61 protein-coding genes and 2 pseudogenes are annotated in these 52,012 nt (G+C 66.6%); 30 read left to right on the top strand and 33 right to left on the bottom strand.

The genetic code is table 11. From position 1 onward, the window contains the following. Positions 1-5: 5 nt before the first annotated feature. The 7 genes from leuD to ACSQ3M_RS06965 all read right to left on the bottom strand — a co-directional run bounded on the left by leuD (position 6) and on the right by ACSQ3M_RS06965 (position 4,503). Positions 6-608: a 3-isopropylmalate dehydratase small subunit gene (leuD, locus tag ACSQ3M_RS06995; protein WP_436149358.1), complete on the bottom strand. Its 603-nt coding sequence runs from the start codon at positions 606-608 to the stop codon at positions 6-8. A gap of 49 nt (positions 609-657) precedes the next feature. Beyond that, positions 658-1,290, bottom strand: a complete 633-nt coding sequence (locus ACSQ3M_RS06990; RefSeq protein ID WP_436149357.1) for a LysE family translocator — start codon at positions 1,288-1,290, stop codon at positions 658-660. Then, positions 1,287-2,084: an RDD family protein gene (locus tag ACSQ3M_RS06985; RefSeq protein WP_436149356.1), complete on the bottom strand. Its 798-nt coding sequence runs from the start codon at positions 2,082-2,084 to the stop codon at positions 1,287-1,289. Before ACSQ3M_RS06985 ends, ACSQ3M_RS06990 begins: the two co-directional genes overlap by 4 nt. A 3-nt stretch (positions 2,085-2,087) precedes the next feature. Further along, the gene (locus ACSQ3M_RS06980; RefSeq protein WP_436149355.1) at positions 2,088-2,546 is read right to left on the bottom strand and encodes a metallopeptidase family protein; all 459 of its coding nucleotides are present in this window, start codon (positions 2,544-2,546) and stop codon (positions 2,088-2,090) included. Further along, entirely contained in the window at positions 2,546-2,791 is a 246-nt protein-coding gene (locus ACSQ3M_RS06975) for a hypothetical protein (protein ID WP_126113353.1), read from the bottom strand. The genes ACSQ3M_RS06980 and ACSQ3M_RS06975 overlap by 1 nt, the downstream gene beginning before the upstream one ends. 26 nt (positions 2,792-2,817) lie before the next feature. After that, positions 2,818-4,236, bottom strand: coding sequence for a 3-isopropylmalate dehydratase large subunit (gene leuC, locus ACSQ3M_RS06970; protein WP_436149354.1), 1,419 nt, complete (start codon positions 4,234-4,236; stop codon positions 2,818-2,820). Between the two features lie 90 nt (positions 4,237-4,326). Next, complete coding sequence (locus tag ACSQ3M_RS06965) at positions 4,327-4,503, bottom strand: hypothetical protein (protein WP_436149353.1); 177 nt, start codon at positions 4,501-4,503, stop codon at positions 4,327-4,329. Positions 4,504-4,655: 152 nt separating this feature from the next. Between ACSQ3M_RS06965 and ACSQ3M_RS06960 the strand changes: the two genes are divergently transcribed. Further along, positions 4,656-5,054, top strand: a complete 399-nt coding sequence (locus ACSQ3M_RS06960) for a hypothetical protein (protein WP_436149352.1) — start codon at positions 4,656-4,658, stop codon at positions 5,052-5,054. Between the two features lie 235 nt (positions 5,055-5,289). On the opposite strand, the gene kynA is transcribed toward ACSQ3M_RS06960, so the two are convergent. After that, positions 5,290-6,138 (bottom strand): tryptophan 2,3-dioxygenase, encoded by an 849-nt coding sequence (kynA, locus tag ACSQ3M_RS06955; protein WP_436149351.1) that lies wholly within the window; start codon positions 6,136-6,138, stop codon positions 5,290-5,292. Positions 6,139-6,254: 116 nt separating this feature from the next. On the opposite strand from kynA, the gene ACSQ3M_RS06950 reads away from it, so the two are divergent. Together ACSQ3M_RS06950 and ACSQ3M_RS06945 are read left to right on the top strand one after the other, a co-directional pair. Beyond that, positions 6,255-7,457, top strand: a complete 1,203-nt coding sequence (locus ACSQ3M_RS06950) for an aminotransferase class V-fold PLP-dependent enzyme (RefSeq protein ID WP_436149350.1) — start codon at positions 6,255-6,257, stop codon at positions 7,455-7,457. Between the two features lie 58 nt (positions 7,458-7,515). Then, positions 7,516-7,929 (top strand): hypothetical protein, encoded by a 414-nt coding sequence (locus tag ACSQ3M_RS06945; protein WP_436149349.1) that lies wholly within the window; start codon positions 7,516-7,518, stop codon positions 7,927-7,929. Positions 7,930-7,945: 16 nt separating this feature from the next. Here the strand turns inward: ACSQ3M_RS06945 and ACSQ3M_RS06940 are convergent. Next, positions 7,946-8,383: pseudogene (locus ACSQ3M_RS06940) on the bottom strand (HlyD family secretion protein); the annotation flags it as partial. A gap of 88 nt (positions 8,384-8,471) precedes the next feature. Next, the gene (gene rplS, locus ACSQ3M_RS06935) at positions 8,472-8,864 is read right to left on the bottom strand and encodes a 50S ribosomal protein L19 (protein WP_436149348.1); all 393 of its coding nucleotides are present in this window, start codon (positions 8,862-8,864) and stop codon (positions 8,472-8,474) included. A 188-nt stretch (positions 8,865-9,052) separates the two neighbouring features. On the opposite strand from rplS, the gene ACSQ3M_RS06930 reads away from it, so the two are divergent. Further along, on the top strand, positions 9,053-9,841 hold the full coding sequence (locus ACSQ3M_RS06930; RefSeq protein WP_436149347.1) for an SDR family NAD(P)-dependent oxidoreductase: 789 nt from the start codon (positions 9,053-9,055) through the stop codon (positions 9,839-9,841). A gap of 98 nt (positions 9,842-9,939) precedes the next feature. Here ACSQ3M_RS06930 and ACSQ3M_RS06925 read toward each other — a convergent pair whose 3' ends face one another. Next, a complete protein-coding gene (locus tag ACSQ3M_RS06925; protein WP_436149346.1) occupies positions 9,940-10,803 on the bottom strand; it encodes an NmrA family NAD(P)-binding protein in 864 nt (287 codons plus the stop codon). 90 nt (positions 10,804-10,893) lie between these two features. Between ACSQ3M_RS06925 and ACSQ3M_RS06920 the strand changes: the two genes are divergently transcribed. The 3 genes from ACSQ3M_RS06920 to ACSQ3M_RS06910 all read left to right on the top strand — a co-directional run bounded on the left by ACSQ3M_RS06920 (position 10,894) and on the right by ACSQ3M_RS06910 (position 15,482). Further along, positions 10,894-11,238 (top strand): winged helix-turn-helix transcriptional regulator, encoded by a 345-nt coding sequence (locus ACSQ3M_RS06920; protein ID WP_436149345.1) that lies wholly within the window; start codon positions 10,894-10,896, stop codon positions 11,236-11,238. A 212-nt stretch (positions 11,239-11,450) separates the two neighbouring features. Then, the gene (locus ACSQ3M_RS06915; protein WP_436149344.1) at positions 11,451-13,529 is read left to right on the top strand and encodes an elongation factor G; all 2,079 of its coding nucleotides are present in this window, start codon (positions 11,451-11,453) and stop codon (positions 13,527-13,529) included. Positions 13,530-13,763: 234 nt separating this feature from the next. Continuing rightward, on the top strand, positions 13,764-15,482 hold the full coding sequence (locus ACSQ3M_RS06910) for an AMP-binding protein (protein WP_436149343.1): 1,719 nt from the start codon (positions 13,764-13,766) through the stop codon (positions 15,480-15,482). A 158-nt stretch (positions 15,483-15,640) separates the two neighbouring features. Here the strand turns inward: ACSQ3M_RS06910 and ACSQ3M_RS06905 are convergent, their stop codons facing one another. From ACSQ3M_RS06905 to dapF, 3 genes are all read right to left on the bottom strand, one after another. Next, on the bottom strand, positions 15,641-16,210 hold the full coding sequence (locus ACSQ3M_RS06905) for a hypothetical protein (RefSeq protein ID WP_436149342.1): 570 nt from the start codon (positions 16,208-16,210) through the stop codon (positions 15,641-15,643). Between the two features lie 73 nt (positions 16,211-16,283). Continuing rightward, complete coding sequence (gene mtaB, locus ACSQ3M_RS06900) at positions 16,284-17,561, bottom strand: tRNA (N(6)-L-threonylcarbamoyladenosine(37)-C(2))-methylthiotransferase MtaB (protein WP_436149341.1); 1,278 nt, start codon at positions 17,559-17,561, stop codon at positions 16,284-16,286. After that, on the bottom strand, positions 17,561-18,445 hold the full coding sequence (gene dapF, locus ACSQ3M_RS06895; RefSeq protein ID WP_436149340.1) for a diaminopimelate epimerase: 885 nt from the start codon (positions 18,443-18,445) through the stop codon (positions 17,561-17,563). Before dapF ends, mtaB begins: the two co-directional genes overlap by 1 nt. A 406-nt stretch (positions 18,446-18,851) precedes the next feature. Between dapF and ACSQ3M_RS06890 the strand changes: the two genes are divergently transcribed. Further along, complete coding sequence (locus tag ACSQ3M_RS06890; RefSeq protein ID WP_436149339.1) at positions 18,852-19,730, top strand: GyrI-like domain-containing protein; 879 nt, start codon at positions 18,852-18,854, stop codon at positions 19,728-19,730. A gap of 117 nt (positions 19,731-19,847) precedes the next feature. Here ACSQ3M_RS06890 and ACSQ3M_RS06885 read toward each other — a convergent pair whose 3' ends face one another. Together ACSQ3M_RS06885 and ACSQ3M_RS06880 are read right to left on the bottom strand one after the other, a co-directional pair. Continuing rightward, positions 19,848-20,906: an MBL fold metallo-hydrolase gene (locus ACSQ3M_RS06885; protein WP_436149338.1), complete on the bottom strand. Its 1,059-nt coding sequence runs from the start codon at positions 20,904-20,906 to the stop codon at positions 19,848-19,850. A 53-nt stretch (positions 20,907-20,959) separates the two neighbouring features. Continuing rightward, positions 20,960-21,559 carry a class I SAM-dependent methyltransferase gene (locus ACSQ3M_RS06880; RefSeq protein WP_436149337.1) on the bottom strand — a complete coding sequence of 200 codons (600 nt, stop codon included), beginning with the start codon at positions 21,557-21,559 and terminating at the stop codon, positions 20,960-20,962. Between the two features lie 122 nt (positions 21,560-21,681). Here ACSQ3M_RS06880 and ACSQ3M_RS06875 point away from each other — a divergent pair, with 122 nt between their 5' ends. After that, the gene (locus ACSQ3M_RS06875; RefSeq protein ID WP_436149336.1) at positions 21,682-22,539 is read left to right on the top strand and encodes an alpha/beta hydrolase family esterase; all 858 of its coding nucleotides are present in this window, start codon (positions 21,682-21,684) and stop codon (positions 22,537-22,539) included. Between the two features lie 9 nt (positions 22,540-22,548). On the opposite strand, the gene ACSQ3M_RS06870 is transcribed toward ACSQ3M_RS06875, so the two are convergent. Further along, positions 22,549-23,175 carry a LysE family translocator gene (locus ACSQ3M_RS06870; protein ID WP_284168711.1) on the bottom strand — a complete coding sequence of 209 codons (627 nt, stop codon included), beginning with the start codon at positions 23,173-23,175 and terminating at the stop codon, positions 22,549-22,551. A 95-nt stretch (positions 23,176-23,270) separates the two neighbouring features. Next, positions 23,271-23,852 carry a CAP domain-containing protein gene (locus ACSQ3M_RS06865; RefSeq protein ID WP_436149335.1) on the bottom strand — a complete coding sequence of 194 codons (582 nt, stop codon included), beginning with the start codon at positions 23,850-23,852 and terminating at the stop codon, positions 23,271-23,273. A gap of 102 nt (positions 23,853-23,954) precedes the next feature. On the opposite strand from ACSQ3M_RS06865, the gene ACSQ3M_RS06860 reads away from it, so the two are divergent. Next, the gene (locus ACSQ3M_RS06860) at positions 23,955-24,338 is read left to right on the top strand and encodes a YybH family protein (RefSeq protein ID WP_436149334.1); all 384 of its coding nucleotides are present in this window, start codon (positions 23,955-23,957) and stop codon (positions 24,336-24,338) included. Here the strand turns inward: ACSQ3M_RS06860 and ACSQ3M_RS06855 are convergent. Next, on the bottom strand, positions 24,335-24,748 hold the full coding sequence (locus ACSQ3M_RS06855) for a hypothetical protein (RefSeq protein WP_436149333.1): 414 nt from the start codon (positions 24,746-24,748) through the stop codon (positions 24,335-24,337). The two genes, ACSQ3M_RS06860 and ACSQ3M_RS06855, sit on opposite strands and share 4 nt — an antisense overlap. Positions 24,749-25,075: 327 nt before the next feature. On the opposite strand from ACSQ3M_RS06855, the gene ffh reads away from it, so the two are divergent. From ffh to trmD, 5 genes are all read left to right on the top strand, one after another. Beyond that, the gene (gene ffh / locus ACSQ3M_RS06850; protein ID WP_436149332.1) at positions 25,076-26,650 is read left to right on the top strand and encodes a signal recognition particle protein; all 1,575 of its coding nucleotides are present in this window, start codon (positions 25,076-25,078) and stop codon (positions 26,648-26,650) included. Positions 26,651-26,681: 31 nt separating this feature from the next. Next, on the top strand, positions 26,682-27,044 hold the full coding sequence (gene rpsP / locus ACSQ3M_RS06845; RefSeq protein ID WP_436149331.1) for a 30S ribosomal protein S16: 363 nt from the start codon (positions 26,682-26,684) through the stop codon (positions 27,042-27,044). 160 nt (positions 27,045-27,204) lie between these two features. Then, the gene (gene rimM, locus ACSQ3M_RS06840; RefSeq protein WP_436149330.1) at positions 27,205-27,726 is read left to right on the top strand and encodes a ribosome maturation factor RimM; all 522 of its coding nucleotides are present in this window, start codon (positions 27,205-27,207) and stop codon (positions 27,724-27,726) included. After that, positions 27,710-28,387 carry an HAD family hydrolase gene (locus ACSQ3M_RS06835; protein WP_436149329.1) on the top strand — a complete coding sequence of 226 codons (678 nt, stop codon included), beginning with the start codon at positions 27,710-27,712 and terminating at the stop codon, positions 28,385-28,387. Before rimM ends, ACSQ3M_RS06835 begins: the two co-directional genes overlap by 17 nt. 206 nt (positions 28,388-28,593) lie before the next feature. Continuing rightward, positions 28,594-29,313 (top strand): tRNA (guanosine(37)-N1)-methyltransferase TrmD, encoded by a 720-nt coding sequence (gene trmD, locus ACSQ3M_RS06830; protein ID WP_436149328.1) that lies wholly within the window; start codon positions 28,594-28,596, stop codon positions 29,311-29,313. A gap of 102 nt (positions 29,314-29,415) precedes the next feature. Here trmD and ACSQ3M_RS06825 read toward each other — a convergent pair whose 3' ends face one another. From ACSQ3M_RS06825 to ACSQ3M_RS06815, 3 genes are all read right to left on the bottom strand, one after another. Then, positions 29,416-29,835 carry a rhodanese-like domain-containing protein gene (locus ACSQ3M_RS06825; RefSeq protein ID WP_436149327.1) on the bottom strand — a complete coding sequence of 140 codons (420 nt, stop codon included), beginning with the start codon at positions 29,833-29,835 and terminating at the stop codon, positions 29,416-29,418. Positions 29,836-29,906: 71 nt separating this feature from the next. Then, positions 29,907-30,506: a sugar O-acetyltransferase gene (locus ACSQ3M_RS06820; protein ID WP_436149326.1), complete on the bottom strand. Its 600-nt coding sequence runs from the start codon at positions 30,504-30,506 to the stop codon at positions 29,907-29,909. A 17-nt stretch (positions 30,507-30,523) separates the two neighbouring features. Next, positions 30,524-31,726, bottom strand: a complete 1,203-nt coding sequence (locus ACSQ3M_RS06815; protein WP_436149325.1) for a pyridoxal phosphate-dependent aminotransferase — start codon at positions 31,724-31,726, stop codon at positions 30,524-30,526. Between the two features lie 264 nt (positions 31,727-31,990). Here ACSQ3M_RS06815 and ACSQ3M_RS06810 point away from each other — a divergent pair, with 264 nt between their 5' ends. Further along, on the top strand, positions 31,991-32,806 hold the full coding sequence (locus ACSQ3M_RS06810; protein ID WP_436149324.1) for a transglutaminase-like domain-containing protein: 816 nt from the start codon (positions 31,991-31,993) through the stop codon (positions 32,804-32,806). A gap of 18 nt (positions 32,807-32,824) precedes the next feature. On the opposite strand, the gene ACSQ3M_RS06805 is transcribed toward ACSQ3M_RS06810, so the two are convergent. The 5 genes from ACSQ3M_RS06805 to ACSQ3M_RS06785 form a co-directional block, all read right to left on the bottom strand. Further along, complete coding sequence (locus tag ACSQ3M_RS06805; RefSeq protein WP_436149323.1) at positions 32,825-33,025, bottom strand: hypothetical protein; 201 nt, start codon at positions 33,023-33,025, stop codon at positions 32,825-32,827. Then, positions 33,022-33,153, bottom strand: coding sequence for a hypothetical protein (locus tag ACSQ3M_RS06800; RefSeq protein ID WP_257791810.1), 132 nt, complete (start codon positions 33,151-33,153; stop codon positions 33,022-33,024). The genes ACSQ3M_RS06805 and ACSQ3M_RS06800 overlap by 4 nt, the downstream gene beginning before the upstream one ends. 141 nt (positions 33,154-33,294) lie before the next feature. Then, positions 33,295-33,624, bottom strand: a complete 330-nt coding sequence (locus tag ACSQ3M_RS06795) for a hypothetical protein (RefSeq protein ID WP_436149322.1) — start codon at positions 33,622-33,624, stop codon at positions 33,295-33,297. Continuing rightward, positions 33,605-33,835 (bottom strand): hypothetical protein, encoded by a 231-nt coding sequence (locus ACSQ3M_RS06790; protein ID WP_126113312.1) that lies wholly within the window; start codon positions 33,833-33,835, stop codon positions 33,605-33,607. The genes ACSQ3M_RS06795 and ACSQ3M_RS06790 overlap by 20 nt, the downstream gene beginning before the upstream one ends. Positions 33,836-33,845: 10 nt before the next feature. Next, positions 33,846-34,031 (bottom strand): hypothetical protein, encoded by a 186-nt coding sequence (locus ACSQ3M_RS06785; RefSeq protein ID WP_126113311.1) that lies wholly within the window; start codon positions 34,029-34,031, stop codon positions 33,846-33,848. Between the two features lie 126 nt (positions 34,032-34,157). On the opposite strand from ACSQ3M_RS06785, the gene ACSQ3M_RS06780 reads away from it, so the two are divergent. After that, entirely contained in the window at positions 34,158-34,634 is a 477-nt protein-coding gene (locus tag ACSQ3M_RS06780) for a YaiI/YqxD family protein (RefSeq protein ID WP_436149321.1), read from the top strand. 5 nt (positions 34,635-34,639) lie between these two features. On the opposite strand, the gene ACSQ3M_RS06775 is transcribed toward ACSQ3M_RS06780, so the two are convergent. Further along, positions 34,640-35,620: a hypothetical protein gene (locus tag ACSQ3M_RS06775; protein ID WP_436149320.1), complete on the bottom strand. Its 981-nt coding sequence runs from the start codon at positions 35,618-35,620 to the stop codon at positions 34,640-34,642. 201 nt (positions 35,621-35,821) lie between these two features. Here ACSQ3M_RS06775 and ACSQ3M_RS06770 point away from each other — a divergent pair, with 201 nt between their 5' ends. From ACSQ3M_RS06770 to ACSQ3M_RS06760, 3 genes are all read left to right on the top strand, one after another. Next, positions 35,822-36,796 (top strand): Bug family tripartite tricarboxylate transporter substrate binding protein, encoded by a 975-nt coding sequence (locus tag ACSQ3M_RS06770; protein WP_436149319.1) that lies wholly within the window; start codon positions 35,822-35,824, stop codon positions 36,794-36,796. Positions 36,797-36,966: 170 nt separating this feature from the next. After that, positions 36,967-38,271: an NAD(P)H-dependent oxidoreductase gene (locus tag ACSQ3M_RS06765; protein ID WP_436149318.1), complete on the top strand. Its 1,305-nt coding sequence runs from the start codon at positions 36,967-36,969 to the stop codon at positions 38,269-38,271. A gap of 86 nt (positions 38,272-38,357) precedes the next feature. Next, a complete protein-coding gene (locus ACSQ3M_RS06760; RefSeq protein ID WP_436149317.1) occupies positions 38,358-39,476 on the top strand; it encodes a PQQ-dependent sugar dehydrogenase in 1,119 nt (372 codons plus the stop codon). A 180-nt stretch (positions 39,477-39,656) separates the two neighbouring features. Here the strand turns inward: ACSQ3M_RS06760 and ACSQ3M_RS06755 are convergent, their stop codons facing one another. From ACSQ3M_RS06755 to ACSQ3M_RS06740, 4 genes are read right to left on the bottom strand one after another with little or no spacing between them, the layout of a single operon-like run. Then, complete coding sequence (locus tag ACSQ3M_RS06755) at positions 39,657-39,959, bottom strand: hypothetical protein (protein WP_436149316.1); 303 nt, start codon at positions 39,957-39,959, stop codon at positions 39,657-39,659. Positions 39,960-39,985: 26 nt separating this feature from the next. After that, complete coding sequence (locus ACSQ3M_RS06750; RefSeq protein ID WP_436149315.1) at positions 39,986-40,747, bottom strand: class I SAM-dependent methyltransferase; 762 nt, start codon at positions 40,745-40,747, stop codon at positions 39,986-39,988. Between the two features lie 5 nt (positions 40,748-40,752). Further along, a complete protein-coding gene (locus tag ACSQ3M_RS06745) occupies positions 40,753-41,109 on the bottom strand; it encodes a DMT family protein (protein WP_436149314.1) in 357 nt (118 codons plus the stop codon). Positions 41,110-41,149: 40 nt separating this feature from the next. After that, positions 41,150-41,410: a SemiSWEET family sugar transporter gene (locus tag ACSQ3M_RS06740; protein ID WP_436149313.1), complete on the bottom strand. Its 261-nt coding sequence runs from the start codon at positions 41,408-41,410 to the stop codon at positions 41,150-41,152. Positions 41,411-41,556: 146 nt separating this feature from the next. Between ACSQ3M_RS06740 and ACSQ3M_RS06735 the strand changes: the two genes are divergently transcribed. The 9 genes from ACSQ3M_RS06735 (at position 41,557) to ACSQ3M_RS06695 (ending at position 48,687) form a co-directional block, all read left to right on the top strand. After that, the gene (locus ACSQ3M_RS06735; RefSeq protein WP_436149312.1) at positions 41,557-42,738 is read left to right on the top strand and encodes a lytic murein transglycosylase; all 1,182 of its coding nucleotides are present in this window, start codon (positions 41,557-41,559) and stop codon (positions 42,736-42,738) included. 161 nt (positions 42,739-42,899) lie between these two features. Further along, positions 42,900-43,235, top strand: coding sequence for a hypothetical protein (locus ACSQ3M_RS06730; RefSeq protein ID WP_436149311.1), 336 nt, complete (start codon positions 42,900-42,902; stop codon positions 43,233-43,235). A 143-nt stretch (positions 43,236-43,378) separates the two neighbouring features. Next, positions 43,379-43,708, top strand: a complete 330-nt coding sequence (locus ACSQ3M_RS06725; RefSeq protein ID WP_436149310.1) for a ribbon-helix-helix domain-containing protein — start codon at positions 43,379-43,381, stop codon at positions 43,706-43,708. 106 nt (positions 43,709-43,814) lie between these two features. Beyond that, positions 43,815-44,252 carry a c-type cytochrome gene (locus tag ACSQ3M_RS06720; RefSeq protein ID WP_436149309.1) on the top strand — a complete coding sequence of 146 codons (438 nt, stop codon included), beginning with the start codon at positions 43,815-43,817 and terminating at the stop codon, positions 44,250-44,252. Positions 44,253-44,262: 10 nt separating this feature from the next. Beyond that, a complete protein-coding gene (locus ACSQ3M_RS06715; RefSeq protein ID WP_436149308.1) occupies positions 44,263-44,658 on the top strand; it encodes a VOC family protein in 396 nt (131 codons plus the stop codon). A gap of 55 nt (positions 44,659-44,713) precedes the next feature. Continuing rightward, a complete protein-coding gene (locus tag ACSQ3M_RS06710; RefSeq protein WP_436149307.1) occupies positions 44,714-45,256 on the top strand; it encodes a Twin-arginine translocation pathway signal in 543 nt (180 codons plus the stop codon). Between the two features lie 26 nt (positions 45,257-45,282). Then, on the top strand, positions 45,283-46,851 hold the full coding sequence (locus ACSQ3M_RS06705) for a GMC family oxidoreductase (protein ID WP_436149306.1): 1,569 nt from the start codon (positions 45,283-45,285) through the stop codon (positions 46,849-46,851). A 195-nt stretch (positions 46,852-47,046) separates the two neighbouring features. Further along, positions 47,047-48,156: a 3-isopropylmalate dehydrogenase gene (gene leuB / locus ACSQ3M_RS06700; protein WP_436149305.1), complete on the top strand. Its 1,110-nt coding sequence runs from the start codon at positions 47,047-47,049 to the stop codon at positions 48,154-48,156. 105 nt (positions 48,157-48,261) lie between these two features. Beyond that, entirely contained in the window at positions 48,262-48,687 is a 426-nt protein-coding gene (locus tag ACSQ3M_RS06695) for a nuclear transport factor 2 family protein (protein ID WP_436149304.1), read from the top strand. Positions 48,688-48,704: 17 nt separating this feature from the next. Here the strand turns inward: ACSQ3M_RS06695 and ACSQ3M_RS06690 are convergent, their stop codons facing one another. Next, positions 48,705-50,429 (bottom strand): ABC transporter ATP-binding protein, encoded by a 1,725-nt coding sequence (locus ACSQ3M_RS06690; RefSeq protein WP_436149303.1) that lies wholly within the window; start codon positions 50,427-50,429, stop codon positions 48,705-48,707. 826 nt (positions 50,430-51,255) lie between these two features. On the opposite strand from ACSQ3M_RS06690, the pseudogene ACSQ3M_RS06685 reads away from it, so the two are divergent. Next, a pseudogene (locus tag ACSQ3M_RS06685) lies at positions 51,256-52,012 on the top strand (hypothetical protein); the annotation flags it as partial.

Here is a 52,012-nt window from a genome sequence, read left to right as displayed (position 1 = left end):
AAAGATCAAGCCCAGGCGCGGCCCTTCAGCTTCTCCTCATAGGCGTCGATCTTGGTCGCCTTCTCCATGGTGAGGCCGATATCGTCGAGGCCGTTGAGCAGGCAGTGCTTGCGGAACGGGTCGATCTCGAAATTCACCGTGCCGCCATCCGGCCCCTTGATGCTCTGGTTCTGAAGGTCGATGGTCAGCGTCGCGTTCGAGCCGCGGTCGGCGTCATCGAACAGCTTATCCAGATCCTCCTGGCTGACCACGATCGGCAGGATGCCGTTCTTGAAGCAGTTATTGTAGAAGATGTCGGCGAAGCTCGTGGAGATCACGCAGCGGATGCCGAAGTCGAGCAGCGCCCAGGGCGCGTGCTCGCGGGACGAGCCGCAGCCGAAATTATCGCCGGCGACCAGGATCTCCGACTTGCGATAGGCCGGCTGGTTCAGGACGAAATCGGGATTCTCCGAGCCGTCGTCCTTGTAGCGCATCTCCGAGAACAGCGCGGTGCCAAGGCCGGTGCGCTTGATCGTCTTCAGGTACTGCTTGGGGATGATCATGTCGGTGTCGACATTGATCACCTTCAGCGGGGCGGGGGTCGAGGTCAGGGTGGTGAAGGGCTGCATGGCGGGTACTCCGGCAGGTCTTTTCTGATCAGGGTTGGGCGGCGGCGCGTCAGAGCTGCGCCGTCAGGAGCTTGAAGCTGGCGAAGGTGAAGAAGGCGGCGAGGCAGGCTTCCGCGCGGCGGCGAATCCTGCGGTAGCCCGCCACCATCGAGGCGGTCGAGAACAGGTAGGCATAGGTCTGGTTGATCGCGAGCGAGATCGTCAGGCAGCCGAGGATAATGGCGTAGAGCACGACCGCCGGCGTCTCCGGACGCAGGCCGAGCGCGATGATCGCCGTCCAGCTCAGGATCGCCTTCGGGTTGGTGAGGTGCATCAGGTAGCCGCGCAGATAGAGGCGGCGTCCCGAACCACTGGCTTTCGGCGGCGGCATCTCCGCCTGCATGGCCGAGCGCGCCGAGCGCCAGGCCAGGAAGAGCAGATAGAGCCCGCCGATGATCTTGATGGCGTAGAGCGCGCCGGGATGGGCGACGATCAGGGCGGTGACGCCGATGGCGGCCAGGATGCCCCAGGTCAGCGATCCCGTGGTGACGCCGAGCGCGAGCGTCATCCCGGCCTGCCGGCCATGCTCCATCGAGGTCGCCATCACCTGGAGATTGCTCGGTCCGGGGCTGGCGACGGCGATGAAGAAGGCCGAGAAGACCAAGGCGAGGTCAGGCAGGTGGCGGATCAGTTCGTCGATCATTGTCCAGTATCCGTTATGGCCTCGACGGCAGGCGTCGGTGCAACGCGAACGATCCGCGTTCCTGCCCAGATGTCGTGCAGCGGCGCGTGCGGTAGGCTGCGACGAAGCTCGAATGGCCGCCACCAAGTGAGCGCAATGACAAGGGCGGCAAAGAACGCCGGCGCAAGAAGCCAAGTGCTGAGGCTGAGAACACCGACAAGCCAGAGCGTTCCGAAGCCGAGCGCTATGATCAGCACGACGGGAATGTACGCGAATAGGAAACGCAGGATCACGGCCTTCAACCCGGCCTTCTCGCCGTCCTTCGTGACGAGTTGGAGTTTCATCAGCTTCATACCGGGCGTGGCACGCAGGCGCGATGTGAGGAATATAAGACTAGCAAATAAGAAGAGCGCGAGACCGAACCAATCCAAGTAGAATGGCGAGACCGGGTTACCACTTGTGTCCACCGGTACGGAGACGCTGAGCGTGAACACGGCACCGTTCGCTTGCTTGTCGTGACGAGCTAAAACGATGACGCGATTATCGGTGATGTCGAAGCTGCGAATGTTGCACTGTGCGGCGTTGGTCCAATCCACGCCTGGCATCATCTTGTTTCCCGCTGCCAACGCCTCCGGGGAGACCTTGGTCGGCCCGCAAATGCGGGTGATCATGCCGAACCCGCCAAGGCGTAGCGTATCGCTCGTGCCGCTGGTCAGAAGCGTGAAGGCGAGCACGAAAATCAGTGAAGCGACGATAAAATCTATCGTGACCGCAAAGCTGCGACGCCAGAACCAGAGCTTTTGTGGCTCAACCATCTGTCAGCCCGCCGCCTTCTCGATTGCGTCCATGTCGTCGTCGTCGAAGCCGAAATGGTGGCCGATCTCATGGACGAGCACATGGGTGACGATGGCACCCAGGCTCTCGTCATGCTCGGCCCAGTAGTCGAGGATCGGCCGGCGATAGAGGTGGATGGTGTTGGGCATCTGTCCGGTCTGCGGGGCGTAACCCTGCTGCGGCAGGCCGACGCCCGAGAACAGGCCGAGCAGGTCAAAGGGGCTCTCGGCCTCGAGCTCCTTCAGCACGTCGTCCTCGGGGAACTCGGTGACGTTGATGACGAGATCGGCGCAGAGCTTGCGGAAATCATCGGGCAGGCGGTCATAGGCCGCCTGCGCCAGGATCTCGAACTCAGCGGCCGACGGCGCACGCACGCCGTCCCAGTCGAGACCCTGCAAGCCTTCAATCGAGGCGGATGTCTTGATCGAGGGAACGCTGCCCATCACCAGATCTTCAGTTGATGCCCGAGCCACCAGGACAGGCCGATGAAGGCGATCAGCGAAAGCCCGCGGCCGATACGCCGGCCCCAGATCTCGATTTGATCGCCTTCCGGCGCGTCCTTGCCGGAGAAGTGGTCGGCCGCGCGCCCCATGGACGAGCCGAGGAAGCTCTCATCGTCGCGCCTGACGCGATCGAGTGCTTCCTTGGCCTCCTTAGCGCGGGCGGCTTCGCGGGGATCGGTGCTCATGACGTCCTCCCGCGAAACGATCCGCTTCAGCCCAGCGTGCGCACGTCGACGAAGTGGCCGATCAGGGCCGCTGCCGCCGCCATGGCCGGCGAGACCAGATGGGTGCGGCCCTTGAAACCCTGACGGCCCTCGAAATTGCGGTTCGAGGTCGAGGCGGCGCGCTGGCCCGGCTTGAGCTGGTCCGGGTTCATGCCGAGGCACATCGAGCAGCCCGGCTCGCGCCATTCAAAGCCGGCGGCGAGGAAGACCTTGTCGAGCCCCTCGGCCTCCGCCTGCTGCTTCACCAGGCCGGAGCCCGGGACGATCATGGCATAGTCCAGGCTCTCATGGATCTTCTTGCCCTCGACGATCTTTGCGACGGTGCGTAAGTCCTCGATGCGGCCATTGGTGCACGAGCCGATCCAGATCACGTCGAGCGGGATCTCGGTCATCTTGGTGCCGGCGGTCAGGCCCATATATTCGAGCGCCCGCTTCTTCGAGGCACGCTTGACCTCGTCGGCGATCTGCTCGGGATCGGGCACCGCGCCGGTCACCGAGATCACGTCCTCGGGGCTGGTGCCCCAGGAGACGATCGGCGGCAGGTTGGCGGCATCGAGCCTGACGATCCGGTCGAAATGCGCGCCCTCATCGGTGCGCAGTGTCTCCCAGTAGCGCACGGCCTCGTCCCAGGCGGCACCTTGCGGCGCCTTCGGGCGGCCTTTCAGGTAGGCGTAGGCCTTCTCGTCCGGCGCGACCATGCCGGCGCGGGCGCCACCCTCGATCGACATGTTGCAGACCGTCATGCGGCCTTCCATCGAGAGGCCGCGAATGGCTTCGCCGGCATATTCGATCACCGAGCCGGTGCCGCCGGCGGTGCCGATCTCGCCGATGATGGCGAGCGTGATGTCCTTGGCGCCGACGCCCGGAGCGGGCTTGCCGTCGACCTGGACCAACATGTTCCTGGCCTTCTTCTGGATCAGCGTCTGGGTGGCGAGCACGTGCTCGACCTCCGAGGTGCCGATGCCGTGGGCCAGCGCGCCGAAGGCGCCATGCGTCGAGGTGTGGCTGTCGCCGCAGACGATCGTGGTGCCGGGCAGGGTGAAGCCCTGCTCGGGGCCGACGATGTGGACGATGCCCTGGCGGATATCGAGCTCATCGAAATACTCGACGCCGAATTCCTTGGCGTTCCTGGCGAGCGCCTCGACCTGGATGCGGCTCTCTTCCTCGGCGATGCCCTTGCTGCGGTCCGTCGTCGGGATGTTGTGATCGACGACGGCGAGCGTCTTGTGCGGCGCATGGACCTTGCGGCCGGTCATGCGCAGGCCTTCGAAGGCCTGCGGGCTGGTGACCTCGTGGACGAGGTGGCGGTCGATATAGAGCAGGCAGGTGCCGTCGTCCTGGCGGTCGACGACGTGGTCCTCGAAGATCTTGTCGTAGAGGGTGGTGGGGGCCTTGGTCGCAGTCATGGCTTCAAATCGCCTTCGGTATGGAAATCGGGTAGCGGCCCTGGGGCCAGCGCGCATCGCAACGGCCTGTCGCCGGCCGGAAGGCCGGTCTCAGGCGCAGGTAAGGCCGGCTGCGAGCGAGGCCGTGAAGCGGCCGAAGAAGCGCCAGGGCAGGCGGGCATGGTCATGCAGCGCGGCGAAGCCCTGGGTGGTCGGAAAACGGCGCAGGTTCAGGGTGCGGCGCACTACGCGCCGGACTTCGCCCCTGTTCTGCCGTTTCGCTGTCATGACGTGCTTCTACCAGTTCCAAACTGCACGGGCAACGCGGCGCGCCTGTCGCAGCGGCAGCCGCGTAGCGCGTTCAGTGCAGGGCTGTTATCTAGCGGCTCCCGGTGCGCCGCGAAAGAGCAGGTTGCGCCGGCAAACGGAACGGTGATGCGATGGCGCGCTTCTTTCCCTTCATGCTGCTGGCGGTCATCGCCTATGGCGTCACCGTCGCGGCGTTGGGTATCCCGCTCTCGCGTGAGCTTCTCAATATCGGCCTGCCGTCCGGCACTGCCTTCGTGCTGACCGTCAGCGAGCTCCTGCTCGCGATCTCGACGGTCGTGCTCTTCTTCGAGATCATGAACGCGACCAGCGCCAAGTCGAGCTCGATCCTGAACCATGGCCTGTCCATGGTGGTCTTCATCGCCTGCGGACTGATCTTTCTGTTCGTGCCCGGCTTCGGCACCGGCACCTTCGTGATCATCACGCTGATGGCGCTGGTCGACGTGATCGCCGGCTACTCGATCAGCATCCTCACGGCGCGGCGGGATATGACTTTCGGGAATAACGAGTAAGAGCGCCTACCGTTATTCCGGGGCGGCGCGCAGCGACGAGCCCGGAACCCATGAACACCACCCTTTCCGTCATGGTCGGGCTTGTCCCGACCATCCACGCCTTCCTTCGGGCAGGGTGGCGTTCAAGACGTGGATGCTCGCCACAAGGGCGAGCATGACGAACTGTAGCAGCGTTGTGTTCATGGGTTCCGGGCTCTTCGCTACGCGAAGCCCCGGAATGACGGCGCGGCAAAAGCTAAAGCTCGCTCCGCAACTGCCACAGCTCCGGAAAGAACGAGCGCTCCAGCGCGGTCCGCAGGAACTTCACGCCGCTGGAGCCGCCGGTGCCCTGCTTGAAGCCGATGATGCGCTCGACCGTCTTCATGTGGCGGAAGCGCCATTGCTGGAACTGGTCCTCGACATCGACCAGCTCCTCGGCGAGCTCGTAGAGATCGAAATAGCTGTGCGTATCGCGATAGATCGCGAGCCAGACTGCCTTCACGCCTTCGTTCGCGACATGGGGCTGGGTCCAGTCGCGCTCGATGCAGTCCGCCGGGACCGGCAGGCCACGCCGCGCCAGCAGGCGCAAGGCCTCGTCATAGAGGCTCGGCGCCTCCAGCAATTCCTTGAGATGGGCGTGATGCTCGGGATGATGCTTGTGCATCGCCAGCATGCGCGGATCCTTGGCGCCGAGGCGGAATTCGAAGGCGCGGTACTGGTGGGACTGGAAGCCGGAGGACTGGCCGAGCGCGTCGCGGAAGGCGAGGTAGTCCGCCGGGGTCATGGTCGAGAGCACGTCCCAGGCACTGATAAGCTGCGCCTGGATGCGCGAGACCCGCGCCAGCGACTTGAAGGCCGGCTGCAACTCGTCGGCCTTGATCGCGGCGATGGCGCCGTCGAGCTCATGCGCGGCGAGCTTCAGCCAGAGTTCCTGGACCTGGTGGATGGTGATGAACAGAAGCTCGTCGGGCGCGTCGCTCAGCGGCTTTTGCGCCGCGAGCAGCAGGTCGAGCCCGAGATAGGAGCCATAATCCATCCGCTCCTTGAAATCGGTCTGGATGCCGGGTTCGATCCGGCTCTTGTGATCGCCTGTCCCGGTGGTCATCGCGCCGTCCCCGCTGGACTCGCGCCTTGACTGAGGAGAGGCGCGAGATATTTTAAGCTTAAAGTATTTTGCCGCATCGGCAAGGCTCGCGGAGCGTGAGGATGGCGATGGACCGGATGACGAATGCTCCCGCAACGCTTGGCCGCCCGCCCTTCGATCTCTCGGCCGAGTTCTCGCGCTTCCGCCAGAACTGGCCTGCGAGCCTGCATTTCGCTGCTCATAGCCATCATTTCTGGCCGGATGCGACGCGCGAGGCGCATCTGCGTGCCTGGGATGACGCCGCCCACCTCGTCGACGGCAAATGGCAGGAGGTGCTCGGCGCGGTCTGGCAGAAGGTCGCGCGGGGCGTGGCCCGGCACCTGAATCTGCCCGGGATCGACGGGCTCGTGCCGGCCAACAACACCCATGAATTCGTCAACCGGCTGCTCTCCTGCCTGCCGCGCGAGCGCAAGCCGCGCATCCTGACCAGCGATGCCGAATTCCATTCCTTCCGCCGCCAGATCGAGCGGCTGGCAGAAGACGGGTTGATCGAGCTCACCGTGGTGCCGGCCGAGCCTTTCGCCAGCCTGACGGAACGCCTGGTTGCGGCGGCAAAGCAGGGTCTCGGCCCCGACATGGTCTTCGCCAGCCAGGTCCACTTCAATTCCGGCTATGCGCTGACCGACCTCGAGGCGCTGGTCGACGGCGTCTCGGCGCCTGGTCGGCTCGTCGTCATCGATGGCTATCACGGCTTCCTGGCCCGGCCGACCGATCTTTCGGCCATTGCCGGCAAGGCCTTCTACATCGCCGGCGGCTACAAATATGCCATGTCGGGCGAGGGCGCCTGCTTCATGCATTGCCCGCCCGGCTTTGCCATGCGGCCGCGCGACACCGGCTGGTATGCCTCCTTCGGTGCGCTCGCTGGCCCGCAAGACAGCATCGGCTATGCGCAGAACGGTTGGCGCTTCATGGGCGCGACCTTCGATCCCTCCGGCCTCTACCGCATGGGCGCGATGTTCGACTGGCTCGACGCCAAGGGCCTCGATGTCGCGGCCATCCACGCCCATGCGCATGCCCTGCAGGAGATCGTCATGGCCGGGCTGGCGCAGCGGCCCTGCGGCGTGCTCGCGCCAGAGAACCTCGTCGTTCCGCTGAGCGATCCGGCGCGCGGCAACTTCCTGACCTTCCGCCATGCGGATGCGGCCCTGTGGCATGAGAAATTGAAACAGGTCGGCATCACTGTCGACTTGCGCGGCGACCGCCTGCGTCTCGGCTTCGGGCTCTACCAGACCGAAAGTGACACGAAGCTGCTGCTGGAGCGGCTGATGACCTTGCGGTAGGCTCCGGTCCGGTCAGCCTGCATCCTGAGCTGATCGGTCAATCGGACGGAGCTGACGCATGAAGACTCTGCCCAGCCTTGCGATCGCAGCCGCTCTCGCCTGTCTTGCTCCCGCCTTCGCTCAGGCCCCTGCGAAAGCCACGGCGTCTCCGGCCGTGCAGAAGGAATTTGACGGCTTCATCGGAAAGTTCCGCGCGGCGCTGAAGGCCAACGACCCCGTAGCTGTCGCCGGCCTGACGCGGCTGCCCTATATGGGCGACGCCTCCATCGGCGACGCCGCGCAATTCCGTGCCAAGGTCTATCCGCGCGAGTTCACCGCGAAGAACCGCACCTGCCTTCAGCGTGCCAAGCCGGTCTACGACCGCGACGGCAACAAGAACGAGATCTATGCCATCGCCTGCGGCGGGGACATCTTCACCTTCACGAAGACGCCGACCGGCTTCCTGCTCACGGATGTCGATGTGGCCGACTGACCGGCAGTACGGGCGGTCAGCGCTGAGCGGTGTCGACGCTGACCACCACCGACATGCCGGGTGAGAGCCGCTCGGCCAGTTCCTGGTTCGGATCGATCGCGATCCGCACCGGAACGCGCTGGGCGATCTTGACGAAATTGCCGGTGGCGTTCTCCGGCCGGATCACGCTGAACTCCGAGCCGGCAGCCGGCGAGAAGCGCTCGATCTTGCCGGTCAGCCTGGCATGTCGGAGTGCGTCTACCGTGAAGCTCACGCTCTGGCCGATGCGCATGCCGGAAAGCTGCGTCTCCTTGAAATTGGCGATCACCCAGACCTGACTCGGCACCAGTGCCATCAATTGCGTACCGGCCGAGACATGTTGTCCGAGCCGGGCCGAGACCTCGCCGAGCCTCCCGTCCTGCGGTGCGGTGATACGGGTGTTCTGCAGGTCGATCTCGGCGAGATGGACGGTTGCCCTGTCGCACTTTGCATCGAGGCGCAGGCAACAAAAAAACGCGGCCCGAAGACCGCGTTCTTGAAATCCCGTTGCGGGAGGAGGGCTCTTACTTGCCCTTGCTCGCGCCCTTGGCCGGCTTGGCGTCGACGCGCTCGGCGATACGGGCCGACTTGCCGCGGCGATCGCGCAGGTAATACAGCTTGGCGCGGCGAACCTTGCCCTTGCGGATGACCTTGATCGAGTCGAGGTTCGGCGAATACAGCGGGAAGACGCGCTCGACGCCCTCGCCATAGGAAATCTTGCGAACGGTGAAGCTCTGGTTCAGCCCGCCGCCATTGCGGGCGATGCAGACGCCTTCATAGGCCTGGACGCGGCTGCGCTCGCCTTCCTTGACCTTGACGTTGACCTGCACGGTGTCGCCGGGCTGGAAATGCGGGATTTCCTTGCCGTCGGCGAGCTTGGCGATCTGCTCCTGGTCGATCTGCTCGATGATGTTCATGGGTCTCTCCATGGCCGTGTTCGCGCGGAAGCGCGGGCTTTCGGCTCGCTGTTTTAAGTTGAGTGCCGGGCCTTACAGGAGCGCGGCGGGTTTGTCGAGCGCGAGATAAGCTGTGTGAAGGGTTTTGCCTTGCCTGGTCGGCCTGCCTATGGTCGCGGCCATCGCCAGCCTCGCTTCGGACAGCCGTCATGCCTCAGGACATCGCCAAGGTCGCCCTCGTTACCGGGGCCGCGCGCGGGATCGGGCTCGCGACCGCCAAGCGCTTCCTCGCCGACAATTGGCGCGTCGTCCTGCTCGACATCGACGCGCCGGAGCTCGCCAGGGCAATGGCCGAGCTCGATGCGCCGACCGCGACGATGACCATCGCCTGCGACGTCGCCATGCCGGAGCAGGTCTCGGAGGCGGTCGACGCGGTGGTGGAACGCTTCGGCCGGCTCGATGCTCTCGTCAACAATGCCGGCACGGCCGTGTTCAAGCCGTTGCTGGAGACGACTTACGCCGAATGGCGGCGCGTGCTTGCGGTCAATCTCGACGGGCCGTTCCTGACGACGCAGGCCGCCGCGCCGGTGATGGCCGATAATGGCGGTGGCGCGATCGTCAACATCACCTCGATCTCGGGCCTGCGCGCCTCGACGCTGCGCGTCGCCTACGGCACCAGCAAGGCGGCGCTCGCTCATCTCACCAAGCAGCAGGCGGCCGAGCTCGCTGGTCTCGGCATTCGCGTCAATGCGGTCGCGCCCGGGCCGGTCGAGACCGCCATGGCCAAGGCCGTGCACTCGCCCGAGATCCGCGCCGATTATCACGACGCCATCCCGCTCGCGCGCTATGGCGCGGAAGAGGAACTTGCCGAGGCGATCTTCTTCCTGTGCAGCGACCGGTCGAGCTACATCACCGGCCAGGTGCTTGCTGTCGACGGCGGCTTCGACGCGGTCGGCATTGGCCTGCCGACGCTGCGCGGGCAGCGCCGCAATCGCTAGAGCATTTTCGAGCGAAGTGGGCACCGGTTCGCGTGAAGAAAATGCGATAAACCAAAGGACTAGAGCATTTCAGCGGTTCGGAGAAACGCGGAAATACTCTAGCCCAGCAGCCCGGCCAGCGCCTCCTTCAGCGTGACGCTGCCGCGGCGCGTCTCGCCGACTTCCTCGAAGGCGATCCGGCCGGCGTTCATGGCGTCGTAGAGTTCGGCCAACTCGCGTGCATGGCTTTCGCTGAGGCCCGCAGCGACGAGCCCCGGCTCCCAGTCCTCGCGCGGCGCCGCTATCGCCGCCACCGGCTTGCCGAGCAGCTCGCCGAGCGCTTGCGCGGCATCTTCAGGCGCGTACTCCACCGGCCCTTTCAGGTTGACGATGCGCTCGCCGGCATGCGGGCGGGCGAGTTCGGCAGCAGCCTGCCGGCCGACATCGCTGGCGGAGACGGTCTCGCCCGCAGCGTCGAGCGGCTGGCGCATGCTCGGCAGGATGCCGTGCTCGGCCGCGACGTTAAGGACGCTGCCCCAGTTCTCCATGAATTCGGTGGCACGGATAAAGGTCAGCGAAGGCGCTGCACCGCGCAGGGCCTGCTCGAAATCGTGCAGCGCGCGGACGATGCCGGTCCCTCCCGTGAGATGGGCGCCGCTCGACGACAGCGCCACCACATGCGGCACTCCCGCACGGTGGATCGCCTGCGCAATCGCAGCTCCATTCTTTGCCGCCACGGCGAAAACATCCTCGGCTGCCTGCGGCACTGGATTGAGCACATAGACCGCCTCGGCGCCGGTGAAGGCTGCCGTCAGCGCCTCGACATCGTCGAGATCGGCCTTGGCCAGGACGGCGCCCTTGTCGGCAAGCGCCGCGGCGCGGTTCGGCTCCCGGACGATCGCCCTGACCATATGGCCTGCTGCGAGCGCGGCCGCCAAAGCCGCGCCGCCCGTCTGTCCCGTCGCTCCCATGATCGCAAACATCGTGCCCTCCATCGGTTGATGGGGACGGCATAACAGGGCAGTATCAGAAGTATAAGTACGCACAATTTTTATACTGGAATGGAGCAGCCGATGCGCCCGTCGCTCAAGTGCGCCCCCTTTGTCTGGTGTCCGGTCGAGGCGACGATCGACGTGATAGGGGGCAAGTGGAAGGCGCTGATCCTGTTCCAGCTGACGCATGGGCCGTGCCGTTTCAACGCGCTGCGCCGGCTCCTGCCGCATGTGACGCAGCGGATGATGACCCTGCAGCTGCGCGCACTGGAAGAGGATGGCGTCATCTCCCGCAGCGTGCAGGAAACGGTGCCGCCCAAGGTCGAGTACGCGCTGACCGAATGTGGCTGGGCGCTGGCGCCGATCTTCGAGGCGATGATGCTCTGGGGCGAAGCGCATGGTGCGCGCCGGTCGGAGCCGGTCTGAGCCAGCGGCAACATTCCGCTTGCGCCTGCTCCGGAACGGCGCAAACCTGTCTTTCGACATCCCTCTTCGACGGCCGCCCGACCCTGTCGGGCCAGAGCGACCGCCGCCTTTCCGGCGTGGGCGCTCCATTCCTGTTCCCGCCGGTCAACCGCCGCATCGGACGCAAGGCTTCAAGGCCACCGTCCGCGCGGCCAGAACCGAAGGAGGACGACATGGCTGCGACTTCCGGCAATGGAGGAAACCCGTCCGGCGTCAGAGGTAGGGGCCCGCGATGCATTGCCATCGTTGGTCCCTTCCAGAGTGGCAAGACCAGCCTGTTCGAGAGCATCCTGGCACGTTGCGGCGCAGTCTCGCGCGCCGGCTCCGTCAAGACGAGGAACAGCGTCGGCGATGGCTCGCCCGAGGCACGCTCCCATCAGATGAGCACCGAGCCCAATGTCGCCAGCGTCGACTTCATGGGCGAGCGCTACACTTTCATCGACTGCCCCGGCTCCGTCGAATTCCTGCACGAGATGCGCCATGTCCTGCCGGCGGTCGACGCCGCGGTCGTGGTTTGCGAGGCGGATGACCGCAAGGCGCCGGCGCTGGAGCTCGTCCTGCGCGAGCTCGAGGAGGCCGACATTCCGCGCTTCCTCTTCCTGAACAAGATCGATTCCGCCTCGCGGCGTGTGCGCGAGACGTTGGCGCTGCTGCAGCGCGCCTCGCGCACGCCGCTGCTGCTCCGGCAGATTCCGATCTGGCGCAACGGCATCGCCGTGGGGTTCATCGACCTCGCATTGGAGCGGGCCTTCATCTATCGCGAGCACGCCCCGAGCGAGATCGTGCCGCTGGCGGCTGAAGAGGTCGAGCGCGAGCGCGATGCCCGCTTCTCGATGCTGGAGAAGCTCGCCGACTATGACGACGAGCTGATGGAAGGCCTGCTCGGCGATATCGAGCCGCCGCGCGACCTCGTCTTCGACGACCTCGCCCGTGAGCTCAAGGAGCGCCATGTCGTGCCGGTGCTGATCGGTGCTGCCGAGCGCGGCAACGGTGTCACCCGGTTGCTCAAGGCGCTTCGGCACGAGGCGCCGACATTGGAGGCGACGCGCGGGCGGACCGGCGTCGTCGACAGCGGCGCGCCGCTCGCGCTGGTGCTGAAGACCTGGCAGTCGGGGCAGGGCGGCAAGCTCTCGCTGGCGCGCATCTTGCGCGGGCGCATGGCCGAGGGCGACGTGCTCACATCATCCGGCGGTGTCGAAGCCCGCATCGGCGGCGTGCTCGAGCTTAAGGGCACCGAGCAGCAGCGGCGCCCTGCGGCGGATGAGGGCGAGGTTGTCGCCTTCTCGCGGCTCGAAGGTATCCGGACCGGCGATGCGATCGCGGTCGGCAAGGCCCGCCCCGACATCGTCAGCGCCGTGGCGCCGCCCGAGCCGGTCCATGCGCTGTCGGTCGGCGTCAAGGATCGCAAGGACGATGTCAGGCTGACCGCCGGTCTCGCCAAGCTGATCGAGGAGGATCCTGCCCTTGCTCTCGAGCATCGCGCCGAGTTCGGTGAGATGCGTCTCTCCGGTCAGGGCGAGATGCATCTGCGGGTCGCGCTCGAACGGCTCGCCGGGCGCTACGGCGTCAGCGTCGACAGCGGCGCGACGCAGCTCGGCTATCGTGAGACCTTGCGGGGCAAGGCGGGTGCGCGCGGCCGGCACCGCAAGCAGAGCGGCGGCCATGGCCAGTTCGGCGATGTCGTGATCGAGATCGCGCCGCTTCAGCGCGGCGAAGGCATCCGCTTCGTCGACCGCATCACCGGGGGTGTCGTGCCGAGGCAGTACATCAGCTCGGTCGAGGCCGGGGTGCGCGATTATTGCCAGCGCGGCCCGCTCGGTTTTCCGCTCGTCGATATCGAGGTGACGCTGACCGACGGCTCCTATCATACGGTCGATTCATCCGACATGGCCTTCCGGCAAGCGGCACGGATCGCGATGGGCGAAGCCTGCCCGCAGGCCAAGCCCGTGCTGCTCGAACCGATCCTGGCGGTTGAGATCGTGATCCCGTCGGATGCGATGTCGCGTGCCTCGGCGATCGTCTCGGCAAGGCGCGGCCAGATCCTTGGCTATGATGCGCGGCCCGGATGGCGCGGCTGGGACCAGATCAACGCGCTGATGCCGGAGGCCGAGATGGCGGGGCTGATCGTCGAACTGCGCTCCGCGACTGCCGGCGTCGGCTCGTTCAGCGCCCGCTTCGACCATCTCGCCGAGCTCGCCGGCAAGCCGGCCGACGCGGTGGTCGCGGCGCATTTGATGGCGCAAGCACGCTGAGATTGTCCCCGATCCGCCTGGCTCAACCTGAGCGGAGCGGGGGCGAGCCTGTTGCGGCGCAAAAGTTTATATGTAAACTTTCTCACGGAGGGCGCTTGCGCCCGCCGTGAGCCTTGCGCAGTGTAGCGCGAGAAGAGAAACAGAGCGGATTTCGTATCGGGCCGTGTGCCCGACGATAGCCGCCGCTGCGGCCAAGGCCCGAGAACAGGGCAGGGTCGCCAAGGGAGGATGACGATGACGGCAGTTTCAGCGGTTCAGGCGGCGCCGGGTGCACGTCCCTGGCTGGCGCATTATCCGCCGGCGGTGCCGCCCACCATCGACGAGGCCGGAGTCGGCACGCTCGCTGATCTGATCCGGAGCGCCTACGAGACTTATCCCGACCGCGCCGCATTCGAGAGCTTTGGCAAGTCGATCACCTTCGCCGAGGTCGGTCGCGCGGCGCGCGCCTTCGCCGCCTGGCTGCAGGCACAGGGCTTCAAGAAGGGTGACCGCATCGCATTGATGATGCCGAACATCCTGGCCAATCCGGCGACGATCTTCGGCACGCTGCTCGGTGGCTTCACCGTGGTCAACGTCAACCCGCTCTATACCGCCCGCGAGCTGACGCATCAGCTCAACGACTCCGGGGCGCGCGCACTGGTCGTGATCGAGAACTTTGCCCATGTCGTCGAGGAGGCGCGGCCCAATCTCAAGCTGGAGTCGATCGTCATCGCCACGGCCGGCGATCTGATGGGTTTCAAGGGGGCGATCGTCAATTTCGTCGCCCGCAAGATCAAGAAGGTAGTGAAGCCCTACAACCTGCCGGGTGCGGTTCCGCTCAAGACGATCCTCGCACAGCCTGGGGCCATGAGCCCGGTCACGATCACGCCGGAGGATGTCGCCTTCCTGCAATATACCGGCGGCACGACCGGCGTCGCCAAAGGCGCGACGCTGACCCACCACAACGTCGCCTCCAATGTCGCGCAATGCGCGCTCTGGCTCGGCTGGCAGCTCGAGCCGCCGCATGGCCGCAGCGACTACCAGCACGTCATGATAACGGCGCTGCCGCTCTATCACATCTTCGCTTTGACCTGCTGCTGCATGTTCATGCTGCGCATCGGCGCCAAGAGCCTGCTGATCGCCAATCCGCGCGATATCGCCGGCTTCATCAAGATCCTGAAGGGGAGCAGGTTCACGCTCTTCTCGGGCGTCAACACGCTTTTCAACGCGCTCGCCAGCCATCCCGATATCAAGGATGTGAACTTCTCCGAGCTGCGCTTTGCCGTCGCTGGCGGCATGGCGACGCAGGCCGCCGTCGCCAAGCGCTGGAAGGAAGTCACGGGACGGCCGATCATCGAAGGCTATGGCCTGTCGGAGACCTCGCCGGTCGCTTCGGTCAACCGCACCGACATCGCCGAATTCACCGGTACGATCGGATATCCGCTGTCTTCGACCGATTTTGCCATCCGCGATGCCGAGGGCAATGACGTGCCGGCAGGCGAAGCCGGCGAGATCTGCGTCCACGGACCGCAGGTGATGGTCGGTTACTGGAATCGGCCGGACGAGACCGCCAAGGTGATGACGGCCGACGGCTTCTTGCGCACCGGCGATGTCGGCATCCTCCTGCCGGACGGGCAGTTCAAGGTCGTCGACCGGATGAAGGACATGGTCATCGTCTCCGGCTTCAACGTCTATCCGAATGAGGTCGAGGACGTGCTCGCCAAGCACCCGGGCGTGCTGGAATCTGCCGTGATCGGCCTGCCGGACGAGCATTCCGGCGAGGCGGTGACCGCCTTCGTGGTCAAGCGCGATCCCGCCGTCACCTCGGAAGAGCTGCGCGCCTTCTGCAAGGAGAACCTGACCGGCTACAAGGTGCCCAAGCAGATCATCTTCCGCGAGGCCCTGCCCAAGACCAATGTCGGCAAGGTCCTGCGCCGGGCGCTGCGCGAAGAGGTTGCGGCGCAGAAGGGCTGAGGCGGCTTTTACTTCCGGAGCCCTCATCCTGAGGAGCAGCCGAAGGCTGCGTCTCGAAGGATGGTCCAGCTGTCTCCGGAGTCTCCTGAAACATCCTTCGAGACGCGCTCCTGCGGAGCGCTCCTCAGGATGAGGCCTTTGGTTTTGTCGGAAGGCCCTTATTCCGGCGCGTGGATCGTCGCCCGAAGGGCCTTGAACTGCGGCAGCGCGGCGGCGAGTCCGGCCTGGTCGGTGGCACAGATCAGCGCGGTCCGGCCTTTCGGCGTCTCCAGGGTCGAGGTGAACATGCGCAGGTTCTGCGCGTTCGGGCCGGCCTTGGGCGTGACGATCAGCTCGATGCCGTTGAAGCCCTGGTGCTCGAACAGCTTGAGGTCGGACACAGTGCCGATCGTCTCGAACATGTCGCGGTAGAGCTGCTGCCATTCCGGCTTGGCCATCTGCTCGTTGACGACCTCGCGCGTCAGCTTGGCATTCTGCGCCGCGCTCTTGAAGCCGAGCGTGCAGAGCTGGCCGGCGCTGTTGGCCGCTTTCGGCGTGCCGGTCTTCGAGCTGATGTCGATCGTGACCTCGAATTGCGGGTGCGGCTTGCCGGCCTCTGCCTTGAAACCGGCGGGTGGCACGACTGAAAGGCCAGTCGCGGCGTCGCCATAGGACTGCGCGGCGGCGCTTCCTGCGAACAGGGCGGCGGCTAAGGCTGCGGAAAGATAAAGCGGTCGGATCATGGTCACGAGCTAGTTCCCGATTGCGACAGCAAGGAGACGGACGGTTCGGTGCGGCTATGGGCGTCGCACGGGCTTCACGTCAAGCCGCGAGCAGGGATTTCCCAGCCTGGGCATGGGCCGTCACCGGCAGGATCTGGCCGGGCGCGACGCTGCGGCCGAAGCGCACCAGAGTGAAGTCCTCGGCCCGGCCGGTGTCGCCGCGCTCGGTCAGGACCGAGAGTGGCTGGCCGATGCGGGCGGCAAGATGCCGGGCATGCGCGGCTTCCGCCGCTTCACGCAGCCGGGCTGCTCGCTCCTTGATCTCGCTGCCGGCAACCTGCGGCATGCGCGCTGCCGGCGTGCCGGGCCGTGGCGAGAAGGGAAAGCCATGGACATAGGACAGCCCGCATTCCTCGATCAGGCCGAGCGTGCGGGAAAACATCGCTTTGTCCTCGGTCGGGAAGCCGGCGATCAGGTCGGCGCCGAAGACGATGTCCGGGCGCAGGCGGCGCATCTCGTCGCAGAATCGGACTGCGTCAGAGCGGCTATGGCGGCGCTTCATCCGCTTCAGCACGAGGTCGTCGCCGGCCTGCAGCGAGAGGTGCAAATGCGGCATCAGCCGTGGCTCCCTTGCGATCAGGGTTCGCAGATCATCGTCGATCTCGACTGCATCGAGCGAGGACAGCCGCAGGCGTTTCAACTCGGGCAGTGCGGCCAGGACGGCGCGGACGAGCGCACCGAGCGTCGGTCCCTCGGATTTTTCCCGGCCATAGCTCGTCAGGTCGACGCCGGTCAGCACGATCTCGCTGGCGCCATCTTCGACAAGGCGGCGCGCCTGCGCGACGACCTCGGCGACCTCAGCCGAGCGCGCATTGCCGCGCCCGAGCGGGATGACGCAGAAGGTGCAGCGATGGTCGCAGCCGTTCTGCACCTGGAGGAAGCCGCGCGTATGCTGGCCCAGCCCCTGCGTGCGGTGAGGGGTGGCGTCGCGGGCCTGCATGATGTCGCCGACGGCGATCTTGCCGGCGGGCTCGTCATCCCGGTTCGCGGCACGCAGGCTGTTCGAATTGGCGAGCGCTCGCCAGCTCGCCATGTCGAGCTTCTCGGTATTGCCGAGCACCCGCGCCACCTCTGGCATGGCGGCGAAGCGCGCCGGCTCGATCTGCGCCGCGCAGCCGGTGACCACGATCGGACGCTCTGGCTTTTCGCGAGCGAGTCGGCGGATCGCCTGGCCGGCCTGGCGCACGGCTTCGGCTGTCACGGCGCAGGTATTGATCACCGCGACGTCGGCGAGACCGGCGGCCAGCGCCTGCCGCTCGATCGTCTCGCTCTCGACCAGATTGAGCCGGCAGCCGAAGGTGACGAGCTCGACCGTCATCAGGCTACAGCGGCGAAGAGCTCGGGCTCCAGCACGCCTTCCCAGTCGAGCGCGGCCGGCCCGGTCATCAGCACATGGCCGTCGCTCTCGCGCCACTCGATCACGAGATCGCCGCCGGGCAGGCTGACGGTCGCCTTGCGATTGGAAAGCTCGCGCCGCACGGCTGCGACCAGCGCCGCGCAGGCGCCGGAACCGCAGGCGCGGGTGATGCCGGCGCCGCGCTCCCAGACCCGCAGCACGATGTGATCCGGCGCCTTGACGGCGGCGAGGCCGATATTGGCGCGGTCCGGGAAGATCGGGTGGTTCTCCAGCAGCGGGCCGATCTGCTCGAGATTGAAGCGGTAGGGATCATCGACGAAGAAGACGGCGTGCGGATTGCCCATGCTGACGGCGCAGGGCGTATGCAGGATCGGATCGTCGATCGGGCCGATCTGCAATTCGAAGCGGCTGGTGTCCTCGAAGGGCTCGGCCAGCGGGATCTCGTCCCAGGCGAGGCGCGGTGCCCCCATGTCAACGGTGAAGACGGTCTCGGACAGGCGTGAGACCGGCAGCAGCCCGGCCTTGGTCTGCAGCAAGAGGCCGTCACGGCCTGCCTGTCCCATCCCAGGATCGGCGGTCATCGCCCAGGCGACGCAGCGGGTGCCATTGCCGCAGGCGCCAGCTTCCGAACCGTCGGTGTTGTAGATGCGGACATACGCATCGGTGCCCGACACCCTCGCGTCATGCAGCACCATCAGCTGGTCGAAGCGGGTGCGCTCCTGGCTCGCGATCGCGCGTGCCTCGGCCTCGGAGACGAGGTGTTTCGTCCCGCGCAGGTCGAGCACGGTGATCTCGTTGCCGAGTCCGTTCATCTTGAGGAACCGGCGATTGGCGAGGGCGTTCATATCGTCAGAAGAGCTCCTAACACGACCCGCTGGGGTCTCGATGGGCTTTGGAGGAGGCGAATGCTAGGAGAAGCGCGCAGCCGATACCATTGGTATCGGCAAGTCGTTTCGACAACGCATGCGGCCCTCAAAAGCCCACCTGCGGCGCCGGGAATTCGCCCGCCCGCGGCGTCGCGACGTTTGCCGATACCAACGGTATCGGCTGCACGCCGCTCCTGGCGGAACGGACGAATTGCCGGCGTCGAGACCCCAGCGGGTCGTGTTAGGAGCTCTATATCCATGATCATGGCGGTATATGAGCGTGACGCCGAAAAAATGCCACCCTTCGCGATCTTCCTGCCGTAACGGGATCATCGTAGTTTGCGGCACGGGGCGAATCGGTCGTGTCAGCGCGGGAAGTTCGGGTATGCGGCAGTTGAGATTCAGCGCGCTCCTTCTTGCGCTCGCCTTCGTCCACCCGGCTGCCGCGCAGACGCGCGTGGCGCCCCCAACCGCCGTGGAGAGCACGCCGCTCGCGGCCCCGCCTGGAACGGCGACGCCGGCGCAGAACGCGCAGCCTGCCCAGCAGGCCCCAACCCAGACTCAGGCCAATCCACCGGCCCCGGCCGAGCCGCAGCCAGTGCAGCCGCCGCCAGCCCCCCAGACACCGGTCGTGCCACAGCCGGTCCAGCCCGCGCCGGTGCCGCAGACGCCGCTCGAGCCGCAACCTGTCCAGCCGCCACCGACGCTGCCCAATCCGCAGCCGGCGCCGCCCGTCCAGCAACAGCAGACCGGCACGCCGAATCCGAACGCGACGCTCGCCGGCAAGCAGGGCGATCCATCGGATGTCGACGAGATCGCGCTCGTCGCCAAGCCCGTGCTGCTGCTGGCCGGACAGGCGAGCTGGGATCAGGGTTTCCAGAAGCTGTCGGAGACCATCGCACTCCTGCGGGCTGAGGCCGATAAGGCCGGCCTCAAGGTTGCCGGCCGGCCGCTGAGCCTGTTCGTCGAGACTGACGATAACGGCTTCAAATTCGAGGCGATGCTGCCGGTCGACCGTCCCGCAGATGCGGCGAAGCCGCTGGCGACCGGCGTACGCAACGGCCAGTCACCGGTCGGGCGCTCGCTGCGCTTCGTCCACACCGCGCCCTATGACGACATCGATTCGACCTATGAGACGATCACGGCCTATCTCGAGGCCAAGAACATCGTCGTGAAAGACGCCTTCCTCGAGGAATATGTCAGCGACTTCAAGGATCCCGGCGACCCGAACCTCGAGATCAACGTCTACGTCCAGCCGAAATAGCGCAGCGCTTTTCCCGTCATGGTCGGGCTTGTCCCGACCATCCACGTCTTCCCCAATACAATGCGGTGTTCAAGACGTGGATGCTCGCCACAAGGGCGAGCATGACGGCGCGGGCGTCTAAGCCTCCCACACCAGCCCGGGCTGCATCGGCCGGAAGCGTTCCTCCGGCAAACCCGCTTTTTCCAGCGCGACCTTGAGCGCCTCGGGCGGCCGGCCGACGCCCTCATCGGTGAGCTGGAACGTGCCCCAATGGTGGCCGAGGGCCTGCTCTGCCCGCAGTGAACGCATCACCGCCACCGCCTCTTCCGGATTCATGTGGTTGTCGCTCATGAACCAGCGCGGCTCATAAGCGCCGATTGGCAGTGCGGCCAGCCGGAAGGGGCCATGTTCTTGGCCCAGCCGCTCATAGAGCGATCCGTCATGGTAGCCGGTGTCGCCGATATGGAAGAGCTTGCCCGCCGGTGTCTCGATGACGAAGGAGGACCAGAGCGCCATGCGCCGGTCGAAAGCGCCGCGGGCCGACCAGTGATAGCTCGGCACCAGCGTGACCGCGACCTTGCCCGACAGCTCCAGCCGCGCGCCCCAGTCATGCGCCTCGGCCCGGATCGAACCATCACGCGCCTTGACGATCGCGTCGTTGCCAAGCGGCATGATCATGCGCGGATTGTCGCGCGCATGGATCAGCGCCAGCGTCTCGACGTCGAGATGGTCGTAGTGGTTATGCGTGACCAGGACGATGTCGATCTTCGGCAGGTCGCCGAAAGCGACACCCGGCGCATTCACCCGCTTCGGCCCGAAGAAGGAGAACGGGCTCGCGCGTTCGGAATAGACCGGATCGATCAGGATGTTGAGGCCAGCGATCTGGTACAGGAACGAGGCATGGCCAAGATGGACGACTCGCACCGACTCGACGCGCGCTGGCGGCTTGTCCTGCGGCGGGGCCGCGTACTGCGCCGGAAAGACCTCGCGCTCGCGCTTCGAGAACTGCCAGCGCAGCACATCGGCCAGCCCCTTGGTGACGGGCCGGCCGTCACTGAAGACCAACCCGTCGAAATGGTCGCTGACCGGGCCCTGATAATAGCGATTGCGCGAGCGCGCATAGGAGGCCCAGGCGAAGCCCGAGGAACCGAGCAAAGCGGGGATGCCGAGGAGGCGCAGGAGCTTGCGACGTGTCATGACATCGACAAGTTGTACTCAGGTCGCCCAGCTTCAAGACCGTGCCACCTGTTTCAAGACAACTTGATCGCCGTTGCATGGAGCCAGCGTGTCGGCTCCCGGTCGTAACCGCCACCGGTTTCCTCGGTGATGTCGAGGCTGCGCCAGCGCCCGCTGCCATAGGCGGAGCGCAACCAGTCGGCGTCCGGATAATTGTAATAGCGGCCGAAGCGGTCGCGGCCTTCCGCTTCGCCAGCCTTGAAGCTGGCATAGAAGGCGCCGCCCGGCCGCAATGCGCGGTGAACCCTGGCGAGGATACCGGGCAGGGCAGGGCGCGGAACGTGCAGCAGGCAGGCATTGGCCCAGACGCCGTCGAACGCGGCATCGACTGCGAGATTTTCGAAGAGCAGCACCGAGACCGGCCTGCCCAGCCGCTTTTCCGCTTGCGCGGCGAGCTCGGGGGAACCATCGGTCGGGCTGACGTCGAGACCGAGCGCCAGCAGGGCCTCGCTGTCCTGCCCGCCGCCGCAGCCGAGTTCCAGCACCTTGCCTCCGGCGGGCACTAACTCGGCGAAGCGCCGCAACCGTGCCGCGCCGAGCTCGCGGGTGCGCCCGGCATAGATTTCCGCCTCGTTGGCATAGAAATCGAGCGTTGCGCGATCATCGCCGGACATTGTGATCTCCATGGGCTGGAATCGTCGGTCGTTGCTGCAGATCGCTGCCACATTTGGTCAGCATCAAGGCTTGATCGCTCCAGACGTCGAGGCATAGTCCCGCCTCGCTTCGCGAGGTCCCGATGGCAAGGCTTTCCCTGTTTTCAGCGCTTCTCTTCGGTCTTGCCAGCACGGCAGCGCAGGCCTGCGGTTCGCAGGCCGAGCCCTGCAAGGTTCCGCTCGGTGATTATCACGCTGCCGTGCCCGCAACCGCACCATCTCTGGGTAAAAAACGGCCGGCCGTGCTGTTCTTTCACGGCGCCGGCGGAGGTGGCGATGCGGTCCTCTCTGCGGATTCCGTTCTGAAGCCCTTCGTCGAGGCCGGCTATGTCGTGCTCGGCCCAAGCGGGCTCGTCATGCAGAACAGCCGCTATGGTCGCGGCTGGTCTTTCCTGCCGGATGCACCGCAGCAGCGTGATGAACTCGCCTTCGCGCAGCAGGTGCTCGACGACGCCGTCGCCCGCTTCGGCATCGATCGCAAGCGCGTTCTCGTCGGCGGCTTCTCGATCGGCGCTTCGCTGACCTGGTATCTCGCCTGCCGGCAGCCGGACCTTGGTGCAGCCTATGCCCCGCTCGCCGGCAATTTCTGGCGACCGCATCCGACGAAATGCGCCGGACCGGTCGATATCCTGCAGACGCATGGCTGGCGCGACGAGGTCTTCCCCCTCGAAGGTCGCCAGCTTGGCCCCAATCATGCGCAAGGCGATGTCTTCGAGGGGCTGCAGCTCTGGCGCGCGACCGATGGCTGCAAGACCACGCGCCCCGATACGATCGAGGTGCACGGGCCGGTCTGGCAGCGCTCCTGGACGAATTGCGAGAGCGGCCGCCAGGTCTCGCTCGTGCTCCATGCCGGCGGCCACGAGGACCCGCCGAAGGAGTGGGCCGAGCTGGCGCGCCACTGGTTCGAGGCGCGCCTGAAAGCCCGGCCGGTCGCGAACTGAACGGGGGCGTCAGTTACTGCCCGAGCGCATCGCGACCGTTGCGATGCCGGCGCCGACCAGCAGCGTGCCGCCGGCCTTGTTGAACAGGCCGATGGCGCGCGGATTGCCGACGACGGCGCGGGCACGCGAGGCGATCAGTGCGTAGCCGAAGGCGTTGGCGAAGGCGAGGGTGATGAAGGTCGCCTCGAAGATCAGCATCTGCGTCCAGAAATCGGCCTTGGCATCGAGGAACTGCGGCAGGAAGGCGACGAAGAAGGTGATGCTCTTCGGGTTCAGCGCCGTCACCAGCCAGGCATGGCCGAGCATCTTCAGCGCCGAGGTCGCGTCCTGGCGCGGCTCGGCGTTGAGGCTGCCACCGGCACGGAAGAGCTTGACGCCGAGATAGATCAGATAGGCCGCGCCGGCCCATTTCAGCGCGGTGAAGATCGTCGCCGAAGTCGCGAGCAGCGCGCCGACGCCGAGCATGGATAAGGTCATCGCCGTGAAGTCGCCGAGCGCGACGCCTACCGCCATCGGGAAGGCGGTGCGCCAGCCCTGGCCGAGCGCATAGGAGATCACCAGCAGGATGGTCGGGCCGGGGATGACGAGGAGGATGGCGGTGGCGGCGGCGAAGGCGGCCCAGCTTTCGAAGGTCATGATGTAGAGGCTCCGCTAAAAACCAGAGCCATCACCAGACCGGGGCGCTTGTAAAGAGGCATTTTTCGATGGCGGTCGCGGCGCCTTTTGCCGTTCTAGAGCGGCGGGCCCCAGCGGAAAGTCGTCCCGCCACGTATCGGTACGAGCGGCCCGGCCGACATCTCCCGCCGCTTCTCCGGTTCGCCCGCCAGCACCAGCGTCCACCACGCGCCATAGCGGGTCTGCGCGTTCTTGGCGAGGGCGATGCCGATGCGCGTCGCCTGCGGCATGGAGAGGTTGGCTTCATGGCCGGAGGACTTCTTCCAGCCGTCGAAGGCCTCTTGCGTCGAGTAGTAGCCGGCGCCGAGATTCTCTGCGGCGCGCACCGTGTCCAGGCCGGCGGCATTGACGCGGGAATTGAAGCTGCCGGCGGCGCTATGGGAGAGATCGTCGCTGGCGGCCATCGCGTCGGACTGGCGCTGGGCCATCGCGGTCAGCGTCGAATCGAGTCGGACGGGGCCGAGGCCCTTGCCGGCGCGATAGGCGTTGAGGATGCGCACCGCCTCGGCCGGCTCAGCCTTCACGGCAGCGAGGCGCTCCTGCTTGCGGGCGCTTGGGGGCGCGGCTTCGCGCTGCGTTCCGGCGCAGCCGGCCAGAAGCAGGGCGATCAGGAGGGCTGCGCCCGAATGTCTTGTCATCACGTCGATCCCGGCTTCTGCTGCGCCACACCGACGAAGCGCGGCTGGCCCTAGGCGAGGAATGCGGCGCGATTATCGCAGGACGGGACGGGAGACCAGCCCATGAGCGATGACGAACAGGCGATACGCGATCTCGTTGAGACCTGGATGGTGGCGACGAAGGCCGGCGATGCCGCGACTGTGCTCGCCCTGATGAGCGACGATGTGGTCTTCATGGTTCCCGGTGCCGAGCCCTTCGGCAAGGAGGCTTTCGCCGCTGCGCTAAAGGGGCTCGATGCCATGACGATCGAGGGTCGCAGCGACATCCGCGAGCTCAAGGTGCTCGGCGACCATGCCTGGCTGCACAATCACATCGACATGACCGCGACCGCGGCGGACGGCAAAACCATCCGCCGCTCGGGCTACACGCTGACGATTCTGCGCAAGGAGGCGGACGGGCGCTGGCGGCTTGCCCGCGACGCCAATCTGCTGACCACGCAGGACTAGCCCTGCGCGCCGGAGATCACCCGGCAGAGCGCGTCGCGCACGTAAGCCTCGGGCGCGACCTGGCCCTGTTGGACGACGAAAACCGCATCGACGCGCGTGCCCCCGCCGCTCTTGCGCGCGGTGATGCGCAGGGTCTGCGGGCGGCCGGAGCCGGAAGTTTCCTGGATGGCCAGGACCGAGCTCGTGGCATTGTCGATGCGCATGTCGGCGAAGCCTTCGGCCGAGACGGCGGCGCCTAGATCCTTCAGCACCCGCGCCGGAGCCCGCTTCGGCACGATGTCCCAGGTCTTGTAGGTCAGGCCGGTCAGCATCGGCGTGCCGACGACGGCAAAATTGCCTTCGCAGGACTGGGCCTGCGCCTGGGTGAGGCCGAGCGCGAACAGCGCGGCGGCGAGAACCGGAAGCTTCATGTCATCTCCATGGAAAGGGTCGGCTCGGAAGAGCCGGCGGAACGGCTGTTGCGCGCTTCAGCTTGACTTTCGCCGCATTTGTCCGCTTTAACGCGCCCATTCGTTTCGCCGACATCGCCGAAACCTCATCCGCCGACCGGGCCGTTCCACTGGAACCGTCGAGAGCCCGGAGGTCAACGCCCGACAGCGCGTCTGCGCCCTCGGGCGCGAAACCGTTTGGCGGATGGCTTGGGTGATGTCGGTCCCAGAGCCGGATCTGATCGGGTTGGTTCAACCTGATCAGTGAATCCGTCTCTCACTTGTTGAGGCCAGGCAAAGCAGGACCGCATGTTCGGCACGCTGAGCGACAGACTTTCCGGCATCCTCTCGGGCCTGACCCGCAGGGGCGCGCTGACCGAGGACGACGTCAACGCCGCGCTGCGCGAGGTCCGCCGCGCGCTGCTCGAGGCTGACGTCGCGCTCGAGGTCGTCCGCTCCTTCACCGACAAGGTACGCGAGCGTGCCGTCGGCGCCGAGGTGCTGAAGTCGGTCACCCCCGGCCAGCAGGTCATCAAGATCGTCAACGACGTCTTGATCGATACGCTCGGCGGCGAGGGCGAGGGCATCACCTTCGACGCCGTGCCGCCGGTGCCGATCCTGATGGTGGGTCTGCAAGGCTCGGGCAAGACGACGTCGACCGCGAAGATCGCCAAGCGCCTGACCGATCGGGACAAGAAGAAGGTCCTGATGGCGTCGCTCGATACGCGCCGCCCGGCCGCGATGGAGCAACTCGCCATCCTCGGCAAGCAGGTCGGCGTCGAGACGCTGCCGATCGTCGCCGGCCAGAGCGCCGTGCAGATCGCGCGGCGCGCGATCGAGGCCGGCAAGCTCGGCGGCTATGACGTCGTCATGCTCGACACCGCCGGCCGCGTCACGCTCGACGAGGTGCTGATGGCCGAGGTCGCCGAGGTCAAGGCGGCGACCAATCCCCATGAAGTCCTGCTCGTCGCCGACGCGCTGACCGGCCAGGACGCGGTCAACACCGCCCGCGCCTTCGACCAGCGCGTCGGCCTGACCGGCATCGTGCTGACCCGTATGGACGGCGACGGCCGCGGTGGCGCCGCGCTCTCGATGCGCGCCGTCACCGGCAAGCCGATCAAGCTCGTCGGCACCGGCGAGAAGACCGATGCGCTCGAGGACTTCCATCCCTCGCGCGTCGCCAACCGCATCCTCGGCATGGGCGACATCGTCGGCCTGGTCGAGAAGGCTGCCGCGACCGTCGACGCCGACAAGGCGCAGGAACTGGCGCAGCGCCTCGCCAAGGGTAATTTCGACCTTGGCGACCTGCGCACCCAGCTCCAGCAGATGGAGAAGATGGGCGGGCTCGGCGGGCTGATGGGCATGCTGCCCGGCATGGCCCAGATGAAGAACCAGATCGCCAGCTCGAAGATGGACGACAAGGCCATCGCCCGGCAGATCGCGATCATCAACTCGATGACGTCGGCTGAGCGCCGGAATCCCGACCTGCTCAAGAACAGCCGCAAGAAGCGCATCGCCGCCGGTTCCGGCACCTCGCCCGAGGCGATCAACAAGCTGCTCAAGATGCACCGCCAGATGGCGGACATGATGAAGCAGATGGCCCGCCAGAAGGGCGGCATGCTCGGCAAGCTCGGCAGCATGTTCGGTCTCGGCGGCGGCATGGGCGGCCTGCCGGCCGGCATGCCCGACCCCTCCAAGATGGATCCGGCGCAGCTCGCCGAACTCCAGAAGCAGCTCGGCGCAGGCGGCGGCATGTCCTCGCTGCCGCCGGGCGGTTTCCCCGGTCTGCCCAAGGGCGTCACCCCGCCCGCCGGCATGATGCCGAAGCTGCCGGGCCTGGGCGGCCTGCCTGGCCTCGGCAACAACCCGTTCAAGAAGAAGTAGTTTTTACCGCTCAACCCAAAGGAAGAAGACCATGTCCCTCAAGATCCGCCTGACCCGTGGTGGCGCCAAGAAGCGCCCGTACTATCGCATCGTCGTCGCCGACGCCCGCGCGCCGCGCGATGGCCGCTTCATCGAGAAGATCGGCGCCTATGACCCGATGAAGGCCAAGGATTCGCCGGAGCGCGTCGTGCTCGACCTCGAGAAGGCCAAGGCCTGGATCGCCAAGGGCGCCCAGCCGACTGACCGCGTGCTGCGCTTCCTCGACGCCGCCGGCGTGGTGAAGCGTCCGGCCCGCAACAACCCGGACAAGGCCGTTCCCGGCGACAAGGCCAAGGAGCGCGCCGAGAAGAAGGCCGCCAAGAGCGCTGCCCCGGCTGAAGCTGCGGCTGAGTGAGCTGTGTGAGCTTCTCCCGTCATGGTCGGGCTTGTCCCGGCCATCCCCGTCTTCCCCGATGCAATTCGGTGTTCGAGACATGGATGCTCGCCACAAGGGCGAGCATGACGAACTGGAGAAGCGTCGCGCGGTCTGACGGTCTGTCCCGGAAGGGCCACTGATGAGCGACGAACTCGTCCTGCTCGGCATCATCGGCGCGCCGCATGGCGTGCGCGGCGAGGTCCGGATCAAGACCTTCACCGCCGATCCGATGGCGCTGGCCGAATACGGCCCGCTCGTCGACGAGAAGGGCCGGCGCTTCGAGATCGCCGACGCCCGTCCCGCCAAGGAAGTGGTCGTCGCCCGGCTCAAGGGCGTGACCAGCCGCGAGGGAGCCGAGCTCCTCAACGGCGTGAAGCTCCATATCGAGCGTTCGCGCCTGCCGGTGCCCGAGGACGAGGACGAGTTCCTTCAGACCGATCTCGTCGGCTGCGCCATCATCGGGCCGGACGGTGCCATGCTCGGCAGAGTCACCGCCGTCGCCAACTATGGCGCCGGCGACCTCATCGACATCGAGACGCCAGATGGCCGCTCGGTGCTGATGCCCTTCACCAAGGCCTATGCGCCACGCATCGATATCGCGGCCAAGCGCATCGAGGCCCTGCCTCCGGCCGGATTGTTCGAGGATGACGATGCTGCCTGAGACGCCGGCCAAGGCCCTGATCTTCGACATGGACGGGACCATCGTCGACAATATGCGCTACCACGACGATGCCTGGGAGGTCTGGTACCGCAAATACGGCCTGCCCTTCGAGCGCGCGACCTTCTCGGCGCGCACCGCCGGCATGGCGATCTCCGACATCATCGGCCCGCATTTTCCCGGCGCCGACGCGGCCGAGCTCGACCGGCTCGCCGAGGAGAAGGAAGGGCTCTACCGCGAGACCTATGGCCCGCTCGTCACGCCGCTGGGCGGCCTTGTCGATCTGCTCGATCGGGCCCGCAGCCATGTCGTGCCGATGGCGGTCGGCACCGCCGCGGCGCCGCCGAACATCGCGCTGATCCTCGACACGCTTGCCCTGCGCGAGCGCTTCGCCACCATCGTTTCGCCGAGCCAGGGTTTTCCCGGCAAGCCGCATCCCGACATGTTCCTCGCCGCGGCCGAGCGCATGGGTATCGCGCCGGCCGACTGCATCGTCTTTGAGGATGCGCCGAACGGCGTCGAGGCGGCGCGGCGCGCCGGCATGCGCGCTGTCGCGGTGCTGACCATGCTGCCGGCCGAAGCCTTCACCAGCTTCGACAACGTCATCGCCAGCGTGAGCGACTATGCCGCTCTGAACGGCAATCCGGCACTCGCCTTCGCCTAAATCTGCGCGTCCAAACCAAAGCGCTTGTCATCCCGGACAAGCAGCGTAGCTGCGCCGATCCGGGATCCATGCCAGAACGCTATTCCGTGCAGCTTCAGGCATGGATCCCGGCTCTTCGCGGAGTTTATCCTTGGGCCGACCAAAGATCGGACCCGAGGGCTCTGGCCGGGATGACCACAGATCGAACTGACGGCGATCCAGCAAGCATGACCTTCCGCGCCAGCATCCTCACCCTTTATCCCGAGATGTTCCCCGGTCCGCTCGGCCATTCGCTGGCGGGCGAGGGCTTGCGCACCGGGCTCTGGGCGCTGGAGGCGCACCAGATCCGCGACCATGGCATCGGCCGTCACCGCAATGTCGACGACAATCCGGCCGGTGGCGGCGCCGGCATGGTGCTGCGCTGCGACGTGCTGGCGGCGGCGATCGATGCGGCCGTTCCGGCTGGCGACACCCGGCCGCGCCTGTTGATGTCGCCGCGCGGCCGACCGCTCAGCCAACGCATGGTCCGGGATTTCGTCGCCGGCGAGGGCGTGGTCATCGTCTGCGGCCGTTTCGAGGGTGTCGACGAGCGCGTCATCGAGGGCCGGGGGCTGACCGAGGTCTCGGTCGGCGATTACATCCTCTCAGGCGGCGAGATGGCGGGGATGGTGCTGCTCGACGCCTGCGTGCGCCTGATCCCCGGCGTGATGGGCAAGCAAGCCTCCGGCACCGAGGAGAGCTTCGAGAACGGCTTGCTCGAATACCCGCACTACACCCGCCCGCGCGAATGGGAGGGCAGGGGCCTGCCCGAGGCGCTGCTCTCCGGCGACCACGCCCGCATCGCCCGCTGGCGGCGCGAGCAGGCGGAGATGATTACGCGGGAGCGCCGGCCGGATCTGTTGAATCCTTCTCCCCTCGGGGGAGAAGGTGGCAGCGCGAAGCGCTGACGGATGAGGGAAGGATAGCCGCAGCCTGTCCTCGCCTCACCCGGCCGCACTGCCCTCATCCGTCTGCTTCGCAGACACCTTCTCCCCCGAGGGGAGAAGGATTCAGGGTGGCGTCACCGGCAGACCCTCGGCCAGCCAGCCCTTGTCCTTGGGGTTGCCGAGCAGGCCGCCGCGGACGTCGACCAGATTCGTCCAGCCGCGCGCCGCGAGCTTCTTCTGCAAGGTCGAGGTTCGGTTGCCTGTCCGGCAGATCAGCGCGATCGGCTTGCCGGGGTAGTCGAGCTTCAGCGCCGCCAGCCTGACCTCGAACGCGCTGCCGGTCATGTCGAGCTTGATCGCGCCTTCCGGCACGCCGGTATCGGTCCATTCCTCGGGGGTGCGGATATCGACGAGCACGAGCTTGCCGGCCTTGGCTGCCTCATGCGCCTCGCCGACGGAGAGCGAGGGCAGGGCAGCCTGAGCCACGGCGCGCCCCGGGAGCGAGCAGAGTGCGGCGAGCAGCAGGAGCGCACGGCGGTTCATGCCGGAGCGTTATCCAAAGGTGGGCATGAGCGCAATTCACGAAGCCCGGATGCGGCAAGTTGCGGCCATGCTCAGGGACGGGTTGAGCGAAACCCGGTCTTGTCCGCCTCGGTGATCTCGCGCAGCACCTTGCAGGGGACGCCAGCAGCAATCACGCCCGCCGGAATGTCGCGGGTCACGACGCTGCCGGCGCCGATGATCGCATCGTCACCGATGCTGACGCCCTGCGTGATCTGGACGCCGCCACCGACCCAGACCCGGTTGCCGATCGTCACGGGCTTGACATAGCAGCCACCCGCCACCCGCTCGGCCGGGTCGAAGGCGTGGTTCGCCGTATAGATGCCGACGCGCGGCCCGAGCAGGACGTGATCGCCGATATTGATCTCGGCGCCATCCAGCATGACGCAGTCGAAATTGGCGTAAAAATTGCGGCCGATGCTGATGTTGAAACCGAGCTCGCAACGGAAATTCGGCTCGAAATACGCGCCGGGACCGACATTGCGCAGGAAGGCCCGCAGCAGCGCCTCGCGCTCCGCCTGCGGCTGGCCGAAGCTGCGGTTGTAGGCGTCGGTCAGGCCGACGGCCCGCGCCCGGGCTGCGATCAGCTCGGGCGTGAGATCGTCATATATCCGCCCAGACAGCATCAGAGCGCGCTGGTCCTCGAGAGTCATTGCGCCCCGGGCTCGTCTCAGCGCAGCTCGGCGCAGAAGCGCTGGATACGGCGGCAGGCCTCTTCCAGCTTCTCGTCCGAAGTGGCGTAGGAGATGCGGAAATTCGGGCCGAGGCCGAAGGCGGAGCCGTGCACGGCGGCGACGGCCTCGTTCTCAAGCAGGCCCATGACCAGGTCTTCGTCGGTCTCGATGGTCTTGCCGTTCGGCAGCGTCTTGCCGATCAGCTCCGAGCAGTCCGGATAGACGTAGAAGGCGCCTTCCGGCGTCGGGCACTTCAGGCCGCGGGTCTGGTTCAGCATCGAGACGACGAGGTCGCGCCGGCGCTCGAACGCCTTCCTGAACACCGGGATGTGCTCCTGCGTGCCGTCGAGCGCCTCGACCGCCGCCCATTGCGAGATCGCCGAGGTTCCCGAGGTCTGCTGGCCCTGGACCAGGTCCATGGCGTTGATCAGGTGCTGCGGGCCGGCAGCGTAGCCGATGCGCCAGCCGGTCATGGCGTAGGACTTCGAGACGCCGTTCATGGTCAGCGTGCGCTCGTAGAGGCCGGGTTCGACCTGCGCCGGGGTGACGAATTTGAAGTCGCCATAGACCAGGTGCTCGTACATGTCGTCGGTCAGAATCCAGACATGCGGATGGCGCATCAGCACATCGGTGAGCGCCTTCATCTCGGCATGGGTGTAGGCCGCGCCCGACGGGTTCGAGGGCGAATTCAGGATCAGCCACTTGGTCTTTGGCGTGATCGCGGCCTCGAGGTCGGCCGGCTGGAGCTTGAAGTTGTTCTGGATGGTGGCTTCGCAGAAGGTCGGGGTACCGCCGCAGAGCGCGACCATCTCGGGATAGCTGACCCAATAGGGCGCGACGCAGATCACCTCGTCGCCCGGGTTCAGCGTGGCGAGGAGCGCGTTGTAGATGACGTGCTTGCCGCCGGTGCCGACGATGGTCTGCGAGGCCTTGTAGTCGAGCCCGTTCTCGCGCTTGAGCTTGCGGGTGATCGCCTCGCGCAGCTGCGGGATGCCGGGGACCGGCGTGTACTTGGTCTCGCCGCGGCGGATGGCGGCGATCGCCGCTTCCTTGATATTGTCTGGCGTATCGAAATCGGGCTCGCCGACCGAGAGCGAGATCACGTCCTTGCCCTGCGCTTTCAGATCGCGCGCCTTCTGCGTGATGGTGATGGTCGCAGACGGCTTCACGCGCTTCAGGGCGTCGGCAAGGAAAGCCATGGTCCAGATCTCCGGGAGGGCAAGAGGCGCCCGTCACGGGCGCGGGCGTGGTTTAGGACCCTCGCGCATGCACTGCAAGCGACAGTGCTTGATATCGGCCAGAAACGACAGGAATGGCAGCTGGGTATGCCGGCGGCCTTGCGGAGAGAACGGCATATCCCCGGCAGGAGGCAGGAGCCATATCGCCTTGGCCTGAAACATGCTTGATGGAGGAAGCTGGGGAGCCGAAAGACAACAGCGCGCTGACGCGCAGAAGGCTCGTGCATGAAACTCCGGATCGGCTACGAGCTCGACTACGTCTTTCCACAGCCGACCCCGATGATCCTGATGCTGCACGTGCATTTCAGCCGGGTTTCCGACCTTGCGGCGCCGGACCATATGCGCATCCAGCCGCCGACACCGGTCACCGCCTATCGCGATGGCTTCGGCAACTGGTGCAGCCGCCTGGTGGCGCCGCAGGGCACGATGCGCATCTCCGCCGACGCGGTGATCAGCGATAGCGGCCTGCCCGAGACGTTCGACCGCACGGCCGGGCAGGTGCCGGTGGAGCGCCTGCCGGAAGAGTGCCTGGTCTTCCTGCTCGCCAGCCGCTTCTGCGATTCCGATCGCCTGCTCAATCTCGCCTGGGAGCTCTTCGGCCATACGCCGCCGGGCGCGGCGCGGGTGCAGGCGATCTGCGACTTCGTCAACCAGCGCATCGCCTTCGACTATATGGACGCCAGCGTGACCCGCAGCGCCTCCGAGGCCTATCGCGAAGGGCGCGGCGTCTGCCGCGACTATGCCCATCTCGCCATCGCCTTCTGTCGGGCGATGAACATCCCGGCGCGCTACTGCACCTGCTATCTCGGCGATGTCGGCACGCCGCCGCCCTGGCCGCCGGGCGATTTCGCCGCCTCGTTCGAGGCTTTCCTGGATGGCGGCTGGCAGATGTTCGATCCGCGCAACAATGTCCCGCGCATCGGCCGGGTGCTGCTCGCACGCGGGCGCGATGCCGCCGATGTTGCGATCGCCACCACCTTCGGACCGAACACGCTGACTGGCTTCAGGGTCTGGACAGATGAGGTCAGTGAGCCGGCTTAAGGCTGGTTGGCGGGGACCTTACTTCTCGAAGAGCGGGGCGGTCTTGGCCGCCTTCGCCCGCAGCGGTGCCTTGCGGACCAGACCCTTGCGGGCTGCCGGAGCGACGCTCGCGCCCTCCGGCACCAGTTCTGCCGGTAAGGCCGCGACAGCCTGCACGAGAGCCGGCTGCGGGGCTGGCTTCTCGGGCTGGGCCGGATCGATCGTGCGGAAACGGATCATTTCTTCTTCGGTGCCGCCGCCTTGGCGACGACCGCGGAGAAGCCTGCCGGAGGGGTCGCGCTCGCCTTCGGCTTGTCCTTCTTCGGCTTCTTGGCCTCGCGATTGCTGCGCTGCTCGCCTTTTGCCATGGCTCGTCTCCTTCGGTGGGAACAACAGGCGCCGCCATTCGGATCGAGGCGGCTTGAACCTGCGCTGGTCGGGACGGCTGCGAACTTACGTCATTGCGGCCGGCTTCCGGCTGCCACGGACGGCCCGCGGGAATCGAGCCGTCAAGTCGAAGCAGGTGCGAAGCCTAGGGCAGAGTCGCGGCGAGAGCACGCGCTTTCTTCGCGCGGTAGCGCTTCATCAGCGCTGTCGCGGAGCGCCCGCCGGCGCCTGACCATACTGACCGCGCCGGCGCCCCAGCGCGGCCGGCCAAAGCAGGGAAAGCCACGGCGGTTGAGGCGGCGGGCGATATCTGCCGGGTCGGTTATTCCGGCGTCGACAAGCTGGTCGATCAGCGCACCGGCTGCCTCAAGGAAGATGGCGAGCAGCGCCCTGTCGAGAGCGCGGCTCGCCTTGTCGGCTGCTTGCATCCCGTCAATGGATGCCCAGGCCATAGCTTGGCTCGACCTCGTTCGGCGAGATCAGCACGGCATTGGGGTGGCCGCCCTCGGACAGGGCGAAGCGGACGGCTTCCTTCTGATTGCGGAAGATGCCTTCGCTGCGGCCTTCGAGGTCGCGTGCGACCCAAAAGCCGTGGCTCGACTGGCCGACCAGGAAGAGGTGGCTCTCGCCGTTGAGCGGCTGTAGCGGCTTGGATTGTCCCATGTCGGCGCTCTCAGTTCGGCAAGGCGAACCAAGCGCGCAGGCCGATGAAGGCTGCGGCTGCCAGTGCGAACACGGCGAGCGCGACCATCTCGGCACAAAGGATTCCAACGACCGGGCGGCGGCTGGCGACGCTGTCATAGACGGCGCGGGCGCGGCGCTGCTGGGTGGTGCGAAACAAGGCGTTGTTCATCGACATATCGACCTCCATCGATGCCGATGATGTAGGTCTGGCCCCGATAAGGCCGCCATGCGGAAGGTGTTCTGGCGCATAAGGCCGGCATAAAGGCTTGCGTAGCGCCCTTCCGGCTGCGATGCGGGCGCCATGGATGCTCCCGCCACGATCGCGATCTATATCGACGCCGACGCCTGCCCGGTGAAGCCGGAGATCTATCGCGTCGCCGAACGGCACAGGCTCAGGGTCTTCGTCGTCGCCAACAGCTTCATGCAGGTGCCCCGCGAGCCCTGGATCGAGCGCGTCGTCGTGCCCGGCAATTTCGATGCCGCCGATGACTGGATCGCCGAACGGGCCCGCCGCGGCGCGATCGTCATCACCGCCGATATCCCGCTCGCCGATCGCTGCATCAAGGCCGGGGCGGACGTGATTGGCTCGACCGGAAAGCCCTTCACCGAGGCCTCGATCGGCATGGCGCTGGCGACGCGCGACATGATGGAGGATCTGCGCGCCATGGGCAGTGTCAGCGGTGGCCCAAAGCCGTTCTCACCTAAGGACCGCTCGGCCTTTCTGCAGGCGCTCGACGTCGCGGTGCAGCGCCTGAAGCGGGCAGGGTTCTCCGCCTAGCTTAGCTAGGGAATTTGCCCCGGTTGAACAATCTTGGGCAGGAATCCAGCAGCCAGCAGCAGCCGCTTCTGACGCGCGGACACGTCGCCCAGGCTGCGGCGGAAGTCGATCCTGTGCACATACATCCAGCCGAGCTTCATAGGCGTCTGCCGGCGCAGGCGCGAAATCCATGGCGTGGCGTCATGTTCCGTCACGACGGTCCCGCCGCCCATGATCGAATAGTATCGTCCGAGCGTCCGGCCATATTGCGCGTTGTCTTGCTGGGCCCTGGGGAGGGTGAGCGCATAGGACCGATCAATGTGGTCAAACACTTTCGATCCGGGATTGCGGAGCCAGTGGCCGACCTCGTGCGCGGCAGCGAATTGACCGGTTTTTCCACCGATCCCACGTGCCCGGCCTGCAGTGAAGTTGTGCTCTCCGTACTGGACGCTTTCATCCGTGATGCGGGTCATCCGGTCTCGGAAGGTCGCGCCTGGATTAGCCAAATGCGCGACTTCGATGATGGCGTGGCTATCTGCACCGCTTGGCTGCAAATCGATTTCGAGCACACCGGCGACATGCGCCGGCACTCTTGGATTGCCGATCAATTGCCGGAAGTCGGCGTCACTCAAGCTGTCTCCGCTTTCGGTCGGGAGGAACACCATTTGGTTGTTCCAGACGGTCTCGACGATGCTTTTGAAGCGCCGGGTGAAATTCTGCCATTCGCTGACGAGCCAGCTGCGGCAGGGGACGGGTTGGCCGCTGGCGTCAACGACACTGCCGCGTTTGAAATCGGCCTCGCTCGCGGCCAGGTGAGACGGGGGGAGCGGCCCCGGACGCGATCCCGGAACTTTGGCGGTATGGGAGCTTCTTGCCCACGCTGTGGAGGGATCGAGCGGGACAAGCGTCACTTTCAACCTGATGCGAAGCTGCGCAGGTTGCCCGGTTCGTGCGCGGTCGAAAAACGAGTCATAGTTTGGCTCGAGGATGAAGGGCCGGATCGCCATTTGGTCACCTGCACGTTGGGAGCAGATTGGAGCGGAAAAATTCTCGCTCGAGGCACGGCTATCCGCGCCAGCGTAGCAGCAGCGATGCAACATCGCCAAGCTGTGCGTATGGTAAGCCGCGGGCGGCTGGACGAATTGGGACGTTGCCCGTAATCCTGCCGCGAAAGCCCGTGTCTCAATCGGGTTGCCGGGAGGAAATTCATGTCGCTGACCCGCCGTTCCACGCTCGGCCTTGTTGCCGGCGCCGTCTTCGCTCCGGCCATCGTCCGGGCGCAGAGCTATCCGTCGAAGACGATCACCCTGGTCGTGCCTTACCCGGCGGGCGGTCCGACCGACGCGATCGCGCGCTTTGTCGCCCAGGACCTGTCGGGCTTGATCGGCCAGGGCGTCGTCGTCGATAATCGTGCGGGCGCCTCGGGCGCGGTCGGCACCCGCGCCGTCGCGCATGGCGCCGCCGACGGGCACACCTTCATCTTCGGCAACAACCAGACGCACGGGAACAATATGTTCCTGCTGAAGGATCCCGGCTACGACGCGGTCAAGGATTTCGCGCCGATTGCCGGCGTCGGCGCCTTCGAGCACGCCTTTGTCGTCCGCAACGACCTGCCGGCCAAGAGCATCAAGGAGCTGGTCGCGCTCGCCAAGGCCGATCCCGGCAAGCTCAATTACGGCTCGACCGGCGTCGGCTCCGGCTCGCATCTCGCCATGGAGCTGTTCATGCAGCGCACCGGCATCAAGATGACGCATGTGCCCTTCAGGGGCGCCGCGCCGCTGGTGCAGGAGATCATCGGCGGGCGCATCGACATCGCCAATTCGACGCTGCCGTCCGTGCTTGAGCAGATTACCGCCGGCAATCTGCGGGCGATCGCGCTGGCGAGCCCCGAGCGCAATCCGCGCGCCAAGGACATCCCGACGCTGCGCGAGCAGGGCGTGACGGATGCCGACGCCGATAGCTGGGCCGCCTTCTTCGCTCCGGCGGCGACACCGGCACCGATCCTGGAGGCGCTGTCGAAGGCCGTGCTGGCTTCGATCGCCAAGCCGACTGTGACCGAGCAGATCCTCAAGCTCGGTTTCACCCTCAAGGTCCGCGATCCCGCCGCGTTCAAGCCCTATCACCAGCAGGAAATCGCGACCTGGGAGAAGATCATCAAGGAGGCCGGCGTCAAGCCGGAGTGATCGCTGAAGAGCGCCGCTTCACGCCGGCCTCCTTCGTCATGGTCGGGCTTGTCCCGGCCATCCACGTCTTCGCTGGTTGAGACCTGAGTTCAAGACGTGGATGCTCGCCATAAGGGCGAGCATGACGGGTAGGGCGTGCCCGACAGGATCGACGCTAACGGAGCCTGCCCATGAACCTCATGCCCAAGCTCGCAGCCCGCCGCGAGGCCGGCCGGCCCGTCCGCTGCGCCTTGATCGGCGCGGGCAAGTTCGGCTCGATGTTCCTGGCGCAGGTCCCGCATATCGAGGGGCTGGAGGTCGCGGCCATCGCCGATCTCGACCCCGAGCGCGCGCGCCAGGCCTGCCGCACCGTCGGCTGGGACGAGGCCCGCATCGCCGCTACCCGCTTCGTCGACAGCGGCGTCGCAGTAGCCGAGATGGACGGTATCGAGGTGGTGATCGAGGCGACGGGACACCCGGCCGCCGGAGCTCGCCATGCGCTCGCCGCGATCGCGGCCAGGCGCCACGTCGTCATGGTCAATGTCGAGGCCGACGTGCTGGTCGGCCCGGTGCTGGCGGCGAGGGCCAAGGCGGCGGGCGTGGTCTATTCGATGGCCTATGGCGACCAGCCGGCGCTCGTTTCCGAGATGGTCGACTGGGCCCGCGCGGCGGGCTTCACCGTCGCGGCTGCCGGCAAGGGCACCAAATACCTGCCGGCCTATCACCGCGTTACGCCGGATGAGGTCTGGAGCCATTACGGGCTGACGCCGGAGGCGGCGAAGGCCGCGGGGATGAACCCGCAAATGTTCAACTCCTTTCTCGACGGCACCAAATCGGCGATCGAGATGGCGGCGATCGCCAATGCCTGCGGGCTCGATGTGCCGGCTGATGGCCTTGCCTTCCCGCCCTGCGGCGTCGACGATCTCGCTCATGTCCTGCGGCCGAAGTCGGCCGGCGGCCAGCTCGAACGTGACGGCATGGTCGAGGTCGTCTCCTCGCTGGAGCGCGACGGGCGGCCCGTCTTCCGCGACCTGCGCTGGGGCGTCTATGTCCTGCTCAAGGCGCCGAACCCCTACGCCGCCGCCTGCTTCAAGCAGTACGGCTTGCCGACCGATTCCACCGGCCTCTACGCGGCGATGTACAAGCCCTTCCACCTGATCGGGCTCGAACTCTCGATCTCGGTGCTGAACGCGGCGCTGCGCGGCGAGCCGACCGGCGCGACGCGGAGCTGGCGCGGCGATGCGGTCGCGACCGCCAAGCGCGATCTCAAGGCCGGCGAGATGCTGGACGGGGAGGGCGGCTACACCGTCTACGGCAGACTGATGCCGGCCGCGGCAAGCCGTGCGGCGAAGGCGCTGCCGATCGGGCTCGCCCATGGCGTGACCTTGAAGCGGGATGTTCCGGCCGGCGCCGTGGTCACCAGCGCCGATGTCGCGCTCGACGAAACCTCGCCGATCGTCTCACTTCGGCGTGAGCTCGAAGCAACCGGCGCCTGAATCGTGCATTCTTCTTTGAACGGGACGCCCCGGATCGGCACGGCTGACGCCGCTTGTCCGGGACGACCTATCATCAGGAGATGCCTATGCGTCCGGTTCTTGCTGCCGCCCTTGCTCTAGCCCTTGCGGCAGCGCCCGCCATGGCGCAGCAGCGCTATCCGTCGAGCGCCGGCGAGCTCCTGGTCGAGACGGTCGCGAGCGGGCTGGAGAACCCCTGGGGCCTCGCCTTCCTGCCGGATGGGCGCATGCTGGTGACGGAGCGGCCGGGGCGGCTGCGACTGGTCGGTAGCGACGGCAAGCTCTCGGCGCCGATTTCCGGCGTGCCCAATGTCGTGGCGCGCGGGCAGGGCGGCCTGCTCGACGTCGTGCTCGACCCGAACTTCGCGCAGAATCGCTACCTCTATCTCTCCTTTGCCGAGCCGCGCGCCAACGGCAACGGCACCAGCGTCGCCCGCGCCCGGCTCAGCGCCAACGGCACTGCGCTGGAAGGCCTCAGCGTGATCTTCCGGCAGATGCCGACGATCGCCAGCAACATGCATTTCGGCTCGCGACTGGTCTTCGACCGGGCAGGGGCGCTCTTCGTCACCGTCGGCGATCGCTACAGCCAGCGCGACCAGGCGCAGAACCCGGAGAACCATCTCGGCAAGGTCCTGCGCATCAGGCCGGAAGGCGGCGCGGCGGAGGGCAATCCGAAGAAGCCGGGCTGGCAGCCGGAGATCTGGTCGATCGGCCACCGCAACGTCCAGGGCGCGGCGCTGCACCCGCAGACCGGCCAGCTCTGGACCGCCGAGCACGGCGCGCGCGGCGGCGACGAGATCAATACGCCCAAGGCCGGCCTCAACTATGGCTGGCCGGTCATCACCTACGGCATCGACTATTCCGGCGTGAAGATCGGCGACGGCACGAACAAGTCCGGGATGGAGCAGCCGCTGTTCTACTGGGACCCGTCGATCGCGCCGTCGGGCGCTGCCTTCTACACCGGCGACAAATGGCCGGCCTGGAAGAATTCGCTCTTCGTCGGCGCGCTCGCGGGGCAATTGCTGTCGCGGCTCTCGACCGATGGCGAGAAGGTCACCGGCGAGGAGCGTCTGCTGACCAATCTCGGCGAGCGCATTCGGGACGTCCGGCAGGGCCCGGACGGCTATCTCTACCTGCTCGCCGATGATTCCAACGGCAAGGTGCTCCGGGTCAGGCCGGCGCGGTAAAGGGGCTGTCTTTCCGGGGCTTTGCGTAGCAAAGAGCCCGGAACCCAGAACCGATGTCAGTCGTGGTGACGGCGCGCGAGCCGACAGATTCTTTCGGACAAGGCATCGGCTCTGGGTTCCGGGCTCAGGCCTGTCGGCTTGCCCCGGAATGACCGCGGAGTCTCGGAGCAGTCGCGAGGCTCACGGCCCGCAATCCCATTCGCGCTCGACGACGAAGACCTTGCGGGTCGTGAGCTGCCCGCGCGTGTCATAGAGGTCGCCGACATAGTATTCGGTGCCGGAGGCGTCGCGCACGCTGCGCTCGACCTGCAGCGACCAGCCATAGCCGACCTGGTTTCCACCCTTCCAGTCGCGATGGAGGTTGCCCGGCGAGGCCGAGGCGAGGATGCGGGCGCGCTCGTCGCTCGGCGAGCAGGTCGGTCCGGCAAGGGCTGCGCTCGATAGTGTGGCAAGGCAAAGGGCGAGCGTCATCGGCTTTAGCAAGGCAGGTGTCCTCAGGCTGGGCAGAATCAGGTGATCTCGGCGAGCCGCGTATCGAGCGACAGAACGAGGCACCAATGTGGCTCGAAGTCGGCTCCCAGCGGCCAGATCTGCTCCTTGAAGATCGTCAGCATGACCGCCTGATAACGCTCGAACCAGTCGCGCTGGCAAAGCACGAACTTGGTCGCGCCGACAATCGTCTCGCGGTCGATGATGCACAGAGGAACGATATCCGGATTGGCTGCGAGATAGTCCTGCACCGCGACCATCAGCGTCGGGTAGCCCGGGTGCAGCATGTCGTCGAGCACGATCAGCCCGCCTTCGGCGAGGCAGGCGGTGGCGAGCGCCAGGTCCTTGCTCAGCGCCGCGCGCGAATGCTCGCCGTCGATATGGATGAAGCGGAGCTTCTCGCCGCGGGCATGGTCGGTCAGTTCGTCCGGCGTCATCGCGCCGGCATCGGCCTTGATGGTGACGCGGCGCTCGGGGGCGACGCCGTGCTTCAAGCAGTTCGCCTCGAAACGGTCCTTCACCTCGGGATTCGGCCATTCGAAGATGTCGATGCCGAGGGCGATCTCGCCGGGCTCGAGCGCATGGGCGAGGGCAATGAAGAAGCGGCCCTCGAAGGCGCCGATCTCGGCGATCGGCCCGGCGACGCCGTTTTCGGTCTGCAGCCGGAGCAGGCGCGCGCAGACCGCGGCGGCAAAGCGCGAGGACATGCCGACGACGCGGTCATAGCCCTCGGCGAGATAGACCTCGACGGCGGGGTGGCCGGAATGCGGGAGGGGTGCCATCGCGCTCAGGCCCTGGCGTTGAAGATGAAGAAGGCGCCGGCCGCGATCAGTGCGAAGCCGATGGCGTGGTTCCAGGTGAGCTGCTCCTTCAGCCAGAACACCGAGAAGCCGGCGAAGACGCAGAGCGTGATCACCTCCTGCATCGTCTTCAACTCGGCTGCCGAGTAGACGGCCGAGCCGATGCGGTTGGCTGGAACGGCGAGCATGTATTCCGGCAAAGCGATCATCCAGCTCGCCAGGATCGCCAGCCAGATCGCCGTGCTCTTGTAGGAGAGGTGGCCGTACCAGGCGAAGGTCATGAAGACGTTCGAGGCGATCAGCATGCCGATCGGCAGCAAATGGGCGGTGCTGAGAGCTGGCATGAGGCGTCCGGGGAGGGCGGTTGGCGGCGGGATGTCCAGCTTAGCCGTAGCGCAGCTTCATCGTCAGGATAACCAGGACCAGCGCCAGCGTGACCGAATTGGCGCCGATCAATGGCCAGGAGGCGATCAGCACGCCATAGATCAGCCAGAACACGATGCCGGTGGCGAACAGCGCCTGCGTCCACAGCGAGATGCCGCTGGTGTCGCGCGTCTTGATCGTCTGCCAGGCCTGCGGCAGCCAGCAAAAGGTCGTCAGCAGGGCGGCGCAGAAGCCGAGCGCTTCGGTGGCGGCGGTAGACATAGGGGCCTGTCGGCGATTCGCGCGGGGACGAGATGATGACCAGACATAGCCGGTTTCGGCGCTTTGCGCGCGCCGGGCGTCGCGTGGCTAACCTCCGTTAACCGCAGCGCCCTAGATTCGCGCCAATTCTACGATTCGGTGGACCCATGCGCGCATTGATCCTGGCCTTGCCTTTCGTCCTCGCCGCCGCGACCGCGGCCCGGGCCGATTTCGATTCCTGCCTCGCCGGGCTGCGCTCGGCCGCCGGCGCCAAGGGCGTCTCCGGCGCGACCTTCGATCGCGCTATGTCGGGCGTCACGCCCGACATGAAGGTGATCGAGGCGATGAACAACCAGCCGGAGTTCAAGACGCCGATCTGGGATTATCTCGGCACGCTGGTCGACGAGGAGAAGGTCGCGGAGGGGCGCTCGATGATGCGCCAGCACGCCTCGACGCTCGCCGCGGCCGAACAGCGCTTCGGCGTCGACCGCCACACGATCGCGGCCGTATGGGGCGTGGAAAGCGATTTCGGCAAGGCGCGGGGCAAGATGCCGCTGGTCCAGGCACTCTCGACCGGCGCCTGCCTGGCGCCGCGCCGCAACGCCTTCTTCAAGGGCGAGTTGCTCGCCACCCTGCAGATTATCCAGCGCGGCGACGTCAGGGCCGACAGGCTGTTCGGCTCCTGGGCCGGCGCTTTCGGCCACACCCAGTTCATCCCCTCGACCTATCTCAGGCTCGCGGTCGACGGCGACGGCGACGGCCGGCGCGACCTCGTCGATTCGATTCCCGATGCGCTGCATTCGACCGCGAACTTCATGGACAAGGCCGGCTGGGTCACCGGCGCGACATGGGGCTATGAGGTGCGCGTGCCCGGTGGCTACTCCGGTCCCACCGGCCGCAATCCCAAGCAGCCGGTCTCGTCCTGGGCGGCGCGCGGCATCGTCAAGTTCGACGGCTCGGCGCTGTCGGGCTCGGGCAATGCCGGATTGCTGATGCCGGCTGGCCGCAGCGGCCCGGCCTTCCTCGTCTTCAAGAACTACGACGCCGCCTACAGCTATAACGGCGCGGACTCCTATGCGCTCGCCATCTCGTTGCTGTCCGACCGCCTGCGCGGCCGCCCCGGTGTGCAGGGCGAATGGCCGACCGACGATTTGCCGCTGTCGCGCGAGCAGCGCCGCGAACTACAGCGCCTGCTGACCCAGCGCGGCTACAATGTCGGCGAGCCCGACGGCGCCGTCGGCGCGCTGACGCGGGCGGCGATCAAGGATGTCGAGGGCAAGATCGGCATGCCGCAGACCGGCCGCCCGGGCGAGAAGGTCCTGCGCGCGCTGAAGGGCGGGCGGGTTTAGGACGGACGATGGGGTGGTGTGGCCGATTCCGCGCCGCTGACGGAGATTTTGTCGTCTGACTTTCGTGCTTAGAATCAGGCATTTGCGCTGGAGGACGATGGTTGGAAATATCGCCGCTCCTCATCACTCTCGGCGCTGGCTGCGCGACATTCGCCGTACTGTTGATCCGCGGTGCCCGTGAACGGCGGGCCTCCGGCACAGGTAAAGCGACGGAAATCCTCGCTTCCGGACTGGCGTCGATCAATATCGCCGGCGCGCTCGGCCTCGGATGGCTCGCGGCCAGGATGCTCTTCTACGACGGCCTGATGGTGGTCGAGCTTGCGATCTGCGCAGGCCTGATCGCAGCCTTGGCCATTGTCACGGGCGGCGCCTTCGCGCTCAAGCGTCGCGGCAGGACCAAGGCCGCCATCGCTGTGTTGACGGTCGCAGCCTTGCCGACGATCGCCGTCTTCGGGTTCCTGCTCTATCTCGACAGCAATCCGATCGACATGCGCTGACCGGTGGTCCGAAGACCACGATGGATCGCAGCTTCCGGGGGGCCCGGGCTGGTGCGGACAACCTTCCCCGGCGCCGGTTTACACATGCCGTCGCCAAGGCCATCCTCTCCCCAAGGCGACCACACGCCATCAGGGAGGTGACCATGTGCCGGATTTTCTCGGCCCAGACCGCCGATCGCTATGCCTATCAGACGCGCTCGATCCGCCTGGGCGGGCATGCGACCTCGATCAGGCTCGAAGCCGCCTTCTGGGACATCCTCGAAGAGATCGCGCTGATGCAGGGCGTCACCCTTGGCCGCTTCCTGAGCAAGCTCCATGACGAAGTGCTGGAGTTCCAGGAGGAGACGATGAACTTCACCTCCCTGCTGCGCTGCGCCTGTCTGACCTATCTCGCCGACGTGCGCGGCCAGGAGGAGGATTGCGAGCGGGTGAGGCGCGACGCGGTGCAGGCTTTCCACACCGCTGCCGAGTAGGGGAAGGACGACCTCGCACTCTTTCGAATTGTAGTAGTCCTATACTACCCGCGCTCTCCGGGGCGCTCCTAAGCTCTCTCGACCTTAACCGAAGAGGTCGAGAGCCTTGCCTTCAGCGTCCGTCGATCGCGCCTCTATTTGGCGTCGCGCGCCTGCCTGCCGACCGACCGCCATCGCGGTACTGGGATTTTGCGGCCTTGCCGCGCTTGCGCCCCTCGCTGCGCAGGAAGCCGAGCCGGCCAAGGCCAGGGCGCAGTTCCTGTCGAGCTGCGGTGTCTGCCACACCGCCGAGAAGGGCGGCGCCAATCGCCAGGGCCCGAACCTGCACGACATCGTCGGCAAGCCGGCGGCGGCGAAGGGCGATTTCAAGTTCTCCGAACCGCTGAAGAGTTCCGGCTTGGTCTGGGACGAGGCGACGCTCGACCGCTGGATCGAGGACGCCGCGGCGATGCGGCCGGGCACGAGCATGGCCTACCGCCAGCGCGATCCGGAGCGGCGCAAGCTGGTGATCGCCTATCTCAAATCCCTGGCCGAGCCGAAATAGGAGCGAGCCCGTGGCCAAAGCCATCCACATGATGATCCGCGTGCTGGAAGAGCAGCGCTCCCTGTCCTTCTACGAGACAGCCTTCGGCCTGACGGTCGCCGATCGCTTCGCTTTCGACGGCTTCACGCTGGTCTATCTGCGCAATGCCGAGGCCGACTTCGAGGTCGAGCTGACGATCAACCACGACCGCAAGGAGCCTTACGCGCTCGCCGACGGCTACGGCCACATCGCCTTCGCGGTCGAGGATCTCGACGCCGAGCATGCGCGGGTTGTCGCCGCCGGCCTCTCGCCCAATCCGATCAAGGAATTTCACCGCGACGGCGCGCTCCTCGCCCGCTTCTTCTTCATCCAGGACCCCGACGGCTACAAGATCGAGGTCCTCCAGAAACACGGTCGCTACCGCTAGCGCACACGCAACAACGGCGCAGCGGACAAACGCGCCGGAAAAACGGGAGGACACCATGGCCAGACTGCACGAAGCCGCGCCAGCGGCGACGATGGACCGCCGCCGCTTCATCGCCGGGACGGGCGCCGCCGCGATCGCCATTTCCGGTGGCGCGCTGATCCATGCCGGCGAGGCCTGGGGGCTGGAGGTCAAGGCGCTGAAGCCCGAGACCATGCTGACGCTGATCAAGCTGGCGCGCGACATCTATCCGCATGACCGCCTCGCCGACCGCTTCTACGCCGTCGCGATGAAGCCCTATGACGAGAAGGCGGCGAAAGATGCCGCCGCGAAGGCTGACACCGAGCGCAATGTCGCCGAGCTCGATGCGCTCGCCCAGAAGCAGCACAAGCTCCCTTACGCGCAGGTCGGCTGGGAGAGCCAGCGGGTGAACCTGCTGCGCGCCATCCAGAAGGGCAAGTTCTTCCAAGGCGTGCGCGGCGGCCTCGTCGTCTCGCTCTACAACCAGCCGGAGATCTGGCCGGCCTTCGGCTACGAGGGCGAGAGCGCCTCCAAGGGCGGCTACATCGCGCGCGGCTTCGGCGACATCACCTGGCTCTGAAACCATAAAATCGGGAGGAGGCAGCCATGGCTGCAACATTCGATCTGAACGACGATACGGTCGTGGTGGTCGTCGGCTCCGGCGCCGGCGGCGGCACGCTCGCCACCGAACTCGCGCTGAAGGGCATCAAGGTGGTTTGCCTCGAGGCGGGCAAGCGCCACGAGATGGAGGATTTCCTCAACGACGAATGGGGCTCCTTCGCGCAGCTGGCCTGGACCGACATGCGCACGACCTCGGGCTCCTGGCGGGTGGCGCGCGACTTCGCCAACCTGCCGGCCTGGATCGTCAAGGCGGTCGGCGGCTCGACCACGCACTGGGCCGGCGCCTCGCTGCGCTTCCAGCCGCACGAGTTCAAGGCCCGCACCACCTATGGCGGCCTCAAGGGCGCGAACCTGCTCGACTGGCCGATCGACCTCGCCGAGATGGCGCCCTGGTACGCCAAGGCCGAGGACCGGATGGGCGTGACGCTGACCAACGGCATTCCCGGCCTGCCCGGCAACAACAACTTCAAGGTGCTGGAGAAGGGCGCAAAGAAGCTCGGCTACAAGCAGGTTCACACCGGCCGGATGGCGATCAACTCCGAGCCACGCGACGGCCGCGGTGCCTGCCAGCAGATCGGCTTCTGCTTCCAGGGCTGCAAGTCCGGCGCGAAATGGTCGACGCTCTATGCCGAGCTGCCGAAGGGCGAGGCCACCGGCAAGCTCGAGGTCAGGCCCGAATCCTTCGTCCAGAAGATCGAGCACGACGCCTCCGGCAAGGTCACCGGCGTGGTCTATCTCGACGGCAAGGGCGTGCAGCAGCGCCAGAAGGCGCGGATCGTCGCGGTCGCCGGCAACTCGATCGAGAGCCCGCGCCTGCTGCTCAACTCGGCCTCGAACCTGTTCAAGGACGGGCTCGCCAACTCCTCCGGCCAGGTCGGCCGCAACTACATGCGGCACATGACCGGCTCGGTCTACGGTGTCTTCGACAAGCCGGTCAGGATGTGGCGCGGCACCACCATGGCCGGCATCGTCCAGGATGAGGCGCATCACGACACCAAGCGCGGCTTCGTCGGCGGCTACGAGCTGGAGACGCTGTCGATCGGCCTGCCGTTCATGGCCGCCTTCCTCGATCCCGGCTCCTGGGGGCGGGAGTTCACCACGGCGCTCGATTCCTATGAGAACATGGCCGGGATGTGGATCGTCGGCGAGGACATGCCGCAGGAGAGCAACCGCATCACCCTCTCCGACAAGAAGGACAAGGGCGGCATGCCGGTCGCCAACGTCCATTTCGACGACCACCCCAACGATCTCGCCATGCGGGCCCATGCCTACAAGCAGGGCGCGGCGATCTATGGCGCGGTCGGGGCGACGCGAACCTTCCCGACCACGCCTTATCCTTCGACCCACAACCTCGGCACCAACCGCATGTCCGAGAAGGCGAAGGACGGCGTCGTCAACAAGTTCGGCCAGAGTCACGACATCAAGAACCTGTTCGTCTCGGACGGCAGCCAGTTCACCACTGGCGGAGCCGAGAACCCGACGCTGACCATCGTCGCCCTGGCGCTGCGCCAAGCCGACTACATCGAGAAGCAGATGGCGCAGAAGACCGTCTGAGGTCTCGCCCCCTCATCCGGCGCGCGATGGCGAGTTTCGCCGCGCCGCCCGGATGCGATGCCCGGCCATCCTCCCCGGCCGGGCATCGTCATGCCTGCAGCGTTGGCTCGGCTGCCCGCTCAGACGCTTGCGCGCCGCCTCCCGCCCCCCTAATCAGCCGGCGAGAGACATTCCGCAAGGCGACGAGGCTTTCCCATGGCGAACCACAAGCTCCTGCTGCTCCCCGGTGACGGCATCGGCCCCGAGGTGATGGGACAGGTCGAGAAGATCGTCTCCTGGTTCGAGAAGCAGGGCCTCGGCTCGTTCTCGCTCGAGCGCGGCCTCGTCGGTGGCATAGCCTACGACGCCCACAAGGCGGCGATCTCCGAAGGCGACATGAAGCTTGCTCAGGACGCCGACGCCGTGCTCTTCGGTGCGGTCGGCGGGCCGAAATGGGCCGATGTGCCCTATCAGCACCGTCCCGAGGCCGGCCTGCTGCGCCTGCGCAAGGATCTCGGCCTGTTCGCCAACCTGCGTCCGGCGATCTGCTATCCGGCGCTGGCCTCGGCCTCGTCGCTGAAGCCCGAAGTGGTCGAGGGTCTCGACATCCTGATCGTGCGCGAGCTCACCGGCGGCGTCTATTTCGGCGAGCCGAAGGAGATCGTCACGCTGGAGGACGGCTCCAAGCGCGGCGTCGACACCCAGCTCTACACGACCGGTGAGATCGAGCGCATCTGCGCCGTCGCCTTCGAGTTGGCGCGCACCCGCCGCAACAAGGTCTCTTCGGCCGAGAAGCACAACGTCATGAAGACCGGCGTGCTCTGGAAGCAGACGGTCACCGCCCAGCATGCCAGGGACTACAAGGACGTCGAGCTCGAGCATGTGCTCGCCGACAACTGCGCCATGCAGCTGGTGCGCTGGCCCAAGCAATACGACGTCATCGTCACCGACAATCTGTTCGGCGACATCCTCTCCGACGTCGCGGCGATGCTGACCGGCTCGCTCGGCATGCTGCCCTCCGCCTCGCTCGGCGCCGAAGATCCGGTGACCGGCAAGCGCAAGGCGCTCTACGAGCCCGTGCACGGTTCTGCCCCCGACATCGCCGGCAAGGGCCTCGCCAACCCGATCGCGATGATCGGCTCCTTCGCCATGGCGCTGCGCTATTCGTTCGGCGCCGGTGAGGCGGCCGACCGGCTCGAAGGCGCGATCGCCGACGTGCTCGGCGCCGGCACCCGCACCAAGGACATCGCCGCGCCGGGCGCCAACGCCGTCTCGACCACCGAGATGGGGGACGCCATCGTCAAGGCGCTCGAAGCGCGCGGCTGAGGCGCAGCGCCACCGGCACAGGAAGCGGGTGGCGGTTTCCCGGTGACACAGGCTTCCTCGGAGCCATCAGCGGTCGCTCCGACCGCGTTGACTCCGAGGTTCCAGATGAATGCAGATGCCGGCGGCCTGTCCGCCATGGAGCTGCTCGAACGCATGTTCGCGGTCGAGCTGCGCTTCCTGCAGCAGGAGGAGGCCGATCTCGGCCTGCTCGCCACCGCCTTCCATCCCGAGGTTGTCGTGCACGAGCCGGCCTCGCTGCCCTATGCCGGTGATTGGCGCGGGCTCGACGGGATCGGCCGCTTGTTCAAGACGATGCGCGAGACCTGGAGCGATCTGTCGGTCGACGGCCTGCAGGCGGCGAAGACGGGCGACACGGTCTTCATGGCCTGCAGCCTGCGCCTCACGGCGCGCAACAGTGGCAGGATGATCACCCAGCCTTTTGCGGAGGTGCTGCGCTTCGAGGGCGGGCGGCTGATCGAAGGCACGCCGTTCTACTATGACACTGCGGCGATCGCGGCGGCGCTGGCCTGACCCTTTAGCCAGGCCTGTCAGCTCGCCCGGCCGCCATACTGCGCCTCGTGCAGCCGCCGATAGATGCCGTGCCGCTGCACCAGGTCCTGATGCCTTCCCTGCTCGGCGACGCCGCTCTCGTCGATGACGATGATGCGGTCGGCGTCCTGGATCGTGGCGAGCCGGTGGGCGATGACCAGCGTGGTGCGGCCCTTCGACAGTTCGGCGAGCGAGGCCTGGATGGCGCGCTCGGTCTCGGTGTCGAGCGCCGAGGTCGCCTCGTCCAGGATCAGGATCGGCGGGTTCTTCAGGAACATGCGGGCGATGGCGAGGCGCTGCTTCTGCCCGCCCGAGAGCTTGACGCCGCGCTCGCCGATCACCGTGTCGAGGCCATCGGGCAGCCGCGCGATCATCTCGTCGAGCCGGGCACGCCTGGCAGCCTCGATGATCTCGTCTTCGCTCGCCGTCAGCTTGCCATAGGCGATGTTCTCGCGGAGCGTACCCGCGAAGAGGAAGACGTCCTGCTGAACGATGCCGATCTGGCCGCGCAGCGAGGCCAGCGTCATCTGGCGGATATCGATTCCGTCAATGGTGATGCGTCCGCCCTCGACGTCGTAGAAGCGCGGCAGCAGCGAGCAGATCGTCGTCTTGCCGGCCCCTGACGGTCCGACGAAGGCGATGGTCTCGCCGGCGCGGATCGAAAGGTCGATCCCCTTCAGGATGGTGCGATCCGGCGTATAGCCGAAGCTGACGCTCTCATAGGCGATGTCACCCTTGAGATCGGAGACTGCGACGGCGCCGGGCAGGTCGGCGATGTCGGGCCTGGTGTCGAGGAACTCCGTGTAGCGCCGGAAGCCGGCGATGCCCTTCGGATAGGTCTCGATCACCGAGTTGATCTTCTCGATCGGCCGGAAGAACACTGTGACCAGCAAGAGGAAGCCGACGAAGCCACCGGCGGAAAGGTCGCCGATCAGCACGTAATAGGCGCCGGCGATCATCACCGCCATCTGGGTCAGGCGCATGCCGAAATAGCTGAGCGAGGTCGAGGCTGCCATCAGCCGGTAGGCGTCGAGCTTGGTGCGGCGGTAGCGCTGGTTGTCAGCTGCGAACAGGCTGCGCTCATGCTCCTCATTGGCGAAGGCCTGGACGACACGGATGCCGCCGACATTCTCTTCGATCCGGGCGTTGAACGAGCCGACGCTGCCGAACAGCTTCTGCCAGTTCGCTGTCATCCGGCTGCCATAGCGGCTGGTCAGCCAGGCGATCAGCGGCACGATCGTCGCGGTGATCAGCGCCAAATGCGGATGCACGCTCAGCATCAGCGCGAAGGCGCCGATGAAGGTCATCACGGCGATGAACAGATCCTCCGGCCCGTGATGGGCAACCTCGCCGATCTCCTCGAGGTCCTTGGTCAGGCGCCCGACGAGGTGGCCGGTCTTCTGGTTGTCGAACCAGCCAAAGGAGAGCTTCTGCAGATGGTCGAATGCCTTGCGGCGCATCTCGGTCTCGATGTTGATGCCGAGCATGTGGCCCCAATAGGTCACCACCACCATCAAGCCGGCATTGACCAGATAGATCACCAGCAGGCCGAGCGAGGCCAGCACGATCAGGCTCCAGTTTCCGCTCGGCAGCAGCTGGTCGACGAACAGCTTCACCGCGATCGGAAAGCCGAGCTCGAGCAGCCCCGAGATCACGGCGCAGCCGAAGTCGAGCAGGAAGAGCCCGCGATGCGGGCGGTAATAGGCGAAGAAGCGCTTCAGCATGGCGGGCGGGGCTTTAGCACGCGGTGTGGCGCGGAGCCATGAGCTGGAGGCGGGGCGGGGGCGGCGAGCCCGCACGAAAAGCCCCGCCGGCTCCTGCCGCGAGGGTCTGAGGGCAAGCGCAAGCCCAAGGGGTGCGCGGGGTCCGGATGCGGCAGCCTTCGCCGCCATGTCGAATGTCGATGTCGAAGTGTCGAAGCGGCTTGAACACGCCGCTCCCGAACCCCGCGCGCGGTTCTCTAAGGTGCCTCGCCGCGCCTTCAGGTCGGGCAAGACCCGGCTTCGCCCGGACGAGGCTCCTCCGCCATTCCAACCCGCAACGGTTGTTCAGACGGACACCGCTCTCCCGCCCGGCCGCACGATGCCTCGCGACAGCCCCCTTGGTCGGACAGGACGGGGAGGAGAATACGCCCGGTTTCGGCGGCGGGGATCGATCGTCTGGTTATCCCCGCTGTCTCCACCGTCATGCTCGCCCTTGTGGCGAGTATCGACGTCTTGAACACCGTGCTTCACGAAGGAAGACATGGATGGCCGGGACAAGCCGGGCCATGACGGGTAGGGCGCGGACAGGGCAGGGGGATGGCCCTTGTGACCAGTTGCGCGAGCGCTGACCGCGCGGCCAGGTTCAGGCTCACGAGTCTCCTCCTGCGCACCTCCTTCCAGGAGGGGGCATGGCAGGCGGCCGACCAAATTGTGGCCTCCTTGCCACATGTTGAAGCGTTAATCGGATGTGAACAGCGGTTCATTGCGCCGGCTGCGCCCTAACGTAAAGTAGCGCCACGGCCGGGGTGGGAACGTGTCAGCCAGACGAAGAATGCAGGCGAGCCCGATGCGGCCGACGCCGGAGTGCGTCTCGCCGGCGCAAGGGCCGCGGCCTGCGCTTGGCCATGCGCTGATGCGGCCTATGGCGGCCTCGCTCGACGACGCATGTTCGCTATGCCCACGACCCGTCGTCAGGCATCGTCGCGCCCGGCTCGCGGCTGTCTCGATTCTCGCCCTGCTCGCCGCGGCGCTGGCCACGCCGGCGGCTGCCAATGGCGGCAGCGGCGGCAATGGGGGCGGCGGAGACGGCACGGGCGGCGCGGGCGGGAGCGACAATTCGACCGGCGCTGCCGGCGGCGCCGGAAGCAACGGTACCGCCACTTTCGGCGGCGGCGGCGGCGGCGGCGCCGGCGCCGTCACGGGCGGAGCCGGGGGCTTTCGCTTTGGCGGAAATCCCGGGGCCGGCCAGGGCGGCACGGGCGGCGTTCACGGCTCGGTCGGCACCGGTCTGCCGGCTGGCGTCAGCACCGGCAGCAATGGCGGCGCGGGGAACGATGGCACCGGCGCCAGCGGCGGCGGCGGCGGCGGCGCCGGCGGCTATGGCGCAGTCGTCACCGGCGCCGGGACGGCGGGCACGATCACAGGCGCCGTCACCGGCGGCAATGGCGGGGCTGGCGGAAGCAGCGTTTTCGACCACCGCGGCTCTGGCGGCTCCGGCGGCATCGGCCTGCTCTTCACCAATGGCAGTCTTGCGACCACGCTCGTCGTCGACGGCACGGTCCAGGGCGGCACGGGCGGCGCGGCGGGCACGGGCTCCGCGGCTT

Source organism: Allobosea sp. LjRoot90 (assembly GCF_964254315.1).
Classification (GTDB): Bacteria; Pseudomonadota; Alphaproteobacteria; order Rhizobiales; family Beijerinckiaceae; genus Allobosea.
Note: the sequence above shows the minus strand (reverse complement) of the source record. Positions and strands in the feature narration are given on the sequence as shown.

Excerpts from the sequence above, each read along its gene's own strand:
- leuD (WP_436149358.1), bottom strand. The coding sequence starts at position 608 with ATGCAGCCCTTCACCACCCTGACCTCGACCCCCGCCCCGCTGAAGGTG.
- ACSQ3M_RS06990 (WP_436149357.1), bottom strand. The coding sequence starts at position 1,290 with ATGATCGACGAACTGATCCGCCACCTGCCTGACCTCGCCTTGGTCTTC.
- ACSQ3M_RS06985 (WP_436149356.1), bottom strand. The coding sequence starts at position 2,084 with ATGGTTGAGCCACAAAAGCTCTGGTTCTGGCGTCGCAGCTTTGCGGTC.
- ACSQ3M_RS06980 (WP_436149355.1), bottom strand. The coding sequence starts at position 2,546 with ATGGGCAGCGTTCCCTCGATCAAGACATCCGCCTCGATTGAAGGCTTG.
- ACSQ3M_RS06975 (WP_126113353.1), bottom strand. The coding sequence starts at position 2,791 with ATGAGCACCGATCCCCGCGAAGCCGCCCGCGCTAAGGAGGCCAAGGAA.
- leuC (WP_436149354.1), bottom strand. The coding sequence starts at position 4,236 with ATGACTGCGACCAAGGCCCCCACCACCCTCTACGACAAGATCTTCGAG.
- ACSQ3M_RS06965 (WP_436149353.1), bottom strand. The coding sequence starts at position 4,503 with ATGACAGCGAAACGGCAGAACAGGGGCGAAGTCCGGCGCGTAGTGCGC.
- ACSQ3M_RS06960 (WP_436149352.1), top strand. The coding sequence starts at position 4,656 with ATGGCGCGCTTCTTTCCCTTCATGCTGCTGGCGGTCATCGCCTATGGC.
- kynA (WP_436149351.1), bottom strand. The coding sequence starts at position 6,138 with ATGACCACCGGGACAGGCGATCACAAGAGCCGGATCGAACCCGGCATC.
- ACSQ3M_RS06950 (WP_436149350.1), top strand. The coding sequence starts at position 6,255 with ATGACGAATGCTCCCGCAACGCTTGGCCGCCCGCCCTTCGATCTCTCG.
- ACSQ3M_RS06945 (WP_436149349.1), top strand. The coding sequence starts at position 7,516 with ATGAAGACTCTGCCCAGCCTTGCGATCGCAGCCGCTCTCGCCTGTCTT.
- rplS (WP_436149348.1), bottom strand. The coding sequence starts at position 8,864 with ATGAACATCATCGAGCAGATCGACCAGGAGCAGATCGCCAAGCTCGCC.
- ACSQ3M_RS06930 (WP_436149347.1), top strand. The coding sequence starts at position 9,053 with ATGCCTCAGGACATCGCCAAGGTCGCCCTCGTTACCGGGGCCGCGCGC.
- ACSQ3M_RS06925 (WP_436149346.1), bottom strand. The coding sequence starts at position 10,803 with ATGTTTGCGATCATGGGAGCGACGGGACAGACGGGCGGCGCGGCTTTG.
- ACSQ3M_RS06920 (WP_436149345.1), top strand. The coding sequence starts at position 10,894 with ATGCGCCCGTCGCTCAAGTGCGCCCCCTTTGTCTGGTGTCCGGTCGAG.
- ACSQ3M_RS06915 (WP_436149344.1), top strand. The coding sequence starts at position 11,451 with ATGGCTGCGACTTCCGGCAATGGAGGAAACCCGTCCGGCGTCAGAGGT.
- ACSQ3M_RS06910 (WP_436149343.1), top strand. The coding sequence starts at position 13,764 with ATGACGGCAGTTTCAGCGGTTCAGGCGGCGCCGGGTGCACGTCCCTGG.
- mtaB (WP_436149341.1), bottom strand. The coding sequence starts at position 17,561 with ATGACGGTCGAGCTCGTCACCTTCGGCTGCCGGCTCAATCTGGTCGAG.
- dapF (WP_436149340.1), bottom strand. The coding sequence starts at position 18,445 with ATGAACGCCCTCGCCAATCGCCGGTTCCTCAAGATGAACGGACTCGGC.
- ACSQ3M_RS06890 (WP_436149339.1), top strand. The coding sequence starts at position 18,852 with ATGCGGCAGTTGAGATTCAGCGCGCTCCTTCTTGCGCTCGCCTTCGTC.
- ACSQ3M_RS06885 (WP_436149338.1), bottom strand. The coding sequence starts at position 20,906 with ATGACACGTCGCAAGCTCCTGCGCCTCCTCGGCATCCCCGCTTTGCTC.
- ACSQ3M_RS06880 (WP_436149337.1), bottom strand. The coding sequence starts at position 21,559 with ATGTCCGGCGATGATCGCGCAACGCTCGATTTCTATGCCAACGAGGCG.
- ACSQ3M_RS06875 (WP_436149336.1), top strand. The coding sequence starts at position 21,682 with ATGGCAAGGCTTTCCCTGTTTTCAGCGCTTCTCTTCGGTCTTGCCAGC.
- ACSQ3M_RS06870 (WP_284168711.1), bottom strand. The coding sequence starts at position 23,175 with ATGACCTTCGAAAGCTGGGCCGCCTTCGCCGCCGCCACCGCCATCCTC.
- ACSQ3M_RS06865 (WP_436149335.1), bottom strand. The coding sequence starts at position 23,852 with ATGACAAGACATTCGGGCGCAGCCCTCCTGATCGCCCTGCTTCTGGCC.
- ACSQ3M_RS06860 (WP_436149334.1), top strand. The coding sequence starts at position 23,955 with ATGAGCGATGACGAACAGGCGATACGCGATCTCGTTGAGACCTGGATG.
- ACSQ3M_RS06855 (WP_436149333.1), bottom strand. The coding sequence starts at position 24,748 with ATGAAGCTTCCGGTTCTCGCCGCCGCGCTGTTCGCGCTCGGCCTCACC.
- ffh (WP_436149332.1), top strand. The coding sequence starts at position 25,076 with ATGTTCGGCACGCTGAGCGACAGACTTTCCGGCATCCTCTCGGGCCTG.
- rpsP (WP_436149331.1), top strand. The coding sequence starts at position 26,682 with ATGTCCCTCAAGATCCGCCTGACCCGTGGTGGCGCCAAGAAGCGCCCG.
- rimM (WP_436149330.1), top strand. The coding sequence starts at position 27,205 with ATGAGCGACGAACTCGTCCTGCTCGGCATCATCGGCGCGCCGCATGGC.
- ACSQ3M_RS06835 (WP_436149329.1), top strand. The coding sequence starts at position 27,710 with ATGACGATGCTGCCTGAGACGCCGGCCAAGGCCCTGATCTTCGACATG.
- trmD (WP_436149328.1), top strand. The coding sequence starts at position 28,594 with ATGACCTTCCGCGCCAGCATCCTCACCCTTTATCCCGAGATGTTCCCC.
- ACSQ3M_RS06825 (WP_436149327.1), bottom strand. The coding sequence starts at position 29,835 with ATGAACCGCCGTGCGCTCCTGCTGCTCGCCGCACTCTGCTCGCTCCCG.
- ACSQ3M_RS06820 (WP_436149326.1), bottom strand. The coding sequence starts at position 30,506 with ATGACTCTCGAGGACCAGCGCGCTCTGATGCTGTCTGGGCGGATATAT.
- ACSQ3M_RS06815 (WP_436149325.1), bottom strand. The coding sequence starts at position 31,726 with ATGGCTTTCCTTGCCGACGCCCTGAAGCGCGTGAAGCCGTCTGCGACC.
- ACSQ3M_RS06810 (WP_436149324.1), top strand. The coding sequence starts at position 31,991 with ATGAAACTCCGGATCGGCTACGAGCTCGACTACGTCTTTCCACAGCCG.
- ACSQ3M_RS06805 (WP_436149323.1), bottom strand. The coding sequence starts at position 33,025 with ATGATCCGTTTCCGCACGATCGATCCGGCCCAGCCCGAGAAGCCAGCC.
- ACSQ3M_RS06800 (WP_257791810.1), bottom strand. The coding sequence starts at position 33,153 with ATGGCAAAAGGCGAGCAGCGCAGCAATCGCGAGGCCAAGAAGCCGAAG.
- ACSQ3M_RS06795 (WP_436149322.1), bottom strand. The coding sequence starts at position 33,624 with ATGGCCTGGGCATCCATTGACGGGATGCAAGCAGCCGACAAGGCGAGC.
- ACSQ3M_RS06790 (WP_126113312.1), bottom strand. The coding sequence starts at position 33,835 with ATGGGACAATCCAAGCCGCTACAGCCGCTCAACGGCGAGAGCCACCTC.
- ACSQ3M_RS06785 (WP_126113311.1), bottom strand. The coding sequence starts at position 34,031 with ATGTCGATGAACAACGCCTTGTTTCGCACCACCCAGCAGCGCCGCGCC.
- ACSQ3M_RS06780 (WP_436149321.1), top strand. The coding sequence starts at position 34,158 with ATGGATGCTCCCGCCACGATCGCGATCTATATCGACGCCGACGCCTGC.
- ACSQ3M_RS06775 (WP_436149320.1), bottom strand. The coding sequence starts at position 35,620 with ATGGCGATCCGGCCCTTCATCCTCGAGCCAAACTATGACTCGTTTTTC.
- ACSQ3M_RS06770 (WP_436149319.1), top strand. The coding sequence starts at position 35,822 with ATGTCGCTGACCCGCCGTTCCACGCTCGGCCTTGTTGCCGGCGCCGTC.
- ACSQ3M_RS06765 (WP_436149318.1), top strand. The coding sequence starts at position 36,967 with ATGAACCTCATGCCCAAGCTCGCAGCCCGCCGCGAGGCCGGCCGGCCC.
- ACSQ3M_RS06760 (WP_436149317.1), top strand. The coding sequence starts at position 38,358 with ATGCGTCCGGTTCTTGCTGCCGCCCTTGCTCTAGCCCTTGCGGCAGCG.
- ACSQ3M_RS06750 (WP_436149315.1), bottom strand. The coding sequence starts at position 40,747 with ATGGCACCCCTCCCGCATTCCGGCCACCCCGCCGTCGAGGTCTATCTC.
- ACSQ3M_RS06745 (WP_436149314.1), bottom strand. The coding sequence starts at position 41,109 with ATGCCAGCTCTCAGCACCGCCCATTTGCTGCCGATCGGCATGCTGATC.
- ACSQ3M_RS06740 (WP_436149313.1), bottom strand. The coding sequence starts at position 41,410 with ATGTCTACCGCCGCCACCGAAGCGCTCGGCTTCTGCGCCGCCCTGCTG.
- ACSQ3M_RS06735 (WP_436149312.1), top strand. The coding sequence starts at position 41,557 with ATGCGCGCATTGATCCTGGCCTTGCCTTTCGTCCTCGCCGCCGCGACC.
- ACSQ3M_RS06725 (WP_436149310.1), top strand. The coding sequence starts at position 43,379 with ATGTGCCGGATTTTCTCGGCCCAGACCGCCGATCGCTATGCCTATCAG.
- ACSQ3M_RS06710 (WP_436149307.1), top strand. The coding sequence starts at position 44,714 with ATGGCCAGACTGCACGAAGCCGCGCCAGCGGCGACGATGGACCGCCGC.
- ACSQ3M_RS06705 (WP_436149306.1), top strand. The coding sequence starts at position 45,283 with ATGGCTGCAACATTCGATCTGAACGACGATACGGTCGTGGTGGTCGTC.
- leuB (WP_436149305.1), top strand. The coding sequence starts at position 47,047 with ATGGCGAACCACAAGCTCCTGCTGCTCCCCGGTGACGGCATCGGCCCC.
- ACSQ3M_RS06695 (WP_436149304.1), top strand. The coding sequence starts at position 48,262 with ATGAATGCAGATGCCGGCGGCCTGTCCGCCATGGAGCTGCTCGAACGC.
- ACSQ3M_RS06690 (WP_436149303.1), bottom strand. The coding sequence starts at position 50,429 with ATGCTGAAGCGCTTCTTCGCCTATTACCGCCCGCATCGCGGGCTCTTC.